32 protein-coding genes are annotated in these 45,431 nt (G+C 41.3%); 15 read left to right on the forward strand and 17 right to left on the reverse strand.

Annotation, left to right across the window (positions count from 1 at the left end):
- Window positions 1–79: 79 nt before the first annotated feature.
- The gene (locus tag Q0954_RS15295; RefSeq protein ID WP_299458307.1) at window positions 80–430 is read right to left on the reverse strand and encodes a hypothetical protein; all 351 of its coding nucleotides are present in this window, start codon (window positions 428–430) and stop codon (window positions 80–82) included.
- Between the two features lie 202 nt (window positions 431–632).
- A complete protein-coding gene (locus Q0954_RS15300) occupies window positions 633–1,007 on the reverse strand; it encodes a hypothetical protein (protein ID WP_299458308.1) in 375 nt (124 codons plus the stop codon).
- Between the two features lie 437 nt (window positions 1,008–1,444).
- Here Q0954_RS15300 and Q0954_RS15305 point away from each other — a divergent pair, with 437 nt between their 5' ends.
- Window positions 1,445–2,215: a sulfite exporter TauE/SafE family protein gene (locus Q0954_RS15305; protein ID WP_299458310.1), complete on the forward strand. Its 771-nt coding sequence runs from the start codon at window positions 1,445–1,447 to the stop codon at window positions 2,213–2,215.
- Window positions 2,216–2,224: 9 nt separating this feature from the next.
- On the opposite strand, the gene Q0954_RS15310 is transcribed toward Q0954_RS15305, so the two are convergent.
- On the reverse strand, window positions 2,225–3,019 hold the full coding sequence (locus Q0954_RS15310) for an ABC transporter substrate-binding protein (RefSeq protein ID WP_299458313.1): 795 nt from the start codon (window positions 3,017–3,019) through the stop codon (window positions 2,225–2,227).
- Between the two features lie 108 nt (window positions 3,020–3,127).
- Window positions 3,128–3,298, reverse strand: coding sequence for a hypothetical protein (locus Q0954_RS15315; protein ID WP_299458315.1), 171 nt, complete (start codon window positions 3,296–3,298; stop codon window positions 3,128–3,130).
- Between the two features lie 334 nt (window positions 3,299–3,632).
- Here Q0954_RS15315 and Q0954_RS15320 point away from each other — a divergent pair, with 334 nt between their 5' ends.
- From Q0954_RS15320 to Q0954_RS15335, 4 genes are all read left to right on the forward strand, one after another.
- A complete protein-coding gene (locus Q0954_RS15320) occupies window positions 3,633–4,994 on the forward strand; it encodes an OmpA family protein (RefSeq protein WP_299458317.1) in 1,362 nt (453 codons plus the stop codon).
- 261 nt (window positions 4,995–5,255) lie between these two features.
- A complete protein-coding gene (locus Q0954_RS15325; protein WP_299458318.1) occupies window positions 5,256–6,068 on the forward strand; it encodes a hypothetical protein in 813 nt (270 codons plus the stop codon).
- 213 nt (window positions 6,069–6,281) lie between these two features.
- Window positions 6,282–6,965 (forward strand): hypothetical protein, encoded by a 684-nt coding sequence (locus Q0954_RS15330; RefSeq protein ID WP_299458321.1) that lies wholly within the window; start codon window positions 6,282–6,284, stop codon window positions 6,963–6,965.
- 126 nt (window positions 6,966–7,091) lie between these two features.
- Complete coding sequence (locus Q0954_RS15335; protein WP_299458323.1) at window positions 7,092–8,111, forward strand: hypothetical protein; 1,020 nt, start codon at window positions 7,092–7,094, stop codon at window positions 8,109–8,111.
- A 280-nt stretch (window positions 8,112–8,391) separates the two neighbouring features.
- On the opposite strand, the gene Q0954_RS15340 is transcribed toward Q0954_RS15335, so the two are convergent.
- Entirely contained in the window at window positions 8,392–9,909 is a 1,518-nt protein-coding gene (locus Q0954_RS15340) for an OmpA family protein (RefSeq protein WP_299458325.1), read from the reverse strand.
- Between the two features lie 291 nt (window positions 9,910–10,200).
- Here Q0954_RS15340 and Q0954_RS15345 point away from each other — a divergent pair, with 291 nt between their 5' ends.
- A complete protein-coding gene (locus Q0954_RS15345; RefSeq protein WP_299458326.1) occupies window positions 10,201–10,707 on the forward strand; it encodes a hypothetical protein in 507 nt (168 codons plus the stop codon).
- A 55-nt stretch (window positions 10,708–10,762) separates the two neighbouring features.
- Here Q0954_RS15345 and Q0954_RS15350 read toward each other — a convergent pair whose 3' ends face one another.
- Together Q0954_RS15350 and Q0954_RS15355 are read right to left on the reverse strand one after the other, a co-directional pair.
- Entirely contained in the window at window positions 10,763–11,212 is a 450-nt protein-coding gene (locus Q0954_RS15350; RefSeq protein WP_299458327.1) for a DUF2147 domain-containing protein, read from the reverse strand.
- 346 nt (window positions 11,213–11,558) lie between these two features.
- Window positions 11,559–12,890, reverse strand: coding sequence for a hypothetical protein (locus Q0954_RS15355; RefSeq protein ID WP_299458328.1), 1,332 nt, complete (start codon window positions 12,888–12,890; stop codon window positions 11,559–11,561).
- A 510-nt stretch (window positions 12,891–13,400) separates the two neighbouring features.
- On the opposite strand from Q0954_RS15355, the gene Q0954_RS15360 reads away from it, so the two are divergent.
- Window positions 13,401–13,913 (forward strand): hypothetical protein, encoded by a 513-nt coding sequence (locus Q0954_RS15360; protein ID WP_299458330.1) that lies wholly within the window; start codon window positions 13,401–13,403, stop codon window positions 13,911–13,913.
- 33 nt (window positions 13,914–13,946) lie between these two features.
- Window positions 13,947–16,046 (forward strand): nucleotidyl transferase AbiEii/AbiGii toxin family protein, encoded by a 2,100-nt coding sequence (locus Q0954_RS15365; protein WP_299458332.1) that lies wholly within the window; start codon window positions 13,947–13,949, stop codon window positions 16,044–16,046.
- A gap of 8 nt (window positions 16,047–16,054) precedes the next feature.
- Here the strand turns inward: Q0954_RS15365 and Q0954_RS15370 are convergent, their stop codons facing one another.
- Both Q0954_RS15370 and Q0954_RS15375 read right to left on the reverse strand, forming a co-directional pair.
- Complete coding sequence (locus Q0954_RS15370; protein ID WP_299458334.1) at window positions 16,055–17,398, reverse strand: deoxyribodipyrimidine photo-lyase; 1,344 nt, start codon at window positions 17,396–17,398, stop codon at window positions 16,055–16,057.
- Window positions 17,399–17,654: 256 nt separating this feature from the next.
- A complete protein-coding gene (locus tag Q0954_RS15375) occupies window positions 17,655–22,427 on the reverse strand; it encodes a translocation/assembly module TamB domain-containing protein (RefSeq protein WP_299458336.1) in 4,773 nt (1,590 codons plus the stop codon).
- A 30-nt stretch (window positions 22,428–22,457) separates the two neighbouring features.
- Here Q0954_RS15375 and tsaD point away from each other — a divergent pair, with 30 nt between their 5' ends.
- The 3 genes from tsaD (at window position 22,458) to Q0954_RS15390 (ending at window position 25,089) form a co-directional block, all read left to right on the forward strand.
- Window positions 22,458–23,492, forward strand: a complete 1,035-nt coding sequence (gene tsaD, locus Q0954_RS15380; protein ID WP_299458340.1) for a tRNA (adenosine(37)-N6)-threonylcarbamoyltransferase complex transferase subunit TsaD — start codon at window positions 22,458–22,460, stop codon at window positions 23,490–23,492.
- Window positions 23,493–24,029: 537 nt separating this feature from the next.
- A complete protein-coding gene (locus tag Q0954_RS15385; RefSeq protein WP_299458342.1) occupies window positions 24,030–24,581 on the forward strand; it encodes a hypothetical protein in 552 nt (183 codons plus the stop codon).
- Between the two features lie 202 nt (window positions 24,582–24,783).
- Window positions 24,784–25,089: a GIY-YIG nuclease family protein gene (locus Q0954_RS15390; protein WP_299458344.1), complete on the forward strand. Its 306-nt coding sequence runs from the start codon at window positions 24,784–24,786 to the stop codon at window positions 25,087–25,089.
- Window positions 25,090–25,515: 426 nt separating this feature from the next.
- Here the strand turns inward: Q0954_RS15390 and Q0954_RS15395 are convergent, their stop codons facing one another.
- The 3 genes from Q0954_RS15395 to Q0954_RS15405 form a co-directional block, all read right to left on the reverse strand.
- Window positions 25,516–27,363 (reverse strand): SpoIIE family protein phosphatase, encoded by a 1,848-nt coding sequence (locus tag Q0954_RS15395; protein WP_299458346.1) that lies wholly within the window; start codon window positions 27,361–27,363, stop codon window positions 25,516–25,518.
- A gap of 352 nt (window positions 27,364–27,715) precedes the next feature.
- The gene (locus Q0954_RS15400; RefSeq protein WP_299458348.1) at window positions 27,716–29,941 is read right to left on the reverse strand and encodes a 7TM diverse intracellular signaling domain-containing protein; all 2,226 of its coding nucleotides are present in this window, start codon (window positions 29,939–29,941) and stop codon (window positions 27,716–27,718) included.
- 128 nt (window positions 29,942–30,069) lie between these two features.
- Window positions 30,070–32,181, reverse strand: coding sequence for a SpoIIE family protein phosphatase (locus Q0954_RS15405; RefSeq protein WP_299458349.1), 2,112 nt, complete (start codon window positions 32,179–32,181; stop codon window positions 30,070–30,072).
- 711 nt (window positions 32,182–32,892) lie between these two features.
- Between Q0954_RS15405 and Q0954_RS15410 the strand changes: the two genes are divergently transcribed.
- The 3 genes from Q0954_RS15410 (at window position 32,893) to Q0954_RS15420 (ending at window position 37,771) form a co-directional block, all read left to right on the forward strand.
- Entirely contained in the window at window positions 32,893–33,354 is a 462-nt protein-coding gene (locus Q0954_RS15410) for a hypothetical protein (RefSeq protein WP_299458350.1), read from the forward strand.
- 330 nt (window positions 33,355–33,684) lie between these two features.
- The gene (gene dnaG, locus Q0954_RS15415) at window positions 33,685–35,802 is read left to right on the forward strand and encodes a DNA primase (protein WP_299458351.1); all 2,118 of its coding nucleotides are present in this window, start codon (window positions 33,685–33,687) and stop codon (window positions 35,800–35,802) included.
- A gap of 544 nt (window positions 35,803–36,346) precedes the next feature.
- On the forward strand, window positions 36,347–37,771 hold the full coding sequence (locus Q0954_RS15420; protein ID WP_299458352.1) for a hypothetical protein: 1,425 nt from the start codon (window positions 36,347–36,349) through the stop codon (window positions 37,769–37,771).
- A gap of 97 nt (window positions 37,772–37,868) precedes the next feature.
- Here the strand turns inward: Q0954_RS15420 and Q0954_RS15425 are convergent, their stop codons facing one another.
- From Q0954_RS15425 to Q0954_RS15445, 5 genes are all read right to left on the reverse strand, one after another.
- The gene (locus Q0954_RS15425; protein ID WP_299458354.1) at window positions 37,869–38,369 is read right to left on the reverse strand and encodes a hypothetical protein; all 501 of its coding nucleotides are present in this window, start codon (window positions 38,367–38,369) and stop codon (window positions 37,869–37,871) included.
- A gap of 880 nt (window positions 38,370–39,249) precedes the next feature.
- Window positions 39,250–40,329 carry an AAA family ATPase gene (locus tag Q0954_RS15430; protein ID WP_299458355.1) on the reverse strand — a complete coding sequence of 360 codons (1,080 nt, stop codon included), beginning with the start codon at window positions 40,327–40,329 and terminating at the stop codon, window positions 39,250–39,252.
- An 85-nt stretch (window positions 40,330–40,414) separates the two neighbouring features.
- The gene (locus Q0954_RS15435; RefSeq protein WP_299458357.1) at window positions 40,415–40,864 is read right to left on the reverse strand and encodes a helix-turn-helix transcriptional regulator; all 450 of its coding nucleotides are present in this window, start codon (window positions 40,862–40,864) and stop codon (window positions 40,415–40,417) included.
- 48 nt (window positions 40,865–40,912) lie between these two features.
- A complete protein-coding gene (locus tag Q0954_RS15440) occupies window positions 40,913–41,308 on the reverse strand; it encodes a hypothetical protein (RefSeq protein ID WP_299458360.1) in 396 nt (131 codons plus the stop codon).
- Window positions 41,309–41,419: 111 nt separating this feature from the next.
- Entirely contained in the window at window positions 41,420–43,666 is a 2,247-nt protein-coding gene (locus Q0954_RS15445; RefSeq protein WP_299458362.1) for an AAA family ATPase, read from the reverse strand.
- A 372-nt stretch (window positions 43,667–44,038) separates the two neighbouring features.
- Here Q0954_RS15445 and Q0954_RS15450 point away from each other — a divergent pair, with 372 nt between their 5' ends.
- A complete protein-coding gene (locus tag Q0954_RS15450; protein ID WP_299458364.1) occupies window positions 44,039–45,292 on the forward strand; it encodes a hypothetical protein in 1,254 nt (417 codons plus the stop codon).
- Window positions 45,293–45,431 lie beyond the last annotated feature (139 nt).

Here is a 45,431-nt window from a genome sequence, read left to right on the forward strand (position 1 = left end):
GCCGCGTTTTTTGACCTCGCCTGACCAAAAAATATTTCCTTAAACTATAGAACTTTATTTTTGCATCGTTCCTTATGTCTTACTTCCTTACAATCTTCAGTTTTTCTTTAAAAGAAATGATCTCGCCACTTTCTCCTTGAGATTTGATGATAAAATCAACGTCTTTCTTCACTGTATAGTCTTTGAGCAACTTCTTGGGATATTCATGGTTCCGGAGGTCATCAATGATTTGAGAAACTACATTGGCTTCCTCAAAGTTTTCCTCCATCAATATTTCGTCGCGGTATTGCTCAAATAGTTCAGGGGTAAACTCCTGATAGCTTGATCCTCGTTTGAATAAACGTGCCAAAATAACAATGATAATAGCTACCAGTACAATACCCAATATAAAACCGACGCCAATGCCAATGCCTTGTAATAAATAACTCATAGTGAAATAGTGTGTTAAAAAACGTGCTTTAATAATATTGCTGATGTAAACCCCGAATGATTGTTGGTTAACATACAACGTTTAATATATACCCCAGGTTGTACACAACCTACCTATAAAATCTAACTGGCGACAAGTATTTTTTGGCAAATTTGCTACCAGAAAGAGGAATGCTGACAAAACGTCTTGTGTATGCTCAGGTTTAGTTTACTACCACTTCAGATACCCTCTGTAAAGCATCAATACGTACCCGCAACGTTCGGCCCAAGCTACCCTTGTTACCTTTGCACTGACTGCCTGCATCTATAAAGTAGACATAAAAACGTTGATTTCTGCGATACAATTCATTTTTATCCGGACGCCCCAGCAATTGCATAAGCTGCCCTGCTTCTACTTTGACCAATTTATCTTTGTTTTTTTCCAGTGCGGGTAATAAAGCAGCTCGGTAATTTTTACAGGCATTGGGGTCCTCTTTCCATTTTTTGGCATCAAACCCCTCTATTTCAGGAGCCGATTTGCAGCTAAATAAGATATTTATCAACCCTAAAAATAGTACATAGTAAATCGTTTTTCTCATAAATGCAAAAATAACGAATATATATGATTGAATAGCAGAGTTTCTTTATAAAACCCGCTTTTACCCCGCCTCACCCACGGGGTCAGATGCTAATAGGCTTTGGGTGATCTCACTGTTTTTGAGCAGAGTTCAGTTTTTTCGCTTAAAAACTCCCGGCTTTAATAACCTTTTGTCAGACAAGTTGTTCAAATTTGACTCATAAATATGTGGTAAGTAAGTAGCAGTGAGCAATTAGCTATAAGTCCTTAGATACCGATGCATATCGGTGCTACAAGTAAAGATAACTCTCTAATAATATGATAGTTATACTTGCATATTAGGTATATTTAATTTTGTCTTGGTACATACTAAGTGCAAAACCTCTCTACTCTTTTTTTGACTAATGTCCCCCTAGTATTTGCACCTGGATAGGGCAATGCATAGTTTTGCGCACATATATGGCATTATTTATATTCGACTTATCTTCTTCACTCCAGCTCAGCTGGCTTTCGTGGGTACTTGCCGGGCTTGCTGGCTTTATCATAGGCGTGTCCAAGGCAGGCATTAAAGGGATTTCTATTATGGTAGTTACCCTTATGGCAATGGTGTTTGGGGGCAAAGCCTCTACTGGTATTATACTGCCTTTGCTGTTGGTAGGCGATGTGTTTGCCGTTATCTACTACCACCGCTACACCGAATGGCATCACCTTAAGCGTTTGTTGCCCGCCATGATGCTGGGCGTAGTAATAGGCGCCTGGATAGGCAAAGATTTACCCGAAAGGGTATTTAAGCAAATGATGGCAGCCATTATACTTGCCACTGTAGCCATGATGTATTGGTGGGATCGACAAAAAAACAAACAAGTACCCAATCATTGGTGGTTTGCCATCATGATGGGGCTCATGGCGGGTTTTACTACTATGATAGGTAACCTTGCCGGGGCATTTACCAACTTGTTTTTTCTGGCTATGCGTTTGCCCAAAAATAATTTTATAGGCACGGCTGCCTGGCTATTTTTACTCATCAACCTGTTCAAACTACCCTTTCATATTTTTGCCTGGCAAACCATCACCTTAGACACTGTAAGCCTTGATGTTCGTTTGGTACCCCTGGTTTTGCTGGGCTTGTTGACAGGGGTGCGCCTGGTCAGAAAAATAAACGAACGCTATTACCGCAAACTTATTCTTATACTCACTGGTATAGGCGCCATTGTGATATTATTGAAGTAGGCAAGTTTATCAAACGGTCACCTCGTTTAACAATTGCCTAAAATAAGCCGGAGCCAAACGCAACCGACTGCCATACCACGAAAAAAGCTCCCCATCTACCAACAAGACTTTAGCCTGGGGACAAGCCTGTTGAAACTCTTCCAGGTGTTTTTGTTTAAAGGGGTAAGGTTCAGACGATAACAAAATAATATCGGGCAATTGTGCTTCCAGTTGTTCGAGGCTTATTTCGGGATAACGGGGCTGATGAGCAAATACATTTTGCCAGCCACAGTGTTTGAGCATTTCGTCGATAAAATTTTGGCTGCCAGCCACCATATAGGGCTTGCGCCAAATAAAGTAAGCAACCTTGGCAGAAAATGCTTGGTCGGGTAGTACAAATGCGTCAAATTGGTCTTTTATCTGTTGTATGAGCACTTGAGCACGTGGGCTGGTCTGGGTGATTTCGCCCAATTGCTGCATCATTTGCAAAGCATCGTCCAAAGTAAAGATGTCGCTCATCCATACTGGGTACTTTTTTGCCAAGGTGTCAATGCCTTCCTGGTAGTTTTCTTCTTTGTTGCCAATAATCAGGTCGGGCTTAAGTGCATCTATGCGGTCAAAGTGAAAGTTTTTGGTGCCTCCTATATGGGTTTTAGTAGCACATAAAGCCTTAGGGTGCACGCAAAACTTAGTGATACCTACTATTTGGTCTTGCAACCCTAAGTCAAACAAAAGTTCAGTTTGTGAGGGCACCAAAGACACAATACGCTGAGGAAAGTCAGCAATGGTTACCTTACGTTGCATTTGATCAGTAAATACAGGCATAATTATAAGAGTTGTTGAACGACAAAGGTACAATATTGGACATAAAAAAAGCACACCCTGAATACAGAGTATGCCTAGATACATTTTCCCAATTGAACGGGGAGGTGTTTATTTTTTTCCTGCTTTTGAGCCAAATACGAAACGGTACGCACCAATTACTAAAACGGCGGCAACTGCTATAAACAGAATATTGCGTAGCATTCCAGCGAGGAACTTAAACGCAACCAAACCGACTACAATTAGTACTACAAAAAAAACAAGTTTTGTTGTTTTATTCATGTCTTATATAGATTTTGTTTCTGCGAATGATATAATAAATAAACGAAAATTTAACGTTTTGTGCAAGTTTTACCTTGATTCTCGTAATATGCATAACGAGTATTGTGTAATGCAAGTTACATTTTTATACCTAGTATTCAAAGGATTTAGGTAATTTAATCAGCATACTCAAATAGATTTGCCACTTCAAAAAACGGCATTTTGCCTGAAATTTCATTACTTTATCTCCCAGTTATTATGTTATACATTAACTTATACGTTTTTTAGTGTAACGAAGCTTTTCAAACGCTTTACTTTTTCTATAAACTTTGCCCAAGTGCCAAAACAACAAACAATGAAGAGACACCTACTCGAACATTTTACTGTTTTATTACTCATTTTTTGCATAGGAGCTGAGGGCTACGCCCAAATCAAGATAAACACGCCCAAAACCAAAAAAACCAACTTCAATGTAGCCACTGTTGCACTCACACTGACGGCCAAAGACGCTGAAAACCGCCAAAAGTTTTTGCGCCCCCAGGTACAGGTACTCAACGACTCTACCAAGCAGGCGTTGAGCGGGTTTCCGGGTAGTTTTGCCCAAGATCAACTCAGCCTAAACCTGCCTATTTATAAAAAGTACCAAATTAAATTGAGCCTTGCCGACTATGCCGATACTACTCTTGTTTATGACCTTACGGGCACAAAGGTTAACTATAAAGACAAGCAACAGGTATTGATGCGCCCCCAAAGGGTGGCTTTTGGGCTAAAAGTAAGCGATGTAGAAACAGGAAACGATGTGCCAGTAAATGTGGTATTGAACAACAAAAACCGAAATGAGCAAATTACACTGAACAACAAAGACCGAAACAAAGATGGTGTATACAAGGTAGGTATCCGCGAGAAAGACGATTACGATGTAGAGATAAAAGATGGCAATAACCTGGCAATTTATAAAGGGAAAATAAACAAAAACAAAGGAACTAACTTCTTGATAACCGCCCAAAAGGTGCAAGGTTATAATATATATACAGTGCGCCAATTTAAAGATGCAGCAAACCTAAAAGACGCGAGTTTGCTGGCAGTAAAGGGGGGAAAGACGGTGTCGTTGAATGTACAAGATTTAGAAACAGATGAAAATATAAAAGCAGGGGCTATTTTTACCAACAAAAACCGTAACGAACAAATTATTATTCATCCGACAACAGGTTCGGGCAAGGCTATTCAAGTGAAACTACGTGAAGGCGATGAATACGATATGGAAGTAAACGCCTCGAAAAACTATTTTTTCCATACCCAAAAAATAAAAGTTCGGCCAAAGGGCGCTTCAAAAGATGTAACAGTAAGGCTCACCAAGTTAAAAACCGGGGCTAAGATTGCCCTGAACGATATTTATTTTGACTTTAACTCGGCAGCACTCAAAGACTCTTCTTTTATAGAGCTCGATCGGGTAGTAAAAATGCTGCGGACCAACCCTAAGGTAAAGTTGAGTATAGAAGCTCACACCGATAATGTAGGAAGTAAGAGGAAGAATTTGAAACTGTCGAACCGACGTGCCAAAAGTGTAGCAGATTATCTCAAAGAAAAGAAAATTGGCCAAAACAGATTGGTCACCAAGGGGTTTGGTGAAGACCGCCCTCTGGTGCCCAATACCAGCAAAAAGAACAAGGCTAAAAATCGAAGGGTAGAACTGCGGGTAATTCGCTCGACACAGTAAACCCACAAATGTAGTATTACAAAAAACCGTGACTTAAACTTAGGAATGGTACCAAAATAAATTTACATTCTTAACCTCATCTTTTGAGGCTATACTTTGTTAAAAAATAGCCGAATAGCGATGCTATTAGTCGGCCATCCCTCAAGCTCGCTCAATATCCACTGGATATTGCCGTGCCGCGTATAGCAACAAAATATTTTAGCGTTACTATAGAAATTTATTTTTACACCATTCCTTAAAATAAACAATAAGGGGTATTTTATGATAAAACTTCTAATAAGGTCAGTAATGATACTGGGGCTTTTTGCTGGCATCGCCAACGCCCAGATAGATTTCCAACAGCGTAACCCGGTACTACAAAAAGACAGCAACCGTATTATGATTGGCTATAGCATAATAGAAACCAACGCCAAACCAGGTGACTACCTGGCTACTTATAACATTCAACTGACGTATACTCAAGATGGCGGCGCTACTTTTATAGGACCCCTTACCCAAGTAAAAGGTGATGTGGGCAATGAGCTGATTGCTGGAAAAGACCAAAAAATATATTGGTATTACCTGGCCGAAGGCAATGGGTTTGACGGGCAAAATGTAGAGTTTAAGGTAGATGCCTCGTATGAACCTTTCTTAGGTGGTCCAATCAATGCGTTGCGTTCGGCATTGTTGCCAGGTTGGGGCAATGTGTATGTAAAGAAACCCCGTAAAAAATGGAAATGGCGCTGGATGCTTACTGCGGCGGGCACTTATGGGCTTATTGCGGGTAGTTTGTATTTAAAGCAGTTGTCGAACAACAACTACCAAAAGTACCTGGAGGCAACTACCTTAAGCGAAACCCAGGATTTGTATAAGCGAGCCAACCAGCAAAACCTGCTTGCTACTACAGCAGCGGTGTTGGCGGCGGGTTTATGGGCTTACGACATAGTAAAAGTGGCTATAAGAGGAGGACATAACAAAAAACGAAAGAAAAGAATTATCAGACGAAACCTGCAAAGAAGGCAGCAAAAGGTGATCAGCCTGGGGTATAACCCCGTATTTAACTCTTCTACTATAGGATTTTTATGGAAGTTTTAAAACAATAGCTCAAACTACTGCATTGGGGATTAAATAAATATATTATTTATTCGAGGGTATTTTGTTTGCTGACGCACTTCAAAAAGTGCGCATAGCCAAAGCTACGTAAACTTTTTGAAGTAAAGTAAGCGGGCTAAAGACTCCGAATAATATGATAGGAATTTAGTTTCCAGTGCACCACTCCCAATATTTAATTTTGATTTGGCACTTACAATGACAAGAACTGGACTTTATATGTTTTTTTGCCTGATGGCACTTTCTGCCTGTGACCTGGTGCAACTGGAACGAAAAAATTTTGTGGCCACCGGAACCACTGATAGCCTGGACTATACCAACGCCACCATTACAGGTACGCTACGCGATGTAAGCAACCGCAATGGTAGTAGGGTAAAGCAACATGGACACTGTTGGGATACCGTTATTAACCCTATGGTAGAAGAAGGCAAACAATTTACCGAACTAGGCGAAAAACGCAAAGCGGGCAATTATACCAGTAGCCTTACCCCGCTCCAACCTGGCGCTACTTATTTTGTGAGGGGGTATACTTATGACAATGAAAATGGCTTTATCTATGGCGAAAACTATAAGTTTACTGTTCCCAGGGTTACTACTTTTATAGTGATTGTAAAAGACACCAGCGCTCAGGCAATAGGTAAACTAGACCTTGTGCCTACAAATCCTGTCATAGAGCACGGACATTGTTGGTCAATCAATGAAAACCCTACCATTGCTGACAGTGTTACAGCGTTGGGCGCCAAATCTGACAGTCTTGATTTTATAAGTAATATAGGTTACCTAAACAGAGAAACCGAATATAATGTACGCACATACATTATTACCCAAAAAGACACTTTGTATGGACAGAATGGCTTGTTTACCACGCTCCCAAAAAAATAATTGGTAAACAACAATTCGTTGGTGCCACCTTGTCTTGTCATATAAAACGTATACAGGATGGCACAACTTTAGCGGGAGTAAATGTACTTAATCCATCTATTATTAAAATAACAGGCATAATAAATTATGAAAAGGTTTTTCATTTTAGGGGTGTTTTCTCTGATATTTGACAGTGTGGCTTTACAGAAAACTTACGCCAATAATGATCCTGCTTACTCTATCAATTACCCCATTGCAAAACAAATTATTCAAACTGTATCGAAAAAACTCAATACAAGTATCACTACCCTCAAACAAAGGCTGGTAGCTTATAAAAACACTTTTTTTGCCAAAGAAAAGCTTGAAAAAGATACCCTGATCAAACAACTCCATGCTTTGCGCGATAAGTATTACCAGTATAGAGTATGGTTGGTTGCCCGAAAAATGGAAGGAAAAAATATTTACCATAACTACGGCTACAATGGCAAAAATGACGAAAGCAACACGTGTGTAAATGGATGGTGCCAGGTAATGGCAGGCACTGGAGTAGGCAAATTGCGTGAGCTGGCGTATGGCAAGGTACACCTCCTAAAAAAAACCTTGGAAATAGAAAAACAAAAGCTACAGGCAAAAACACCAGGGAAGAAAATAAAAGCCAACCTTTCGCAAAAAATACCTCAATATATCAATGTAGAACGCCTGGTAAGCAAAACCAGCGACTTAGGCTTTATTCCTATAGATGTAGACCTTGCCAAACGAGGCGATATGTTGGTGCAGTATTATTGGAAACAACGCCAGGAATTTGTTTTTGCCCCTCAACACGTGAGCATATTAGACTATGTACTCGACTACAAAAACGGGATATATGAAATAAGAGATTGGCACGAAGGCATCAAAGGGCAACCCTATATTTACCGAAATGGCTATAATATGGAATCGAGTTTTAATAACCTGCTCACGTATAACAACATGTATTTTGGTTATACTGGTCAGCGGGGGCAAGAGCGCAACTTGATAAGTAAAAACAAAAACATATACCAGGCTTTTGGCTACTTTGGCAACCAAACAGAAAAAGCCCGAATGATTGTACTAAAGCTAGACATTAGCCGTGCCCGCCTTGTTGTTTATAAAAAAGTATTTGAAGTGTTGCTGGCATCGGTAGAATAATTACCTGATGTTACGCAGTAAGTTCTAAGTCTGCTTATTTATATTGTTCTATGGCTTTATTGTTTGATAGTTACGCGATGCATTGCATCACTAATGTAGCAATATAACTGTATCACAGTAGAAATTAAAACGACAAAGTAAATCTGCGTAATTTGAGTAATTACTTGTTTTTTTTAGGAGTGTTCATTTGCCTGTAGTTTGTCACAAAACCAAATGACTGGTAAACGCCATTTTTTGAACACTCCTTTTGTTCTCATTGATGCTATTGATCAATAGTCATCTAAAACTCCAACACCTCAAACTCTACCCTACGGTTTCTTATCCTGCCCTTTTGGGTGTTGTTATCAGCGATAGGTTGGCTTGCACCAAATCCTTTGACCTTGATTCGGTTACGGGCAATGCCCTTGTTTGCCAGGTAGTTGCGTACACTACGTGCCCTATGCTGCGACAAAAGCTGATTACGGGTGGCTCCCCCCTGGTTGTCGGTGTGACCGTTCAGTTGAATCACCATTTTTGGGTATTCGTTTAAAGTACGTACCAGGCGGTTAAGCTCGTCGAACGAGGTGCTTTCTATTTTGGAGCTCGATACCCCAAAAAATAAATTATTCAACAAAATTTTCACCCCCTTTTCTATTGGGGTCACAAACAAATCTACCTTTATCTCTTTGTAGTTTTTAAGTCCGGTAAGGTCTATGTTTTCACTAATGGGGTAATACCCTTTTTTGGTAGCAAAGTACCCATACTTATGCCTGGCGGGTAGTGTTACTTCATAGTTGCCGCTTTTTGGGTCAGACGATGACACCCCTACCTCGGTATTTTTGGCAAGATGACGGTAAGAAATAGCAGTACCTATGGGCTTTTTTGTTTTGGCATCGAGCACCCTTCCAGTGATCAATACTACGGGGGTTGGTCGCAGTTTTTCGTGCAGTTTTACCCTAAAAATTTCTCGGTTTCGACGGCGACTTTCGCGGTGAAAATAAGCATATTCGCCCGAAGCAGGTAAATACAAACCACTCTCGCTCTCCTGGGTGTTGATAGAGGGTCCCAGGTTGAGCGGGGTAGACCATTTTTGCCAGCTATCGTCAAGTCGACGACTCAGGTACAAATCGCTGCCCCCAAAGCCCGGATGCCCTACAGAGGCAAAATAAAGGGTCACATTATCGGGCGCCAAAAAAGCTATAGACTCAATCGCTTTGGTATTAATGGTGGCTCCCAAAGACTTAGGCTCGCTCCAGGAACCATCGGGCGCTTTAAACAATACAAAAATATCTCCTTTGCGTGAAATCAGCATTGTCTGAAGATCATTGCCTACAAAGATATTTTCTCCCTTAGCGTTCTTTCTTGTCTTGTGCCGATAGAAGTTTTCGGGGGTTGTCCAGCCATCGGTGGTGCGTTTTGACACCTTTACTCCAGTATACCCTTTGGGTGCTCCCCAAACAATGAGGGTATTATTATTAGGCGCATTGACCAAGCTCCGGTAGCCTTCGTTAACGGGTTTGCCCAGGTTTTTTGCCAATGACCAAACTCCTCCTGCTGCCATAGTAGCGTACCAAATATCCTGATCACGCTTGTCATATTTGTATTCTGTGTTTCCGGGGTGCCCTTCACGGGTAAAGTACAAAATCTTACCATCGGGTGAAATCACTGGGTAAGACTCATCACTTTTTGAGTTGACGTTTTCTCCCAAATCTTCAGCCTTATAATACTCGATGTTTTTCAGATAATTAATATCATCATTTTGGGCAAGCGTAGGCAAGCACGCCATCACCGCCCATAAGATACATAATAGCTTTTTCATTGTTGTTAGCTTTAAAATTCTGGGTGAAGATAGGGTGTTCAAGTCATAAAGCCAACTCTCCGATTCACCTTTAAAAAGGGCCAGACGAAAACTCACCCCAAAAAACACTGCTATCATTCACAATGAAGTGCAGCCTATACTTATGAAAGACACAACATTATGCCCAACAAAGGAAAAGTACAATTATATCGAGGTTATGCCTAGAAATCATCATCAAACTAGCCCATATCGTTTGATCTAACAATGGACTTTGCTAAACTTGCCTTCTAAAACAAACAAAACAGTAAGCAAATGTTGATGAGTAGGTGGAAAAAACTGAAGGTAATGGTGGCCATTGTATTGATTCTACTAATTGGTGGCATTATTTTATTTCCTTTTGTGTTTACCTTCATTATTATTGGGGGGACTTTGCGCCTCATTCGAAACCAACGCGCCAGTAATGCTTACCAAAGTTATATAAAAAGTTTGGAAGGTAAAGACTTTTTTTGTTATAACAACCGCGAAAAAGGACGAAGGTATATCGAACATGAAATATTGCCCACCTTGCCCCCCCAAGTAGAAGTGCTCTATCTACAAGGCAGGCGCATTGATAGCCAGCAACCCTACAATGGGCAACACTTACTCAAAACCTTTCACAATTTTGATCATTTCACCCAGTTTCCTCATTTATTAAAAATAAGAAATGGTCAAGCCATTAGTTGTTCGCTATTCCATGAATTGTTTGAGTGTCTTGATAAAGAGGGCAATAAAGACACAATGTTAGATAAGATTCAACATTTTTTTGCGCAAGAAGCATAAAAAAAGCCGATTAGTATAACACCAATCGGCTTGCAAATTTTTCAATAAAAAGTGATTATTTTACCCGGTACCAATACTGAGTACGACCTACATAACGAGTCCCAATAAAACCTCTTACCTTAAGTTTGTCTTTGCCTTTGAGCGTAATATAACAACGGTAAGACTTGCCTTTATTTGGGTCAAAGATGCTGCCTCCATTGTATTCGTCATCATCTTTTGCCAATCCTTTTAAAATCAACATTCCCAATACTTTTTGACCTTTTTTTCCAAAGCCATTGTACTTTTCGGGACACTTGCTACAAGTAGCATCGCGTTTTTTAGGATCAAGAATTTTTACTACTCTTCCAAAAACAACCCCGCTTTTATTTTTGTATATTTTTACATGAGATTTGGCTTTACCTGTTTCGTCGTCAATGGTTTTCCATGTTCCCACCACATCTTGAGAGAATGCCTGGGTGCTCACAAAAAAAAGAGCGGCTAACAAAAATGTCGCGCTTAATTTCATATTTTTCTGGGTTTTAATATAGTGTGTTAGACAATGTGTTTACAATTGGTTTTTTAATGACCAACAGTCAAACGTAATAATTTTTCTGATACAATAACGGCGTTGAATTATTTTTATGCAAAAATATTCATAATTTTTAACTGCTACTTACAAGAAATAGTCCGATAAAAAACCTTGAATACTAAATAATGCTACAAACACTGCATAAAGTACTATAAACTACCGAGTGGGTCTTTTGTTTAAAACTAGTAAAAAGGTGTTTTTTTTATGTAATATTCAGTAGTAATTAGGGCGCATAACCACACATTTTTTACCCAATCGCAGTAAATTTTACAAGAAGATAAAGCTACTTTTTCCTGCGACGTTTTCTTTTTTTGTACCTCGGAGACGTGAGCTTCATGTGAAACCTCTTTTTTTTGATTTTCACCAAGGTGTTGCCCACCTCTACCTCTTCACCATTGCGTAGTTTGGTTTGCATTTCAATTATGTCCTGGTCTATAGTATGCAGCGAACCATTGGTATAATAAGCCAACAATATATAATCAGGCATCATCTCTTTACCGCATAAGATCACCCTTATTGGACGTTTAAGCCGCACAAGTTCTTTGAGGAGTGGGTAGTCACGTATTTGCGAGCTGGCATCGGCAATCAGAATCACCTCTTTGCAATCGGGAAACCTTCGAATGCCCTTTATAAGTGCTTCTATGTCGTTTTCGGGGGTATCGTCGCCTTTGCCGCTTTTTTCTGCCTTATGCATGGCACCTATTACCACATCCAGGCTTTGCGCACTGGCATAATGCAAACCTCCGGTGTGTCCCATCACCTTTTCGCCCAGCGTTTTACCGTCTCCATCGTTGAAAAACACAAAGCTTCTTAAGCGGTTTTTTTGTTGATGAAAAACCTCCATCCACACCAGCAACTGTGCCCCATGATGGTACATGCTACCCGTCCAGTCTACCACCACCAGCATACTGTCCCATCGGTTACGCTCAAATACCTTAAACACTGTCGAGTCTTCAGGCAAGTATTTTTGTTGGGCAATTTGGTAAAATGTACGAGGGTGGCTATAATCAATATTTTGTGCATCGAGCAAAGGCAAGTTGGTGAAGTCATACTTGGGGTTGGCTACAACAGGCACAGTATCAGGCTTGAGCACCAACTCAGGATTGTCGCTACCAATGTCGACCAAGGGGGCGTTGATGGTATCTTTGAGTGGATAAAAATAAACTACCAAGCCGTGAAAAAGCTGGTAAGCTTCAGCATAGGTATTGCAGCTATTTTGGCCAAAGTGCCTCCAGGCTATCTCTGAATCCTGTATTTTGAGAGGCAAATACTGCTGTAGGTTTGCAAGTCGCTTGCGGTTGAGTGTATCAAAAGACCGTTTTTTGGGAAATTGGGTATACACCAGGTCAATGGCAAATATCTTTTGCTTACGCAACCTTGCCAATGCTTTGGGGTTGATCGCCTCAAACTTGTCAAACGCCATGCGAAGTTTGATATAACCAGTGTCTACTTTAGGAAACTGGTATTTTTCTATTTGAAACTTTTGGGTACGCTGTAAAATTTCGTCTATTGCTTCACTGTTAACAGGTGGGGTTTGTGCCCCAGCCATTAAAGGAAAAACTACCCAAAGGGTTATTAATTTTATAATGTGTTTAAAACCTTGAAGGTGCCCCATTGAGTAGAGTTATTGATTGGTTACGTGGAACTTGTTTAAGGTTTAGCTTCGCTGAGCTTGCCCTAAAGGGCTGCGGTTCTCCAAATGATTCAAAACTAGCTTTTTGCTATCAAAGCATAAACCGTAAACAAGTTCATTAATATAAATAATCTTTAGCACTTATAAAAGAAATAGCTAAGGCTTAGACAACTTATATAACTATACCTGTGCAAAGCTCGTTACTGGAGAGCCATTGCTTTAACAAAGTGAATTTTACTCTGGCAGGTTTGTTTTAAATATCGAACAGGTTTATCTTGTTAGTTGTTTTTAAATGAATATGAACAACTTATGGACGTTACGCTGCTGTGGTAAAGTATACCCATTTTAATTATTGAGAACTTTATTAAAAGCGCTTGGCTTTGCTGAGCTCCTCCAAGGTAAAAACCTGTCTCATTTACTTTGTACACGTGGCGTAACTTAAGTAAATAACAATCAACAAGAGGAATTTGTTGAACTATACATGAAGTGTGAATGAATGCAATAAAATACGAGAAATGGGAAAGTTTTCGTCGTTTGGTGCTCAGCTATTTTAACCATTTGGGCAGGGCAGGCGATATAGAGTTGCTGCGCGAACCCAACGCCCAACAGTTGTACGCACTCAGAGCCTACCAAACTCCTGAGGGTTCTTTTATTAAAAAAATGACTTGGGACAGTGGTAAAGACTTTCAGAATTTTCAACAGGCCAACCTTTCAGGACAAATGAATTTACACGACTTTGCTCCTACCATTACCACCCAAACTTATTTGTTGGCACCAGATAGTTTTAGAGAACTCAACGAACATACCCAAGGGCTTGCCTTTACGATGCCTTTGCCACCTAAGCCCGAATTAATCATTCGTGATGGTACTTATCACGAACTGCGCCTGCACCACTACAGTGGTCATATCTCGCTCAAGTGGCACTCAGACTTACCCGAAGAGTGGTATATGCTCCAGCCGGTAATAGATAAGTTTCAAGCACTCGACATAGAGTTTTTTGTCTAATGTTATACGGTCAAAGAAGATAAAATCCCCCCCATGCCCATTCAACAACTACAACAAATAGCCCAACAATCTGTGTATACCCCCGCCGAACTGTTGCAACTGCACGTGTTCGAGGGTATCATTCGGCGAGTTGCCATGACTGAGTTTAGCCAAACACTGGTGCTACGGGGAGGAATGATGTCGCGGCACTGGTATGCACCGGGTAAATGGATGCCAAGCGATATTGATTTTATGGTGCCAACCCCAATAGCGGCTGAGGCAATGGAAGAGGCCTGGCGGCACATCTTAAGCCAGGTACCTGCTCCTGACGACCAGGTTCGTTTTTTAACTAAAGACCTACATAGTGAGGTAACTTGGGCTGAAGCCAAAGATCCAGGCTTACGTGTTTTTGTTCAGGCAGAAGTAGCCCAGCAGGATTCTCTGCTGAGCACCCAAATAGACATTAGTTACGCCGATCCGGTAGTACCTGCTGCCACCGTTCGTGCTTATACTACTGTGTTGGCAATACCTGCACTCCCGCAACTAAAAATGGTACACCGAGAAACCTCGGCAGGTTGGAAATTTTACGGTTTGTTTGAGCGCAAACGTGATAAATGGCGTCCCAAAGATTTGTTTGGCTTGTATTGGTTGCTTACTCATAATGACCTAAACCTTGCCCAGGTGATGGCATCTTTTCGGGAGACTTCAGTAGAGCGGGGCACTCCCCTAGGAATGGCGGCTCGTTTTTTTGAGGGCACTTTTGCCCGTGGTAAGGGTAGCCAACGCCTATGGCGGGGCTTTTGTCGAACACACCCTAGCTTTGACTTGCCCGAAAAAGTAGAAGAAGTAGTGCAAACCATCCGCCAGCAGTTAGCGCCACATTTCAAACAGTTGCTTCATACCCATAGCCACATGGTAGCTCTGGGCGAGCGGGGATTCCCCTTGATCAAACACCTCCAGGATGTATTGCCTGCCATTGCCGAACGCGACGAGTTTCAGGTATATACGCGTGATAGTTACCAAATAGTAGACTATAAAAATCAACTCAAGTATTCGTTTTTGCCCGTAGCTCAGGCAATGCACCCATCGGTGGCCAGTATTTATGCGCTCCGCCGCGAGTGTCGGGGGCTTATTTTCAACAAAAGGGGCGAGTTGGTACACCGCAAGTTGCACAAGTTTTTTAGAATAGACGAAAATGAAGAGAGTCGTCTGACCAATATTGACTGGACACACCCTTGCCTGGTACTTGAAAAACTAGACGGCTCGCTGGTGGCGCCTATAGTATGGCAAGGAACCCTGCGCTGGACTACCCGCAAAGGATTATCTACGATTGCTGATCAGGCAGGGGCTTTCGCCGAAAGGCAACAAAAAAACGGGGCAACTACTGGCTACCTACCTATGGTGCAGGCACTGCTCAAGGCGGGCTGGACTCCTTGCTTTGAGTGGTGTAGCCGCCAACATCCCATCGTGCTCGACCACCCCAACGACCGCCTGGTATTGACTGCAGTGCGTCATAATACCACAGGGCATTACCTCAACTTTGACACCATGGTGGCACTTGCCCAACGGCACCAAGTAGCATATATCAAACAGGTAGGCATTTTGACAAATGTTGAGGAAGCGCAACGTTTTATAGAGGCTGCCACCACAGAACGACAGGGCGAAGGGTATATTCTGCGTTTTCCGGATGACAGGTTTTATAAGGTAAAAAACAAATGGTACCAAAAACTACATCAACTCGTGGCACACGAAAGCAACGAAGTTTATATTTGGCAAGCAACCCTTAAGGGTGAAATAGCCGATATGCTGGCAGGGGTCGCTCCTGGCTTGCGCCCCAATATTCAAGCGTTTTCAAATACATTGGCGACAGCCGTTCAACACTTAACCCAATGGCTACAAGACTTTGTAATGGGGGCAAACGAGGCCATCAGCAAGGCTACCCACACCCCCATCGAAGCCAACAAATTGTTTGCCTTGAGCTACGCCCGTCGTCAAAATAATCTGCGAGAGAGTTTGGCTTTTAAAGGATGGCACGCTTACCAAACCCATGGCAAAGCCACCAATTTTGCCGAAATTGTCACCGAAATTTTACTGGCACACTGTCAAACCCGACAACGCTTGCAACGCATAAGAAGAAAAGTGCTGGAAGGATAGTTTTGTTGTTAGGCCGTTACCTCTTTGTTCAAACCCGCTTTGTAAGTATCCAGGGCGCGCTGTCTGGCAAACTTGTGCTCTACCATAGGCGCAGGGTAACGCGACAGCTCAAACTCAGGCACCCATTGCCTGATATACTGGCGTTGCTTGTCAAACTTTTCGGTTTGGGCATAAGGATTAAATACCCTGAAATAAGGGGCAGCATCGCAACCTGAGCCTGCCGCCCACTGCCACCCTCCGTTATTTGCCGAAAGGTCATAGTCAAGCAATTTTTTGGCAAAGTACGCCTCTCCCCATCTCCAGTCTATTAACAAATGTTTGGTCAAAAAGCTCGCTGTAATCATACGTACCCTGTTGTGCATAAAACCAGTGGTGTTCAACTCGCGCATGCCAGCGTCTACTATAGGATAGCCCGTGGTTCCCTCACACCAACGCTTAAACTCATCGGGGTTGTTTCGCCATTGAATGCGATCGTAAGCAGGTTTAAACGATTGTTTGACTACGTGTGGAAAGTTGTATAGAATCATCATATAAAACTCCCGCCAAATCAACTCATTGAGCCAGGTATCACTGTATTTTTGGGCAGCCTTTACTATTTTGCGAATACTTACGGTACCAAAACGCAAGTGCACACTGAGGCGGCTGGTACCTTGTACTGCCGGAAAGTCGCGGTTTTGCTGGTAGTCAATCACCAACTGTTTTTTGATAGTTTTGGGCGGAAAATTCTTGTTTACATCCACAAACCCTGTTTTTTCTAAGGGCATCAGAGGTAATTGCGGGCTTAACTTAAGCAGATTTTGGGCGTATGATGCTATCAAACGTTCTTGTAGGTGGGCATCGGTCAGGTGGTGCTTCCATTTTTTGCTGTAAGGTGTAAACACTGTATAGGGTTTGTCGGCATTGGTCAGTACTTCTTGCTTTTCAAAAATCACCTGATCTTTGAAACTACGCCAGGCAATGCCCACATTTGAAAGTGTTTGCTGTACTTTTTCATCGCGTTGCCGAGCATAGGGTTCATAGTCATGGTTGGTATAAACCGATTTTACCCGATAGGTTTTGCCGTTGAGGGTTATACCGACTTGCGCCAATTGCTCAAATACTTGTTCGGGATAGTCGTAGTACACCTTTAGGCTGCTTTGGTGATCATCGACAAGCGATTGTTGTATTTGCTGCAATGCATCATAAATGTAAGCAACCCGAAGGTCTTTTTTATCTTCGAGATCATCTAAAATGTGGCGATCAAAAATGAAAATGGGCAGTACATTTTGTTCGTTTTTCAATGCTTCATATAAACCCGTATTGTCGTGCAACCTTAAGTCGCGGCGAAACCAAAAAACAGTGATTGAATTCATGCAGAAGAAATTCTTTAGGAATGTGTCAAATTGATATTGATTTACACAAAACCTCTCCACCACTAAATTGTTTTCATAAATCAGTGATTGGTACCTTTTTTAGTAAAATGGAAAAAATAAAGTAATCCAAAAGAAGGCAGTATCTGTTTGTTGGACGATGAAAAAAATCTTTGCGTAGCCTTAGCTACGGAACTATTTTTTGAAGAAGTACAACGGTCAGAGACGAAATTCAGTGGATTAGGCTATTTTTGTAGTTTTACTTAGAAGAATCATCTGTTTTTTTGGGCGGCATAAGCGGCGAGTTGTTTTTAATTTTTTTCGCCTTTTTTGTGTGTTTTTTCTTCTCTTTCCCAGGCTTTTTTCCGGGCTTTTTCTTCTTGCCAAACCTCAACAAGTCCCTCAGGCTCGAAAAACTTTCGGTATACAACATGCTAAAACCTGCCGTGGTGTTCGAGGCATTGCTCAGGTTGATATTACCCAAAGGGCTTTGGTTATTCTTATTGTACATTTTTGCTCTAAAGCGTCCGTCATCACTTAGCATATATTCTATAGTCCATTCTCCTACCACGCTTGCCACATCGGTTTGGTTTTGAGTATTGGTAAACCCACCTGCCCTGCTAATGCGCAACCTGCCATCAAGCAAACTATAAGACACATTGAGTTGGGCAGCATCCAGGGCACTGGGGTCCAGGTCAAGCGTTAGCTCCAGGTTTTTGTCTACCTGAGAAACCCAGTTACTCAATTGGTTTGACAACAGCTCGGTAAGGCTACTGCCAGTGGCGGCTCCCAATCCAGTAAACCCAGTAACTCTGGGCGCAAGCCTTTGCAGCACCAATACACTAAATACCTGACGATTGAGTTGCTGTTCGTCGAGCCTAATGATAGACCTTAAGTCTCTAATGGCATCTTGTAACACTACATTGGGGGTCTTTTGAGCCTCGCTTAAGTCAATGTCCAGCTTAATTTCAGGACTCATAAGTTTGCCTCTTAGGTTAAGCAATACATTGACCGGGTAACGCCTTCTGTATTCAGGGTTTTGTGGGTCGGTCACTTGGTCTAAATTAATAAGCGGCATCAACGACACCTGCCGCTGATAACCCGCACTTATGTTGATATTGCTATCGTATAAATCGCCATTAAATACTACCCGGCTTCCCGCATTAATGTTAAACCCTTTATTGATCAGGTTGAGTAAGGTAAAATTGTAAGTTCCCTTAGAAATGATGTAGTCGCCAAAAATACTAAAATCCCCCTCTTCGTCCATCTCCAGGTTTATTTTACCATTGCCAGTTGCCCTGATCAGATCGCCCGCCTGGGCATCAAAAATAATCTCAAACTGAGCGTTGTCGTTCAAGTCCAGGTTAAAGTCCATTTTAAAACCCGTAAGGTCTACCTTTTTTACCACAGAAGATAGTTTTTTCTGCAAAGTATCGCTGAAGTTTACAAATTCGATATAACTCTTCTTTGATACCTCTGTGTAGCCATCCAACGGCATATAAATCTTGGTGCCCTTATCGCTGGTAGCATTTACCTTGAGTTCTACCATGTTATCGATGTAACCCGTTACTCTTAAGTTGCCCGATGCGTAGGCTTCGCCATAAAATACCTCGTTTGGAACAGCAGGTTTGTTGATCACCTTTAGGTTACTAAACGTTCCCTCGATGGCCATCAGAAAATTACTAAAGTAGTCGTGGTAAATCCCTCCACCTACCTTTAACACACGTTGCTTTGACTCTGCCTGGTAGCTATCCCAGTTGTCGTACAATGTCAATCTTTTGACGCCAATTTCGTTGCGTTTAAAAAATATTCGGTCAGAAAAATAAAACTTAGACCCCAGGTAATTGATCTTAAATGTGCCGTTGACTACGTCTACGCTGCCCTCCAGCACTGGCTTATCGAGCGAACCCAAAAGCTTGAGGCGCCCATTGGCAGAGCCATCTAAATTGCTCAGGTAAGGCTTGGCAAAAGGCGATAAAATCTGTAAATTCATTCCCTGTAGCTTTGCCAATACATCAAAACGCCGATCTAATGGGGCAAACGGATCATAGGTGCCATATACGCTCAACATAGGCTGCATACTTCGTCGGTACACGTCAAAGTCAATGGCTGCTTTTTTGAGCGAGTCGTTCCAGTTGAGCTTATTTATCATCAAGTCGCCAATGAGCACACTGTCCAGCATCATATTATAAATATAAGCCTCACCCACCACCTGTGGCTTTTGATAGGCGTGGTGCACTTTGAACGAGCTTCTGACCAAACCACTGGCGTTTACTCCAAACAAGTGGGCAAATGCCCCTATTCTTATATTGTTAACATCGAGCCGCAACGTATCCTGATCGTTATAACCCATCTTGCCATCTAACAAAATAGTGGCTCGTTTCTCGCCTCTTTTGATCAACAAATGGTCTACCACTACCGATGAGTCCCTAATCGTAATCAGGTGAGAGTTAAGTACTGTCCAGCGATGGTTAAAAATGTCCATATAAGAATCTTTGAAAGCAATGTCGGTACGTTTGGAGGTGATTTTGATACCTCCGGCAAGCTTCAAAAAATTTCGAATAGAATCTTCCAGCTGAGGGGTTTGTGCTACATTGACCGAAAAGTTGATACTGTCGCGCTGCCAACGGGTAGTAATAAGTAAACTATCAGTAGTAAAGCCCCCAAAATTTTGCTTGTTTGATTTAATGTAAAACTCAACGTCTACACTGGCACTGTCTATTTTACGACGCGACGACAAGTCTAAACCAGTATCGAACAATTGATTGTCAAGGTAACTTATTTGAGGAATATCATTGGTACTGTGAATGGTGGCAATCATAGAAGCAGAGTCTTGCACCAGGTACCCTTCAAAGTTAACATCGGGCGAAACAGACGCATTTACGTCTAAAAAGTTCAACACAGGGTTGATGTTTTTGAAGGTAAAACTATAAGCCAGGTTAAATTTTGGGCTGGGTTTTTTCTTTTTTTCTTCGTAATAATCTTTGATTTCTTCAGGGTTGTTGCGCAGGCTCATCTGGTACTCGTGACGAAGCTCAGGAATATTGGCAGCAAGCTGAGAAAACAAAAAATCACCTTCAAAGTGTGCTTTCAAAAATTCTGAATTAAAATCGACAGCACGATGATAGGCTCCAGTGCGGTCTTTTTTCTCAAAAGAACTGAACAAAAACTCTTTTTCAGGAGCCATCGTCTTGTCTTTGTATTGGAAGTAGGCTTTCCTCAGTTCTACAGTACCTACCAGACTGTCCAGGCTTAAGCCATAAATATCCATCAATAGGTTGCCCTGAATACGGGCAGGATAGGGAGATAAACCAATTGCCTGAAAGTCAACGTTTTTTATGGTAGACTCAAGGTCAAATTTCCCTTGGGGCAAACGTTTGATCGTCGAGTCTTTGTAGGCAAAGTTAATCTCGCCCTTCATTTCTAAATTGAAGTTGGGATCAAGCGATAAAAAATATCCTTTGAACCGCTTTTTACCCAGTTCACCATTGATCTCTATGTTGCGGTAATCATAGCCATTCACCCCTATTTTTTCTATAGCAGCATTAAGCGAAAACACCGCGCTCTTGGTAGAAAATCCCACCCCGTTGATGGTGCCCTTTAGGTTTACACTTTGTAGTAAGCCAGGGCGATTGAGCAATTTGCCCAAATCGAGTTCCTGGGTAGCCACCTTGCCCTGATAAGCCGACAAAGCTTCGTTGGCGCGTAACTGAAACCGGGCATCGGTAATAATGGTTCCCAGGTCGGTGCGTACCTTGCCTGTGGCTACAAAGTCGTTCATGGTGCCCACAAAGGAGCCTTGATATTGCATATTGCCAAACTTCTGCAAAATAGTATCAGTGGAGGGACTGTTTACATAACGACTGATATCGCTTGCCAACAAATTAGAATTGTCAAAGTCAAGATTCATCTGGGTAGAGTCCAGATTGGGCAAACCACTAAAGGCAAACTTACCTGCAATAAAACTATTTTTACCAAAACGTAGCCTTACCTTGTCTCCTTTAAAATCATTGACCTTGCCCGCTACCTTGCCCCATACCTTGGTGGCATCGTGCCAACCCCTAAAGTACTCGTCAAACCTTGCCAGATCTTCGTTATGAATAATGGTTTCTTTAAAACGTCCGCTAAAATCTACCATCGTGTTGAAGTCGCCCATGTGACTCAAGCGTTCGAACCTAAAAATCACCTCATCACGCAAAATAGACTTGCCCACACTACAATACAGGTTTCGAAACTCCATGCCCCGGTCAAACACCCGGAAGAAAGTCTGCAGACGATGTACCGGAAATTCATTGCCCAGCTCTTTGCCCGTAAGTCGTTCTATTTGTAATTGGGTAGTATCTGCCACGTTCAAAAAACGGGAGGCTTTTAGATTGATGTTGTCAATGCTAAAGTGATTGTAGTCAAACAAACGATGGTCTATCAGGGCTTCGGTGCGGTTGTCATCGTAGCCAAAATAGTTGTTTTTGAGAATAATTTTTTTGATGATAAATTTTTGGGAAACCGTCTTGGTTTTTTTTGCTTTGGGCGACGAAAGTAATTGCCCCAATGTGTCGGTAAATGCTACAATATTGAGCTGTTCAGAGCCTGCATCTATAGCCAGGTTTACGCTTGCCTGATCTACCTCTACTCTATCAAGCACAATTTTATTGTTGGCAAATATAGTTCGATAGCTAAAATCAACCACTATGTGTTGGGCAAAAATCATTTGCTTTTTTTGCAAATCCCGGATACTGACCTGCCGAAGAGTGGCTTTAGAACCGAGCCAATCTATGTCTAAGTGCTCCAATTCCATCTCAAACCCGCTTTTGCTGGTCAGGTAGCGCATTATTTCTTGGGTAAGCACGGTTTGAGTAAATGAAAAATAAAGGGCAAAAACAGCCAACACAGTAAACCCCACAACACTTATCAAAAAAAACTTTATTATTCTAATCGTGATTTTTTTAATAACTTGCCGGGCATTACGCATTACTTTGCGCCACGGTTTTGGTGCGTTTGATGTAACACTATTTTCTGCCAAAGTTTTTTGCATCTATTTTTTTTAACACCCTAATAGCCTAGGATGAACCCTGATTTTTTAAACTCAAATATTAAGCCCAGTACTATACTTGCTATAGAATCGTCTTGCGACGAAACATCTGCCGCTGTAATAAAAGATGGCAAAGTATTATCTAATGTCATTGCCAACCAACAAGTACACGAAGCTTATGGTGGTGTAGTACCTGAACTTGCCTCGCGAGCACACCAAAAAAACATTGTGCCGGTGATCACCCAAGCCCTTGAGATGGCAAAAGTAAGCAAAAAGGATTTAAATGCCGTAGCTTTTACAAGAGGCCCTGGTTTATTGGGTGCATTGTTGGTAGGCACCTCGTTTGCCAAGTCGCTTGCCCTGGGGCTGAGCATCCCTTTGGTAGAGGTAAACCACATGCAAGCCCACGTACTGGCTCACTTTATCGATACGCCCAAACCCAAATTTCCGTTTCTTTGCCTTACTGTAAGTGGTGGGCACACCCAAATAGTGTTGGTAAGAAATTACCTGGAAATGGAGGTAATAGGTGAAACCTTGGACGACGCGGTTGGCGAAGCTTTTGACAAAACAGCCAAGCTGCTGGGTTTGTCTTATCCAGGTGGGCCTATCATCGACCGTTATGCTCAAGAGGGCAACCCCCTGGCTTTTCCTTTTCCTGAGGTAAATATGCCCAAACTCAACTACTCGTTTAGTGGTATAAAAACCAACATTCTGTATTTTTTGCGCGATAAAGTAAAAGAAGACGCACAGTTTATCGAAAAAAACATGGCCGATATTTGCGCCAGTATCCAATATACTTTGATTCGCATTTTGTTGCATAAGGTAAAAAAAGCTGCCAAAGAAACTGGCATTAAAGAAATAGCCATTGCCGGGGGGGTTTCGGCCAATGCCGGATTGCGCCAGGCGCTGACAGACCTGGCTGTCAAACAACAGTGGCAAGTGTACTTTCCTGCGTTTGAGTATTGTACCGATAATGCGGCTATGATTGCCATTGCGGGCTATTACAAATACCAACAAGGAGAGTTTACCAACCAAAAGGTAAGTGCTATGCCCCGAATGAAATTCTAATAAAAAGCCACATTTCCCCCTATCAATAGTGGTTTTTCAAGCATTTAGAAACATCCAACCAGTCAAACGTAATGTTTGACTGGTTTACTTACACATCAACTTTTTGTTTCAATTACTCTTACCTATTCATTGGTAGAATGACTACCTTTTACCAAGCTGTAACTTGTTGGCATAGAATAGTGTTTTTGTGTAATTCTATTTTACACCTTATTTTTGTAAGGTTTTGATTGTATGTTTGTTATATCTATCCAATAAATCCCACGCTCTTGAATGTATCATTTTTATTTAATCGGCTTTTTATGATACCCAACACTTTTTTTCTTATATCCATCAATAAAAAACTTGTTTTTTAGACAAACCTTACCTAAGATGGTTTTTTAGACAAATAGATGCAAGCCTTACCTGTGATTATCCAACTAATTCTAGGATTTTATCTATAAAGGTATAAAATTTGCCTCTGAGTATTATTGTACGATGTTTTTTTCTATGCCAAACACCCAACGTATAGGCTTACAGATGTTAAAATTTTGATAAATTATGGCGCAGTATATAGCATTTTCCCCAAAGGTAGAAGTGTCTACCAATCTCATTTCCTCCATCATAGCAGCAATTCCTCAGCAAGAGCAAAAAGTAAGAAATATTTTCGCCCGCAATGGCATCAAAAACATACAAACCAGTGATTGGTTTGCCCAGCAAAAGTTTTTAAACAGTTATAAAGAAGTAGCCCAAAACTTAGGCCCTCACCTCTTGTTTGAGATGGGCAAGGCAATGTTTGAGTCGTTGAGTTTTCCCGAAGAAATAAGAACCCTGGAAGCAGCACTCAACCACCTTGATATAGTATTACAGCAGAGTCATCGCGAAGGACAAAGTGGGTACTACCGCTTGTTGAGCTTTGACCGACGTAAGAAAGAGGCCAGGGTAGAATGCAAAAATCCTTATCCCTGTTACCTCGACCGGGGCATTCTTACCGGACTAAGCCGTGGTTTTAAACCGAGCGATGCTTCGCTGATCAATGTACAACTAGACAGCAACTTGCCACATCGTTTGATTGGTGCCGAGTCGAGCATTTACAGTATTTTGTGGGTATAATAGCACCGTATGCTTTCTGCCATTATTTGAAGAGATAAAAAACGTTGAGTATTGTCGAAATGCTCAACGTTTTTTTGTGCCCAAATAAAACTTGGACTTTCTCTGTGTCCTCTGCCAAAGACTAAAACTGCCTCAGTTAGCCTTGAGTTTATACCCTCAATCTCGACACTTATTTTGAACATGTTCCTAAGCACAAGAAAAAATGCAGCAACATAACTATTTTATATACATCATCACCAACGCCCAAAGACAAACCATTTACACAGGTATCACCAACGATTTGGAAAGGCGACTGGATGAACATTACCGCAACCGAGGAAAAAAAGGAAGTTTTGCAGGGGAGAACAGTTGCCATTATTTAGTATACTGGGAACGATTTCAATACGTAAACCACGCCATTGACCGCGAAAAGCAAATCAAGGGATGGAGACGCTCCAAGAAACTAGCCTTGATTGAATCATTAAACCCTCAATGGCTCTTCCTCAACGACGAAATAGTTGATGAGTAGAAGAACAAAACACTTGGGCTTTCTCTGTGTCCTCCCGACGAATGGAGGGAGCACCTAAACCACCAGAAGTAAGAAAAAAACTTGGACTTTTGCCAAAGTAGCTGTTTTATACAAAGAAGTAAACAGAAAACAGGTTCCTCCATTCGTCGGAACGACAAGAAAAATTTGGGCTTTCTCTGTGTCCTCCCGACGAATGGAGGGAGCACCTAAACCACCAGAAGTAAGAAAAAAGCTTGAGCTTTTAACCTGTATTCCTGACAAACTCAAACAACAAAGACAGGTTTACCTTTACTATAGCTTGCGACTTGTCGCACCGATATGCATCGGTATCCAAGGACTTGAAGCTTGCCCCTGTCGGGGTTATGGACTATTGTTACACAAAAGGTATTCGTAAAAGATATAAAAAGCTTCCTGCAAATACTGCTGTCAGGGCAAGTGTACACCTATCACTAAAATATCATCTACTTGATTTTGTTCGCCCATCCATTCTTGTAAATGGTTTTCAAGCACTTGTTTTTGCTCTTTCATGGGTAGTGGGTGTATTTCAAGCAGCAGATTTTTCAAGCGTCGGGACATAAATTTACGCCCCTTAGGGCCACCAAACTGGTCTTGATAACCGTCTGAATAGACATAAAAAGTAGTGGGTTTGGAGGTGTCTATCACGTGTTTGGCAAACGATTGTTCTTTGGCATGGGCATACCCTCCCACCGGAAACTTGTCGCCTTTAATCTCATGCAGTGTACCCTCCTGAATGTATACAAGCGGGTTTTTGGCTCCAGCAAACTCTATTTTTTTGCCCTCGTGGTCAATTACCACCAAGGCCAAGTCCATTCCGTCCCGGTTGTGGGTTTCTTGTTGTTTTAAGTCTTTTCTAATGTGCAGGTGTAACTCATCCAGGATCTTTTCGGGCGACAGTATGCCTTGCAAACGAATGATTTGGTTGAGGTAAGCATTGCCCACCATAGACATAAACGCTCCGGGCACTCCATGCCCGGTACAATCAACCGCCGCCAATACAGTTTTCGCAGGTTGGGCACCTATTTGGGCAAACCAGTAAAAATCACCACTTACAATGTCACGAGGTTTAAACAATACCATGGCATCGGGCAACTGGCTTGTTACCTCTGCCTTGGGGGGCAATACCGCCTGTTGGATACGTTTGGCATAGTTGATACTGGAAGTAATCTTATAATTTTTTTCGGTCAGCTCTTCAGTACGCTTGGCTACCTTATCCTCCAGGTCTTTGTTCAAATCGCGGTATTTGGCAACCAAGCGCTCTATGCCTACTGTCATTGTCTGAAAAGACGAAGTAAGGTCTCCTATTTCATTGTTTGCCTTGATGTTAAAATCTACCTTAAACTTGCCTTGTGCCACTTGTTTGGCTACTTCATTGAGTTGCAGTACCGGCTTAAGCACCGTACGGCGCACGACCATTGCCACTACCAACATGGCCACTATAACCAATACCAACGATATAAGCATAAAGTTGATAATGAGCCCTCCAGCCTGATTAGCGTCAGCAAGCAGTTCTTCATTTTTACTCCTAATGAGCGGTTGTATCTTTTTATCCAGTAAGTTGTCTATCTTGTTCAATGATTGATGAAACTGCTTCATGAGGTTATTCTGAATGCTCTCCAAACGCATAAGTTCGTTGCCCAGGTTTACCATCACAGCAAAGTTTTCATTCATTTTTGCCACCCAGTCTTTGTCAGGGCGACTGGTGTTGAGGTAGTTTTTTTCAAACTTCAGGTACTTTAATTTTTTGTTGGCAATTTTATGGGCGCTTACCGAATCTTTTACAATTACATAACTTTCTATAGCATTGAGCAGCTCATCGTTGAGACTATAAAAGTCAGAAATCACCTTAAGTTTGGTTAAAATATCAGAGGAAGGGTTGTCTATGTATTTCTTAAATAAATCATCAATTAGCTCATCCTGTACAGTGACCATAGTTTGTACCGAAAATAACTTGCCATGCTTTCGGGTAGAATTAATGACTGCCTTAGAGGTGAGTTTGTTAAAATGGGCATACTCTTTTATCAGGTCTTTACCAAAGGCTATTTCCTGCTTGCTCTTGGCATATTTTTCATATAGCTTGATATGTTTGTCAAAGTCCGCCTGGTATTTTCTGATGTTTTCGGGTTGTATGTAGTTGTGGTTGTCTACATAGTCGAGCAATGAGTTGGCTATGTTAGACGCAATGATTTCTATCTCAAGCACTGCCTTCTCAAAAGGTTCTTCCAGGTTTACTATCTGTTCTATGTCGCGCTGCATATTTTTAACCTGAGTAAAAATAAACACCCCAACAAAAGATGATAAAACAATGATGATGATAATAACCGTTGTAAATAGTTTTTTTAGACTCATAAAGCAGGTGCCTCATATTTGTGGTCAATTAATAACAAGCACGGTATGTCGGAAAAGCCAGTGAGTGGCTTGTATAGCAAGCCCTGCAAACAGGGTTGAGCAATTATGCAGGGCTTATGCCCTGACATAGCTTTAACGAAGCACTTATACAAAGGTGATTTTTTTGACTGAATAAGTAATCCGCTCGTTGTGAAAGCTATACTACCTATCAAGGAATTTGTCAGCTAAAAAAGCTGTCCATACATTGTGCCAGTCCCGTTTATAGCTTTACTCCCATCACCAATATATCGTCGCGTTGTTCGGTGCCCTCCATGTGTGTTTTCAAGGTATTGAGCAAAGTTTCGTACTGCTCATTCATTGGCAAACCACCTACACTTTGTAACAGTTCGTTGAATCTTTTCCGACCTATTTTTTTACGCTTCAAGTCGTTTTGATCTATATAACCATCACTGGTCAGGTACAGGTTATCGCCCTGAAACAAGGTAAACTCATGATTGGTAAATGTACGGTCAGCAGTTTTTACCCCTCCTACATGTATCCGGTCTCCTTTGATCTCTTCCAGCTCACGGGTAGCATCACGCAAGAAGTATAACGGACGACGAGCCCCGGCATACGTAATATTTACCTGAGTGTGTTCACCATACTCAAGCACACACAAACAAACATCCATTCCTGTATCACTCTTATAGTCCTGGTGACGCAAAACATTCAATACTTCTTCGTTGAGCCTTCCTAAAATCTCTGCCGGATCAAATACCTGTTCCATTTTTACTACCCTATCCAGCAAAGTACTTCCAATCAAGCTCATAAACGCTCCGGGTACCCCGTGCCCAGTACAGTCTACCGCCGCCAAAAAAGTTTTGTTGTGCTCTTGTTCTTTGTGCAGCCAATAAAAGTCACCCGATACTATGTCTTTGGGGCTATATAACAAGAAGTGGCTATCCACCAACTTTGCCAATTCCTTTTCGTAAGGCAATATGGCGTTTTGAATGGTAAAAGCAGCTTCCAGACTTTTGTTCAACTGGATGGTTTTTTCCTCAAGGCTCTTTTTGGCGTACTCCAGCTCAGTAGCTTGGTCTTTGAGGGTAAGGTTCGCCGACTCTACCGCATCACGCTGCGCCATGATCTCTTCTTGTTGCTGAAACAACTCTTCGTTTTGGGCGGTAATTTCGGAGGTACGTTCTTGCACTTTTTGCTCCAGCACCTGATTTTGTTCAGTAATAATTCGTTCGTTTTCTTTGGCAGTAGCCAATGCTTCTGCCTGGGCTTCTATAGTCTCCTTTCGGTAGATGTTGATGCGGTCGGCAAGTGCCAACGATAAGAAAATCACTTCGATGACTGCCCCCACCTGGTTGGCATTGTCTACCAAAAAATGATTGGGCAAAAATCCGTAAGGTTTCAATACTACCATAAATAACCCAATCAACACTATAGTCCAAGCCATAATGTAGTATTTAGCGGCACGGTTGCCCCTGCGCCATACCAAAATACCCGTAAGTAACATCAATACAGAGGAAGTCATGACCGATAAGGTAGACGTGATAATGCTTATTTGATAGTCGGTGGTAAAGGTCACAATGATCATAAAAAACAAAACCACGCTAAAGCCAATTAACACCACATTCCAGCGGGGGACATATTTATAAGTTTGCAAAAAGCGAATGGCAAATAATACCGCACAATACGACCCAAAGGTGATGCTAAAAGGCAGAGCAACATTTGCCCACCAGGGATAATCACCCCACAAAAATTGAAAGCTATGTCCGTTGAGGGTAGATTGCCCCAATAGGTATGACAGTATATAAAGACAGTAAAACAGGTAACTGTAGCTACGAATGGCTAAAAATATAAACAAGTTATACATGAGCATGATCGCCATGACACCATACAACACTCCAAAAACGATTTCAGAAACCATGTTGGCTTCGTTAAACCTATGGTTGCTTTGCATTACCAAAGGCAATTGTAATGATCCCTGGGTATATACTTTGAGGTAATAAGTATGAACCTGACTGTCTGTCAAATGAAAAGGAATGACTACCTGAGGATGAAAAACCAGCCTGTTGGCAAAGGGTACATGGTCGCCCCATATCCTTTTTTGCCATTTACCGCTTTTGTCTTGGTAATGAAACTCTATATAATCTATTGGAGCATAGGCTACCTTCAAAAACCATTGGTTAACGCTTTCGAGGGTTTGCTCCTGGGGTTGGGTTTGGTTTTGTAATTTTAGCTTTACCCAAAAATGCGAGTGGGAAAAACCAAAATTAGGGTATTTGTCTTTAGAGGGTTTAAAGCGTTGCTGATTTTTAGGCTTCAACACCTGCAACAAGCTCAACCGTTGAGTAGAATCTTCCAGAATGGCTACTTTATCGCCTAAGATAATCTCTGATTGTTTTGTGGTAAGTTTTACTACTTTTTGGGCTTGAGCCCTTTGTAGTGTTCCTACCAGACAAATAAATATAATGATGATACTTCTGATAAACATATCCCACGTACGTCTGCTACCCCTAAATAATTTAAATTGAAAGTTGTGATTACACTCACACAATGTGCCAGTGCACCAATACAACTTCTTGCTTTATTTCAAATCTGATACCAAAGCTTCGCCTACTATCAGGTAATCCTTACCCCCATCAATAATATGTCATCTCTTTGCTCACTGCTACCCTGGTGTTTGTCCAACGTCTGAGTCAGTAGTTGCTGCTGCTTGGGCATTGCCCAATGCGCATTTTCCAAGAGTACTTTTACCAACTGTTCTGAGCCAAACTTTTTACGATCGTCGCTGTTCTGATCTACAAAACCATCGGATGATATATAAATGGCATCACCGCTATTGAGTACCAGCTCATGGTCAAAAAATTGTGCCCCTATATTTCGTTTACCTCCCAAATACCTTCGGCTACCTTTGTAGGTTTCTATGGTTTTTTCGGTAATCGACAAAGCCTGGTGTACCACATACAAGGGGCGCCTTGCTCCTGAAAACACTACTTTGGTTTCTTTGTCGTTGAGCTTCTCAAACGAACATATCCCCATTTCCATTCCTTCGTCGTTATTATTGCTGTTTTGCTGTAAAGCCAAAAAAATCTCAAGGTTCATCCGTTTTAAAATTTCAGATGGGGTTGTCACCCGCTCTATTTTCACAATTCTATCGAGCAGAGTATTGCCAATCATACTCATAAAAGCACCTGGCACTCCATGTCCGGTAGAGTCTACCACCGCCACTAAAGTTTTGGCTCTTTGGGGACTTTCGGTGGTTGTCTGAAACCGGGTACCTACCGATGACAACCAGTAAAAATCGCCTGAAACAATATTACGGGGACGAAATATAATAAAATAATCGAACAACAAATCGCGTAGCAACGCTTCTTGGGGCAAAATGGCTTGCTGAATGGTTTCGGCAGACCGAATACTGTTAAAAATGTGCAAGTGTTGGGCTTTGAGCTGATCGTTTTTTTCTTCAATGGCTTGGTGTTGCCTTTTGAGCTCTTTGTTTTGCAAAATAATATCTACCCGGTTTTTTGCCATCAGTTGGGTGCGTTCCTGATTAAATTTGTTGTTACGATACAATAAAAACCCTATCACCAGCACAAAAACCAAAATAAACAAAATAAAAATACCAATCACGTTTCTTCTGGCTTTAAAACGTTCATTGGTTGCCCGGTACTCTTTCAATGACTTGTTTTCTACCTCGTACTTCTCCAGTAAATGCAATAAATCCTGGCTTGCCAACTCGTTTTTCTTTTGGTCGTTCAAAATACTGTCCTGGTATGCCCTCGACTTCTCCAGGTAATGCAAAGCCTTGCTTGTGTTGCCCTTTCTCTTATGAATCTTATATAACAAATCACTAATTTCTTTGGCTTTGGGCTTGCTGCCTGAGTTGATTGCCAACAAATAGCCTTTGGTGGCATAAATCAACGCATTACTCAATTGGTTTTCTACCAGATAAACCCCTGCAATATCGGCACAGGCATATTGTTCATAGTCTTGATAATAGTGGTTTTTGTACCACTCATGCACCTCCAGTAAAAGCTGTAATGCTTTTTTGCGCTTGCCCAATTGAAAATAAGCACCTGCCCGGTTTGCCCTGGCTATGATTATCCTTAGGGTGTCGTGGGTAGCCAATGAATACTTGAGAGACTCGTCAATAAACTGAATGGCACGATTGGGCTTTTTGCTTTGAACAAAAGCATAGCTCAAATTAAGGTAAGCAGAGCCTATAGTGGCGGTATCTTTGATCTCAAGGCCTATTTTGAGTTGTTGTCTATAATACTCTACTGCCTTTTGGTGTGCTTGCCAACCATTGTATACATGCCCAATGGCACGCAGTACCTGGGCTTTTTTGAGGGCAACATCTACCTGTTCATAAATTTTGAGGGCAACAAATAAATAATCAAGTGCCTGAGAATAACTGCCTTGCGAAATGAGGTGGTGCCCCAGGTTATAAGAGGCATAGGCTTGCCCCAGTGGGTACTTTATCTTTTGTGATAGTTGCAGGGCTTCTTTGGCAAGAGTGATGGCCTCATTCAGTTCTTTTCGGCTATTCAAGTCGGACAATTCGTTGAGCAGGTCTACCCTTTGCTTGCCTTCTGACACAGCCAATACTTGCTGTAGGCTATCTATATAGTTTGATGATGGTTGTGCCCATAATGAGGTAAACAATGTTGTGATCAAACAAAGCCCAATGAACAATATTGGTACAGGCTTTTCCAGGTTCTTTTTATTCATTCTTTCTGTATAATCATCCCAAAATCCCCTCATATTAAACAATACCTTTTGATAACAGACCTCAAAAAAAACAGGTGCCTTACAAAATATTTTATGTAAGTAGTTTGTTTTATGTCTTTAACTGACCTTTCGCAGGTCAAAAACTTGTTTCATGTGAAAAAATACCACTCAGCAAAATACGCTTATAAAAAGCAATGACTCGAGTATCTGTGAGCCATTACTTCCCCGAATCAAGTTCGGGATCATGGATTTTCTACAGGTAAAAAAGTAATCAAAAACCCCGCAGCTGTAGTTTGTTTCGCCTAAATCTGTTGCACTACGCCGAAACAGCTCAAACTCGCTTCGCTCAAACAGTGATCTGTTTTTACGGCTTCGTTTCACAGATTCTTAACGGCAACAAACTAAGGCTGAGTCCAGCTGACGCGCTCATAAACCAACATTGTAATTCTTTTCAATTAAACAAAAAAAATCACTGCGAAAGGTCAGTCTTTAAGTAAAACCTCAAAAATACATTGTTCCAAGAGAGGGTAGTCCCTGTTTGTTGTGTGAGCGAAAAAACCGCAAGGCTTACACACTTTAATATAAGTAAATCCTGATAGGATAGAGCTTTTTTCACAAATATGGCTATTTTATCACACAATTAACAAAAAACACCTGTACAAAAAAGGATTACCTTGTATTCGTTTCATTTTATACTCGAAAAGCTAAAATATGAACTTTAACTACTTTAGGCGTTACTACTTTTATTTTTTATGCAGTTTTGCCCTGTTTTTATCTACTCACTACCAATGCATAGCTCAAACACATATGATAGTTCCCCCTGGCCCAGCCCCTAATACGTGCAAAATTATAGGTAAAATTATCAAAATAGCCCCAGTACCTCAAGTAAAAACACCACAAACTCCTTGCGAAAAGCAAGCTTGTCAGGCAGAAGTAAAAGTGGTAAAAATATTGGGCTGTGGCGCTGGTTTTCCTCAGTTTCAAGGGCTTAAGCCCACCATCACGGTGAAGTTTGTTTTCACCCTTGGGGCTACCCAGGCTTTATTCCCTCAGTTGAACAAAGCAATGCCAGGGTTAAAGGTGGGTGATGTGTTTGAGGCAAGCGTAGAAGGCATGGATGCTGCCACAGGCAGTAATAACCAATATAAGATTTATACTTATACCAAACAATAGTGTTCAGCAATGCACCGGGCAGAAAAAGGGGAGCAGAAAGAATTTAGGTAAATCAGTTAACTTAAATAGGATTGTGTGGTGTTTTGGATAGCTGATGGGCTTAGCTACTTTATTTTTAAGAATAATATTCTTATATTTGAAATGAAAACAGGCTCTTACAACTACTTACAATGAGCGAACTAACCGTAATCCTCTCTTTGTAATAAAAATGCAGTGCAAGAAGCCTGTAAACAAAAATGACACCAAATTAACGGTGTCATTTTTACTTCAAAAATAGTACCATCCCTTCGTTTTTGGACTCATTATTAAGCCTTTTAATTTTCTTTTTTTATGCGTATTTCAGAGGAAACCATCGAGCAAATTCGCGATGTAGTTGATATTGTGGATGTTGTGGGCGATTTTGTCTCACTCAAAAAAAAGGGAGGCAACTGGTGGGCACACTCTCCTTTTACCAATGAGAAAACGCCTTCGTTTTCGGTGTCTCCGGCAAAGGGCATTTTTAAGTGCTTTAGCTCAGGCAAAGGGGGCGATGCTATCACGTTTGTGATGGAGGTAGAAAAGCTGAGTTATCCGGAGGCGTTACGTTACCTTGCCCAAAAGTATAACATTGAACTTGACGAGGATGAGCCACCTACTCCAGAGGAGGTAGCCCGGCAAAACGAACGCGAAAGTTTGTTGATTGCCCTAGAGTACGCCAGCAAGCATTACGAAAAAAACCTCCACGAAACTCCTGAGGGTCAAGCCATTGGTTTGGCTTATTTCAAAGAAAGAGGCTTTAGTACCAAAACGATTGAAACTTTTGAGCTGGGCTATAGCCTGGATAGTTGGGAGGCTTTTACTAAACAAGCTCAAGCCGACCAATACAGCCTGCCTATTTTGGTAAAGGCGGGGCTTACCATAGACAAGAACGGGCGCTACTTTGACCGCTTCCGCGATCGGGTCATTTTTCCTATTCACAATTTGGCTGGTAAGGTGATTGCTTTTGGCGCGCGTATTCTCAAAAATGATAAAAAACAAGCCAAGTATCTCAACTCTCCCGAATCGCCGGTTTACCACAAGAGCAAAGTATTGTACGGGTTATATCAGGCAAAAAAATCGTTGCGTGACGATGATTGCTATTTGGTAGAGGGGTATACCGATGTAATATCGCTGCACCAGGCAGGCATAGAAAATGTGGTGGCAAGTTCGGGTACTTCGCTCACTTCTGACCAAATAAGGCTTATCCGTAGGTTTACCCCCAACATTACGGTATTGTACGATGGTGATGCAGCGGGTATCAAGGCGGCCATTCGTGGAATTGACCTGGTACTGGAAGAAGGAATGAATGTAAAAGTGGTGCTTTTTCCGGATGGTGACGATCCCGACAGTTACGTAAAAAAAGTGGGGGGTACGGCTTTTAAAGATTTTATCAATCAAAACTCTCAAGACTTTATCACTTTTAAGGCACGCCTGTACATGGAAGAAACCAAACAGGCGGCAAGCGGTGACCAGCCTTTCAAACGGGCCGAGATGATAAGGGAAGTGGTAGAGAGCATCACCAAGATTCCCGATGCCATCAAACGGTCGGTTTTTTACCGCGAATGCAGTGCTTTGCTGGAGGTAGACGAGGCGGTGTTGATTGATGAAGGTAATAAAATACTGAAGCAAGACGCCAAAAAGAAGCAAGACCGTCAGTTTAGAGAACAAAAAAAACAGGAAAGGGAGCAAAAAAGACAACAACAATTGCCTCCCCAAAACTTTGATTCTGGCCTTCCTCCCCCTGCCGATTTCCCATTTGACCTGCCTCCCCCACCCGATGGCGAATTTTATATCCAGGATGAGGGGCTTATTCAGGTTGATCCAGAGATGACTCCACCACCCCTTATTGGGGAAGGTGATGACACAGCTGTAGCCACAGAACCTGTTACGCCTCAAGACCCTTTTAAAAGCCCGATTGCTTTTCAGGAAAAGGAGCATATCAGAATATTGCTCAATTATGCCAACCACGACCTGAAAGAGGATGGCAAGTTGTGCGAGTTTTTACTGGACGAAATAAGTGAGGTGAAGTTTGAAACGCCTATTTATGCCAAAATGCTGGATATTTTTCGCGAACAACTCAAAGAAGATACCATCATTACAGCTGATTATTTTATCCAACAACACGAAAATAAGGACATGAAGCGGGTGGCGGTTGATTTGATTTCGGAAAGGTTTGAGATTAGTGAGAATTGGGTAGAACGTCACGGTATTTTTGTGCCCAAAGATGAGGAAATATTGGATAGTATGGTGCTCAAGGCAATTTTGCGGCTTAAACTACGTCATGTGCGCAAAATGCTGACCGAAAACAGCCTGAAAATGAATGACGCCCAAACTATAGAAGCTCAAGAGGCAGTGATGATGCTGCACATGGAGCTTAAAAGCCTGGAAAAAGAGATTGCCGAAAGGTTGGGGAATGTGATTTTGAAGTAAGTAATGCAGTCAAAATAACTTCCCCATTTTAACTGTATATTTTAGTCACTATACATCGTTGAAAAATAGCCGAATAGCGCTGCTATTAGCTGGCCATCCCTCAAGCTCGCTCAATATCCACTAGCATAGACAATTGAAATTTAATATTTGCATCAAGTATTTTAAAAGCCTACTTGCCTATACCTGCCAGGTTTCGAAAAACCTGGCAGGTATAAAATGCTATTTTATTAAAAATCTACTGACTGCACTACTGGATATTGCCGTGCCTTGTCTAGCGAAAAAATATTTACTTAAATTTGCTGACATTATTTCGGCAACATTACTAAACAATCTCACTTTTGATAAGTTGCACTACGGCAAGCGAAAAATAACGACTATAATCATTCAGCAAAACTTCATGCACATTTTGTTTTAATGTAAATTAAAACGTTATATTTATATAAAATAAGCATAAGCAATCATTGGTTAAGCCGTCAAGCAAAATTTGGTTGAAAGGCTTATATTTTATGTGGCTTGTCATAAACATTCATTAACTCCTAATTTTATGCATAAGAAAACCCAAGACCAGGATCATCAAAACACGGATGTTGTTCAACAAAAACAACAGAAGCAAGGCAAAGAAACTATCCAAAGCAAACAGGGTAGTAAGCCAACTATTCAGGCGAAACAACGCCCGATTAACTCAAAACAAGAGCCTGTTAGCACACAACAACAACCAATACAGCGAAAGCCAAAGTCAAGAGATATAGCCACTACCATGGGCTCACAATATGGTGTAGATACTTCTTCTTTGAAGATCAATCATAACTCGCCGTTTCCTAAAACAGTAAATGCCGAAGCGACCATTCAGGGCAATAAAATTGATTTTGCTCCAGGAAAAGACACCGAACACAATATCAAACACGAGATAGGTCATTTTATTACCAACGAAAAACGTGGAACTCCGCCCAAAGCCGATGCTTCTGTAAACGGACAACCCATCAATACTACTGACGAAAAGGCGGCGGATAAGATTGCGGATACACCTTTGCAACGCAAAACTGACACAAGTTTTAGCAACCCAAACAGTCAAAGTAGTACCTCTTCGATATCAACAGCTCCTATTCAACGCCTCAAAGATAATGATGATGAGATAACCATCAGCGACTTAAGTTATGGGCAAGCCCATACTTACCTTACCATGGTACGCGAAAAAGCAGTCAATGGCGAAGCACACCCCAACCTTACGGTAAGCGATACCGACCTTGCCCAGTTGCAGGCCAGGGTAGATACTACGGGAGCAGATGTTACCACGCTACGCTGTGTAGAAGGCGAGTTTGTACAAGCTACTGCCGAGCAGGAAGTTGACTTTGTAGGCATGAGTAGTTGTATGGCAATTACCTGTATTATGCAGGATGGTTCAAAAATAGCAGCTCATGACGCCCTCAATAACCGGGTACCTGGGGGTGGAGCGGTGGCAAAACTGGCGGCATTGGTAGAACAACACGAGAGTACAGTAAACAATGTAAAGGCGGTAGGCATTGGTTCTTGTTGGGGGCCTAATATGGAAACAAGCCAGCAGTTGATAGATTCTATAGTAATGCCAGAACCCTTTGATGGCGATGTGGAGGTATATAAACAACAAAAACTCAGAGCAGCAAGCATTGAAAATAATACGGATGATTTTATCCAATACCTAAAAGATTCGCTGGGTAATAAACCTACTACTTTTAAAGACATAGGAGAAGGAGGACCCAAAATACTGGCAAACGGCGATTTGTATTTGTATAACAAAGAAGAATATTATAAAGAATTAATTAGCAGGAAGGCTTACGAGTTATTTGAAAAAACCTGGACACCAGTAGACTTAGCGGATGTAAAAGAAGCCGTTAGAACTGCATTTGCAGGTGAGGGAGTGTATGATGATAATTACTTTAATCAAATATACTCTCAAGCACCAGGTATTAAAGATATGGTAAACCTTGGCTAAAACATAAAAAGTACTCCATTATTCATATCAAAATAAAACAAAAAAACCTCAAGCCAGTATTGCCTGACTTGAGGTTTTTTAATATTTCAATCACTCACTACTGCCCAATCAAAGGTACCTCGTTTACAGTGCCGTTATAGTCTCCTTTGCTTTGGCTATGTAGATTAGACACTGTATGAAACTTGTTTTGGTCGGTGCGGGGCTGAATAGAGATGGCACTAGACTTTAGTTGCAATGTGTCTTGGTTAAACACCACCATAGTCAGCTTGTTTTGCCCGCTGGTTGCGTCTGAATGGTAGTTAAAATCTTGAGTAAGCTTTTCTACATAACAAGTAAGTGAGTCTTGCGAAGTAAAGTGAAGCTTGAAAACGTGGGTATTACCGCTTATGGGTTGAATGTAGGCGGTGGCTACTTGGTATTTCACCAACGGCCCGTCGTTTTGTTTGGTAATTTCTCCATTGGCTTGGTTGGCTTCTGCCAAATCAGAGGTACTAATCGCCCAATTGGTGGCCACAGGGGTAGTCGTTTCTTTTTTCTTGCAGCTTATGAGGCATAGCATTGCCCACAAAACAACTGGCAGCATTGATAGTTTTTTCATTGTAGTAGTGGTTTTTTGTTCTGATCGTTCAACTGATTTATTGGGCAATGGGTTGCACTTTATGTAAATACTTTTGGAAGTAGCCTCATGTTTTTACCTTGCGGAATTTGGACGAGGATTTCCTGGTTTAAGCCTCAAGAAAATAAACAGTTGAGCAATGATTACTATGAACGACCCAAGTGATACTGCCCAAATAATATTATACATGAGGAGAGGATTACCCCCTACAAACACAAAGTATGGGATGGTATTGAACAAAAAGAGCCAACCGGGTATAAATGTGACTCTATGATAGCGAAACTTTGCCCTCAACAACCAATACATACAAGTAGAAGATAGTACGAGCAAGGGTAAGAACACCAACACAAACGTAAGGGTAAACCCAAACGAAATTAAATATTCCTGAATATAACGTTTTGCAGTGCTGTCAAACGCCTTAAATAAAGCTGCTAGTGAGTAACGATGGTTGCGTTAGCTGGACTCAGCCTTATTTTGTTGGCGTTAAGAAATTTGTGGAGTGAAGCCGTAAAAACAGATCACTGACCGAGGTACGAGGGAATGTTTGAGCTGTTTCGGCGAAATGAAACAAATTTTAGCAACAACAAAATACAGCTGCGGGGTTTTTGGTTACTTTTTGACCTGAAGCAAAAAGTAACGGCTTTCAGATAACCGAATCATTGGTTTTATTTAATTTGCCCGCAGAGTAATTTTATGAGCACTGCAATCTGTTATAATCAGAAATATTCAAGGTCTGTCCTGCCTTTCTCGCTTACTGATATCAAGGGGCTTATACATGCCAATGCTGCCAAAAAACTTAAGAGTACAAATAGCCAGTTATGAAATATTCTACGCCGAAGAGTTTTCATTTTCTACACAATGCCTAAAACCCAATCTTTCTCTTTTTATTGGCATCGCCATAGCCTCGTTCTTCGTGGCTAAATATTTCGGCAAGGGTCATTTCTTTTGCCTTGGCATCTGCCCCCAAGTTGCCCATCAACACCGCTGCTTTTTCACCTTTCAAAGGTTTAAAATCATAATAAGCAATCATTCGCCCTTTGCGTAATAACGCTTTGTCTATTTTCTCAATGCTAGTGTTAAAGGTACAGATAATTTTGATGTTAAGGTAATCGCTAAAAAGTCCATCGGTGAGTTGTAAAATAGTAGAGACGACCGAATTGGCGTTGGATTGTTCACGGGTAATAATTACTTTTTCGGCGTCTTCGATGATAAGCACTGCGTTTTTGTGGTTGAGCAAAAACGACACAAAGTCGGGACGAAGCAATTCATTGACAAACTCGTTTTGGATAAAAATAAACGCTTGTCCTGGGTGCTTAGAGATCAAGCCTTTGATGTAGGAGGTTTTGCCTGTGCCAGGGTCACCATGGAGCAATATCAACCCAGCTCGATCAGTGGTCAAAGATTCCATAATGGTTTCGTGTACTTCTTGAAAATCGTCGTTGTAAAGTTCGCCAATGTTGAGGTCAAAATCTTTGGTTTTTACATCTTCGGTAAAGAAAGAATTGCCATCTTTTGACAACACCTTAAACACAGGTCCTCGCTCTTCGCCAAATTCGGTTCTAATGGCGTGATTGGTAGCAGTGATCCACTCTTCTACGTGGCGGTTGGCAGCCTCATACAAAAAATCTACTGCCAGACGGTCACCGTCTAAGTCAACCGATACCAGCAGTTTTTCTTGCTTGCTTTTGAACAAGTGTTGATAAATAAAATCTTTAGAGAAGTCGGCATTTTTGGCGTCTTCGGTATTCCAGTTTTTAAAAATCACCTCAAGGTTAAATTTTTCGGTATCAATCAACCGAAGTACCTGTTCCATGTGTTCTTTGGTTTCTTTCATGGGTAACCTTAACGCAAGTACCGAAGGCAACGTATCGAAACACACTGTAAAGTAAGCGTGTTTGTTAAAATCTTTGTACGAATCGTAGGCGTCTATTAATGTGGGCATTTTTTCAATTAATTTTTTTGTCAAATACATAAGCCCAGTTCATGGCAAAATGAATTGGGCTTACTTTTTAATGATTATAATAATTTTAACTCGCTTTTGCTTCTGGCTTATCGTTCACTTGAATTTTGTATTTTCTAGTCAAAGTTTGCATCATATTTTGCATAACATTCACAAGTTCATTGATCATCTCTGGCGGCAAGTTATGAGCAATTTCAGGAGTCAATTTAAAAGATACTGAAGGAACTGGCGGCTCGATGTCTAAGAGTTGAACATCAAGTACCCTTTCTAAGTCAATCAAGGTATCTACCGTAAAATTGTGGGTTCCGCTCAACCAACGCGTAACCATCGAGGCGTTAGACTGTCCCATTGCTTTCATTAAGTCTTTTTTCTTCCAACCTTTGGCTTTTAGCCCCTCATCTAGCTTGGCAGCCAACTGCATTTTTCTTGTAATCTTTGTTTCTTCTTCAGGAGAGACTGAATCTAATAAATCATCAATCAACTCACTTTTATGTACTTTAGCTTGTTTCTTCATCATCTTCAAAGTTTAAGTCTCCGTAGAAATCAAAACCATCATTTATGTACTCTATATCTTAATCCTTTCTGTGATTTGTTTTGATAACCAACGTAAAAAATAATTTTCTTTTTTCAACTTTTCATCTTCTTGTAGTGCTTGCACATTTTTAGGTCCTCCACCGCCTAATATCACAATTTGTGAAGCATATCTGATACAATATAAGCGCAGTTTTTTATCAGGGTTATCATACAATGCACACACTCCATCACCAGGACTTCCTTCTTTGGTCTTAAAAAGGTTTTCTCTTGCTCCTCCCCTGCTACTACCAATGTATTTTAAACGAGCGAGTATATCTTTAATTTCACTTAAGTATATAGTCTTATTTTCTTCAATAAACTTTTCAAATAATGTTTTTCCTTCATCCTCAATCAGAACAGTGTATATAGATGCTTCTTCACCACTCAATTTATCAAGTTTAACCAGTTAATATTTCATTTTACCTATTTTTTAACTTCTGCAAAAATACACTTATAAGTATATTTTATCAAATATTATCCAACTTAATCATGTTGCCACTCAGTACCTTAAACTCACCTCCTTGCCGTCATAATCTACTGTAATAGTGCGGTTGGCAAAGGTGGGATTTTGGATAAACAAATGCCCCAAGGGAGCAATAATGAGGCGCTCTATTTCACGCTGTAGGGGGCGGGCACCGTATTTGGGATCAAAGCCCTCTTCGCCAATGTGTTCTATCAGATTTTTGGTAAACTGTAGGTTGATATTACGCTGCTTGAGTCCATCACGTTTTTGAATCTCGTCCAACTCTTTGCGGGTAATCGACAAAATGGTTTCTTTCTCTAGTGGGTTGAACACCAAAATGGCATCTACCCTATTATAAAACTCCGGACGGAAAAACGCCTTTACATTCGACTCAAAATCGTGCCCTTGGTAGCTTCTAAAACCTAGAGAACTACGGGTAGTGGCGCCCAGGTTAGAGGTCATAATAATAATGGTGTTGCGGAAGTCAGTCAGACGCCCAGCGGCATCGAGCAAAATGCCCTCGTCGAGCACCGTAAGTAAGGCATCAAATATCAATGGGTTGGCTTTTTCTATCTCATCGAGCAACAACACCGAAAAGGGTTTTTGCCTCACGTGTTGAATGAGCTTGCCTTGAGAACCAATTAAACGGTAGATTTGCGAAGGGTGCTGAAACTCACTCATATCTAGCCTAATGAGTGGTTCATAGGCTTGTCCTTTGCCAAAAAAGTAAGACGAAATGGCTTTTACTGTAGCGGTTTTTCCTACCCCAGTAGGTCCCGCAAAAATCATCGTTGCCACGGGTTTGTTGGGGTCGTTGAGCCCGGCTTTAAACACCTTGATAATGTCACTCACCTTGTCTACCACGTGGTCTTGCCCTTTTATTTTCTCCTTAAAAAAATCTTTCAACTCTACCTCGTTCAAGAACAAGTCGTCGCGCAACAGAAAATCGGGGATACCGCTTTGGCGAGTAAAGTTGTCTATGATTTGGGGCAAGTCTATGGTCAGCTCTTTGTCTTGCATGGCTTTGTTGGCGCAAGTCATCAGAAATCGAATGGCTTTGCCCGGAAAACTCTCATATTTGATAAAACGATCGAGCAGTACATACGCCATTTCCTGGGCTTTGGGGGTAAACGCTACGCTGTAGCGTTTGTTAATGTATTGGTTGAAATACTCGAATAGCTTCAGGGTAGTTTGGGTGTCCATCTCGTCTATCTTCAGTATGCGAAAATGCTCGATAAACCCAGGAATCATGCGACGCATTACTTCTAGCTCTTCGGGGGTTACTTCGCTCACAATGCGTAGCTTGCCTCGACGGATAAACGAGGTGAGAAATGCCGCTACTGAGTCTTCGGGCCCTTCGCCCCCAGTGAGGGCAAGCATCACAAAACTCTCCAGCCACAAAATACCACGGGCACCCTCCAGTTGATATACCATGTCTTCGCATATCAGTTGCCACTCGCCCAGGTACTTTGCCTTAGAGGTAATGCGGCTGGGTGTAGTACGCCAAAAAGAATTACGCTCAAAAAAATCTTTAGACTTTTGCTGGCTGGTAACCTTGCGGATGGCTTCATGAATGACCGCGCTCTTACCTACCCCACTTTTGCCTACCAATAACACATTGGTTTTTTCGGCAATCATAATATTGATAAGGTGGTCTATAGTTTCGCCCCGCTCCCAGGCAGCATCGGGGGTGCCTTTACGGTTTTCTTTGCGCGAGTAGGGCAACTTTTCGGCAATGCCATTGAGCAGTTTAAACTGTTTGTAGTCTCCACTTTGTGACTTTTCTTTTTTGCGTTTAGGTATTTTTACCTTTACTTGTTCCAGCCAGGGGGTAGCAGGTATGAGCAAGTTATAAATATCGTCGGGAGTAAGGGCATGAAAAGTATCGCGAGAGAAGTGTTCTACCAGGCGATCGAGGTCCTTTTCATTATAAAAATAAAAATTTTTGTGTAGCAAGGGTAAAAAACACTCATAATAACCCGATTCGTTGCTGCCGTATACAGCATCTATTTTTACCTCCAGGGTTTCTTTTACTGGGTAAATACGGTCACTCTCCTGGTAGTGAGGCCTTATGTCCATAGAGATGGTTTTGATGCGGGTATTACCAATTTCGGGCTCATAAAACCAACTGTCTTTCATTTGTTTTTCTATGTATTCAGAAAACGATGCCTTGAGACTTTTTACATCGTCAGCCACTACTTGTTGGCTGTAGCCCAATAATTGCCCAAAAATGGCGCCGCTGGTAAGTTGCCAGCAAACCAGTGGATATTCTAAGATTTTCATAAGTGTTCAGGTTGGTGTTTTTATATTTGATCAGAAAGGCAAGATAATATTTTATTATGAAATGGTTATATTGCTCTATTGTTTTATGGCTTTACCGCTCACAAAACAACACTGAAAACCAATAACTATGATCTACGGCTACATCACTGTTGTGGCTATTGATTTATTCAACAAAAGTTTTTTGTTATCTATAAGTTTCATGCGTGTGTTTTTGTTCTTCGGCTTTGCTACAAAATTTGTAAGAAAAACCAAAAATACGCCTAACATTGACCTGCTTCGCAGAAAATCGTTCTTTGTAAAAGACAACCATAACAAAGGCAACCCCTTGCTATTCAAGCCCGTATAAAATACTACCAACTAATAAGTGATCAAATGAAAAAGTCAAGCAGAGAACAAATCGCTGCCCAACTATGGGCAATATTTAACCCCAGTGAAGAAGAGTTATTTTGGAGCAAGTATGAGCTTGTGCTCCAGGGCAAGGCAATCAACCTGCCCCCACAAGAAAAACTCACCCCTCCCCCAACAACTACGCCTGTGCCCAATGCGCTGCCTCAAGCACCACGGCTTTACTCACATAGTTATCATAACATAAGAAATACCCTCGCTATCTTTATTGTTATATTTTTGGTGGTATCAGTAATAACCATTGTTAACTTCTATAATTTACCCCTTTATTTAAGAATAAGTGCCCCGATAGGTGCCTTGCTTTTGCCTTTGTTTTTGGGCAAAATATACAGATACAAAGCCGATAAAACGGGTTTAATCATCAACAATGTTTTTACCCCCAATAAGCAGAAGTTCTTGTGGAATGAACTTGAATCGGTAGAAATACGGGCAGAAAAAGCATTTACAGAAAACCGCCACCAGTTTCGTTATAACTTTCAGTTGATTATCAAAAGTAAGCAGGTAAATAAATACTTTTTGCTCTACTTTCCATTAAAAATAAGCGGCACCCAGGTCGACGAATACCGTTACCCTTTGCAAAACGAACAAGTACAATATTTTGCCAGTACTTTGCAACAAAAAATCAGTGACAAACTCACTTTGCCCAAGCAAGAAGTCCTAAAAACTTATGGTACCTCTGTGCCCAATCAGGCAATAGCCAGCTTTGAAAAAGTTCCTTTTCTTATTTTCTTAATCCCTAACCTTAGAATGCTTGGGCAACGTCTTGTTTACCTGATGAGCCTGTGGTTGCCTTGGTTTTTGTGTGGTACTAAACTCGCTTTGATGCTCTCAGTACTGGTATTCCTGTTTTTCACGTTCACCCTCCAGTTTTCTCGTTTAGAAAGCCGGGATAATGCCCTTGTAATAAAAAAAATCAGCACCTTTACAGATCGTCATTTTAGCTGGGGCAACATCCAGTCTATTAAACTCAAAGCAAAGAAACAAATGACAGGTGCTAAGCAAACAGTTGAATACAACTACAGCTTAGTGATAAAAGCTCACCATGTGCATACCGTATTTTTTTATGTTTTTTATTTACGAACAAATACCCGCCAAGTCAAAGATTTTGAATACCCCCTCAGCAAAAAAGGGGCAAAATGGTTATGTAATGACTCGCCGATACAATTAAGGGATAAGTTGAACTTACCTACTCCCAAGGCATTGCAGGTGCTGAATGGCTAGTACCTTAAACATTAAGTAAATACGCTATTATTTGGGATGAGTTTTGTTTTCTGACGAACTTCAAAATCGCGCATAGCCTTAGCTACGCAAGTTTTTTTAAGTAAAGTCAGTGGGCAAAAATCGCCGAAATAATGGGTTA

Source organism: uncultured Microscilla sp. (genome assembly GCF_947493425.1).
Lineage (GTDB): Bacteria > Bacteroidota > Bacteroidia > Cytophagales > Microscillaceae > Microscilla.

Bases quoted from the DNA above. Each gene is read 5' to 3' on its own strand.
- Q0954_RS15425 (WP_299458354.1), bottom strand. From the start codon at position 38,369: ATGAAAAAACTATCAATGCTGCCAGTTGTTTTGTGGGCAATGCTATGC.
- Q0954_RS15350 (WP_299458327.1), bottom strand. From the start codon at position 11,212: ATGAAATTAAGCGCGACATTTTTGTTAGCCGCTCTTTTTTTTGTGAGC.
- Q0954_RS15300 (WP_299458308.1), bottom strand. From the start codon at position 1,007: ATGAGAAAAACGATTTACTATGTACTATTTTTAGGGTTGATAAATATC.
- Q0954_RS15320 (WP_299458317.1), top strand. From the start codon at position 3,633: ATGAAGAGACACCTACTCGAACATTTTACTGTTTTATTACTCATTTTT.
- Q0954_RS15315 (WP_299458315.1), bottom strand. From the start codon at position 3,298: ATGAATAAAACAACAAAACTTGTTTTTTTTGTAGTACTAATTGTAGTC.
- Q0954_RS15410 (WP_299458350.1), top strand. From the start codon at position 32,893: ATGAACTTTAACTACTTTAGGCGTTACTACTTTTATTTTTTATGCAGT.
- Q0954_RS15340 (WP_299458325.1), bottom strand. From the start codon at position 9,909: ATGAAAAAGCTATTATGTATCTTATGGGCGGTGATGGCGTGCTTGCCT.
- tsaD (WP_299458340.1), top strand. From the start codon at position 22,458: ATGAACCCTGATTTTTTAAACTCAAATATTAAGCCCAGTACTATACTT.
- Q0954_RS15345 (WP_299458326.1), top strand. From the start codon at position 10,201: ATGTTGATGAGTAGGTGGAAAAAACTGAAGGTAATGGTGGCCATTGTA.
- Q0954_RS15420 (WP_299458352.1), top strand. From the start codon at position 36,347: ATGCATAAGAAAACCCAAGACCAGGATCATCAAAACACGGATGTTGTT.
- Q0954_RS15310 (WP_299458313.1), bottom strand. From the start codon at position 3,019: ATGCCTGTATTTACTGATCAAATGCAACGTAAGGTAACCATTGCTGAC.
- Q0954_RS15325 (WP_299458318.1), top strand. From the start codon at position 5,256: ATGATAAAACTTCTAATAAGGTCAGTAATGATACTGGGGCTTTTTGCT.
- Q0954_RS15360 (WP_299458330.1), top strand. From the start codon at position 13,401: ATGAATGCAATAAAATACGAGAAATGGGAAAGTTTTCGTCGTTTGGTG.
- Q0954_RS15370 (WP_299458334.1), bottom strand. From the start codon at position 17,398: ATGAATTCAATCACTGTTTTTTGGTTTCGCCGCGACTTAAGGTTGCAC.
- Q0954_RS15375 (WP_299458336.1), bottom strand. From the start codon at position 22,427: ATGCAAAAAACTTTGGCAGAAAATAGTGTTACATCAAACGCACCAAAA.
- Q0954_RS15400 (WP_299458348.1), bottom strand. From the start codon at position 29,941: ATGTTTATCAGAAGTATCATCATTATATTTATTTGTCTGGTAGGAACA.
- Q0954_RS15330 (WP_299458321.1), top strand. From the start codon at position 6,282: ATGACAAGAACTGGACTTTATATGTTTTTTTGCCTGATGGCACTTTCT.
- Q0954_RS15365 (WP_299458332.1), top strand. From the start codon at position 13,947: ATGCCCATTCAACAACTACAACAAATAGCCCAACAATCTGTGTATACC.
- Q0954_RS15445 (WP_299458362.1), bottom strand. From the start codon at position 43,666: ATGAAAATCTTAGAATATCCACTGGTTTGCTGGCAACTTACCAGCGGC.
- dnaG (WP_299458351.1), top strand. From the start codon at position 33,685: ATGCGTATTTCAGAGGAAACCATCGAGCAAATTCGCGATGTAGTTGAT.
- Q0954_RS15390 (WP_299458344.1), top strand. From the start codon at position 24,784: ATGCAGCAACATAACTATTTTATATACATCATCACCAACGCCCAAAGA.
- Q0954_RS15395 (WP_299458346.1), bottom strand. From the start codon at position 27,363: ATGCAGCGCGACATAGAACAGATAGTAAACCTGGAAGAACCTTTTGAG.
- Q0954_RS15385 (WP_299458342.1), top strand. From the start codon at position 24,030: ATGGCGCAGTATATAGCATTTTCCCCAAAGGTAGAAGTGTCTACCAAT.
- Q0954_RS15435 (WP_299458357.1), bottom strand. From the start codon at position 40,864: ATGATGAAGAAACAAGCTAAAGTACATAAAAGTGAGTTGATTGATGAT.
- Q0954_RS15430 (WP_299458355.1), bottom strand. From the start codon at position 40,329: ATGCCCACATTAATAGACGCCTACGATTCGTACAAAGATTTTAACAAA.
- Q0954_RS15335 (WP_299458323.1), top strand. From the start codon at position 7,092: ATGAAAAGGTTTTTCATTTTAGGGGTGTTTTCTCTGATATTTGACAGT.
- Q0954_RS15305 (WP_299458310.1), top strand. From the start codon at position 1,445: ATGGCATTATTTATATTCGACTTATCTTCTTCACTCCAGCTCAGCTGG.
- Q0954_RS15355 (WP_299458328.1), bottom strand. From the start codon at position 12,890: ATGGGGCACCTTCAAGGTTTTAAACACATTATAAAATTAATAACCCTT.
- Q0954_RS15450 (WP_299458364.1), top strand. From the start codon at position 44,039: ATGAAAAAGTCAAGCAGAGAACAAATCGCTGCCCAACTATGGGCAATA.
- Q0954_RS15405 (WP_299458349.1), bottom strand. From the start codon at position 32,181: ATGAATAAAAAGAACCTGGAAAAGCCTGTACCAATATTGTTCATTGGG.
- Q0954_RS15295 (WP_299458307.1), bottom strand. From the start codon at position 430: ATGAGTTATTTATTACAAGGCATTGGCATTGGCGTCGGTTTTATATTG.